Annotated in this window: 53 protein-coding genes (2 of these 53 cut by a window edge); 28 read left to right on the top strand and 25 right to left on the bottom strand. The window is 67.1% G+C overall.

Annotated elements, in window-relative coordinates; translation table 11 throughout:
* Nucleotides 1-39, top strand: the 3' portion of a protein-coding gene (locus N4S67_RS09595) for a Na+/H+ antiporter (protein ID WP_260992712.1). It extends 1,554 nt beyond the left edge of the window; only the last 39 of its 1,593 coding nucleotides appear in the window; its start codon lies beyond the left edge, outside the window; the stop codon is at nt 37-39.
* Here the strand turns inward: N4S67_RS09595 and N4S67_RS09600 are convergent.
* Entirely contained in the window at nt 26-511 is a 486-nt protein-coding gene (locus tag N4S67_RS09600) for a MarR family winged helix-turn-helix transcriptional regulator (RefSeq protein ID WP_260992713.1), read from the bottom strand. The two genes, N4S67_RS09595 and N4S67_RS09600, sit on opposite strands and share 14 nt — an antisense overlap.
* Nucleotides 512-571: 60 nt before the next feature.
* Between N4S67_RS09600 and N4S67_RS09605 the strand changes: the two genes are divergently transcribed.
* From N4S67_RS09605 to N4S67_RS09620, 4 genes are read left to right on the top strand one after another with little or no spacing between them, the layout of a single operon-like run.
* Complete coding sequence (locus tag N4S67_RS09605; RefSeq protein ID WP_260992714.1) at nt 572-2,620, top strand: MMPL family transporter; 2,049 nt, start codon at nt 572-574, stop codon at nt 2,618-2,620.
* Nucleotides 2,562-3,368 carry an alpha/beta fold hydrolase gene (locus N4S67_RS09610; RefSeq protein ID WP_260992715.1) on the top strand — a complete coding sequence of 269 codons (807 nt, stop codon included), beginning with the start codon at nt 2,562-2,564 and terminating at the stop codon, nt 3,366-3,368. Before N4S67_RS09605 ends, N4S67_RS09610 begins: the two co-directional genes overlap by 59 nt.
* A 9-nt stretch (nt 3,369-3,377) precedes the next feature.
* Entirely contained in the window at nt 3,378-4,610 is a 1,233-nt protein-coding gene (locus N4S67_RS09615; RefSeq protein WP_260992716.1) for a cytochrome P450, read from the top strand.
* The gene (locus N4S67_RS09620) at nt 4,607-4,813 is read left to right on the top strand and encodes a ferredoxin (RefSeq protein WP_260992717.1); all 207 of its coding nucleotides are present in this window, start codon (nt 4,607-4,609) and stop codon (nt 4,811-4,813) included. Before N4S67_RS09615 ends, N4S67_RS09620 begins: the two co-directional genes overlap by 4 nt.
* Here the strand turns inward: N4S67_RS09620 and N4S67_RS09625 are convergent.
* From N4S67_RS09625 to N4S67_RS09635, 3 genes are all read right to left on the bottom strand, one after another.
* Nucleotides 4,758-5,414: a hypothetical protein gene (locus tag N4S67_RS09625; protein ID WP_260992718.1), complete on the bottom strand. Its 657-nt coding sequence runs from the start codon at nt 5,412-5,414 to the stop codon at nt 4,758-4,760. The genes N4S67_RS09620 and N4S67_RS09625 overlap by 56 nt on opposite strands.
* Nucleotides 5,415-5,511: 97 nt before the next feature.
* Nucleotides 5,512-6,132, bottom strand: a complete 621-nt coding sequence (locus N4S67_RS09630) for a PaaI family thioesterase (protein ID WP_260992719.1) — start codon at nt 6,130-6,132, stop codon at nt 5,512-5,514.
* Nucleotides 6,129-7,427, bottom strand: a complete 1,299-nt coding sequence (locus N4S67_RS09635; protein WP_260992720.1) for an adenylosuccinate synthase — start codon at nt 7,425-7,427, stop codon at nt 6,129-6,131. Before N4S67_RS09635 ends, N4S67_RS09630 begins: the two co-directional genes overlap by 4 nt.
* Before the next feature lie 88 nt (nt 7,428-7,515).
* On the opposite strand from N4S67_RS09635, the gene N4S67_RS09640 reads away from it, so the two are divergent.
* The 3 genes from N4S67_RS09640 to N4S67_RS09650 are packed head-to-tail and all read left to right on the top strand — an operon-like array spanning nt 7,516 to nt 9,895.
* A complete protein-coding gene (locus tag N4S67_RS09640) occupies nt 7,516-8,136 on the top strand; it encodes a peptidase M50 (RefSeq protein ID WP_260992721.1) in 621 nt (206 codons plus the stop codon).
* Between the two features lie 38 nt (nt 8,137-8,174).
* The gene (locus N4S67_RS09645) at nt 8,175-8,957 is read left to right on the top strand and encodes a site-2 protease family protein (RefSeq protein ID WP_260992722.1); all 783 of its coding nucleotides are present in this window, start codon (nt 8,175-8,177) and stop codon (nt 8,955-8,957) included.
* Between the two features lie 41 nt (nt 8,958-8,998).
* Nucleotides 8,999-9,895: a cation diffusion facilitator family transporter gene (locus N4S67_RS09650; RefSeq protein ID WP_260992723.1), complete on the top strand. Its 897-nt coding sequence runs from the start codon at nt 8,999-9,001 to the stop codon at nt 9,893-9,895.
* A gap of 27 nt (nt 9,896-9,922) precedes the next feature.
* On the opposite strand, the gene N4S67_RS09655 is transcribed toward N4S67_RS09650, so the two are convergent.
* Nucleotides 9,923-10,339 carry a DUF3151 domain-containing protein gene (locus tag N4S67_RS09655; protein WP_260992724.1) on the bottom strand — a complete coding sequence of 139 codons (417 nt, stop codon included), beginning with the start codon at nt 10,337-10,339 and terminating at the stop codon, nt 9,923-9,925.
* A gap of 58 nt (nt 10,340-10,397) precedes the next feature.
* On the opposite strand from N4S67_RS09655, the gene N4S67_RS09660 reads away from it, so the two are divergent.
* Entirely contained in the window at nt 10,398-11,336 is a 939-nt protein-coding gene (locus N4S67_RS09660; protein WP_260992725.1) for an Rv0361 family membrane protein, read from the top strand.
* A 9-nt stretch (nt 11,337-11,345) separates the two neighbouring features.
* Here the strand turns inward: N4S67_RS09660 and fbaA are convergent, their stop codons facing one another.
* Entirely contained in the window at nt 11,346-12,386 is a 1,041-nt protein-coding gene (fbaA, locus tag N4S67_RS09665) for a class II fructose-bisphosphate aldolase (RefSeq protein ID WP_260992726.1), read from the bottom strand.
* Nucleotides 12,387-12,752: 366 nt separating this feature from the next.
* Between fbaA and N4S67_RS09670 the strand changes: the two genes are divergently transcribed.
* The 4 genes from N4S67_RS09670 to N4S67_RS09685 all read left to right on the top strand — a co-directional run bounded on the left by N4S67_RS09670 (nt 12,753) and on the right by N4S67_RS09685 (nt 19,036).
* A complete protein-coding gene (locus N4S67_RS09670; protein ID WP_260992727.1) occupies nt 12,753-15,515 on the top strand; it encodes an AAA family ATPase in 2,763 nt (920 codons plus the stop codon).
* 749 nt (nt 15,516-16,264) lie between these two features.
* The gene (locus tag N4S67_RS09675) at nt 16,265-17,077 is read left to right on the top strand and encodes a hypothetical protein (RefSeq protein WP_260992728.1); all 813 of its coding nucleotides are present in this window, start codon (nt 16,265-16,267) and stop codon (nt 17,075-17,077) included.
* Between the two features lie 359 nt (nt 17,078-17,436).
* Nucleotides 17,437-18,174 (top strand): hypothetical protein, encoded by a 738-nt coding sequence (locus tag N4S67_RS09680; protein ID WP_260992729.1) that lies wholly within the window; start codon nt 17,437-17,439, stop codon nt 18,172-18,174.
* A gap of 637 nt (nt 18,175-18,811) precedes the next feature.
* Nucleotides 18,812-19,036 (top strand): hypothetical protein, encoded by a 225-nt coding sequence (locus N4S67_RS09685; protein WP_260992730.1) that lies wholly within the window; start codon nt 18,812-18,814, stop codon nt 19,034-19,036.
* 227 nt (nt 19,037-19,263) lie between these two features.
* Here the strand turns inward: N4S67_RS09685 and N4S67_RS09690 are convergent, their stop codons facing one another.
* A complete protein-coding gene (locus N4S67_RS09690) occupies nt 19,264-20,277 on the bottom strand; it encodes an alcohol dehydrogenase catalytic domain-containing protein (protein ID WP_260992731.1) in 1,014 nt (337 codons plus the stop codon).
* A gap of 127 nt (nt 20,278-20,404) precedes the next feature.
* On the opposite strand from N4S67_RS09690, the gene N4S67_RS09695 reads away from it, so the two are divergent.
* Complete coding sequence (locus tag N4S67_RS09695) at nt 20,405-21,085, top strand: VTT domain-containing protein (protein ID WP_260993065.1); 681 nt, start codon at nt 20,405-20,407, stop codon at nt 21,083-21,085.
* Here N4S67_RS09695 and nhaA read toward each other — a convergent pair.
* From nhaA to N4S67_RS09730, 7 genes are all read right to left on the bottom strand, one after another.
* A complete protein-coding gene (nhaA, locus tag N4S67_RS09700; protein WP_260992732.1) occupies nt 21,082-22,929 on the bottom strand; it encodes a Na+/H+ antiporter NhaA in 1,848 nt (615 codons plus the stop codon). The two genes, N4S67_RS09695 and nhaA, sit on opposite strands and share 4 nt — an antisense overlap.
* Entirely contained in the window at nt 22,926-24,026 is a 1,101-nt protein-coding gene (locus tag N4S67_RS09705; RefSeq protein ID WP_260992733.1) for a glycoside hydrolase family 76 protein, read from the bottom strand. The genes nhaA and N4S67_RS09705 overlap by 4 nt, the downstream gene beginning before the upstream one ends.
* A 14-nt stretch (nt 24,027-24,040) precedes the next feature.
* A complete protein-coding gene (locus N4S67_RS09710; RefSeq protein WP_260992734.1) occupies nt 24,041-24,682 on the bottom strand; it encodes a TrmH family RNA methyltransferase in 642 nt (213 codons plus the stop codon).
* Nucleotides 24,675-25,571 carry a hypothetical protein gene (locus N4S67_RS09715; RefSeq protein ID WP_260992735.1) on the bottom strand — a complete coding sequence of 299 codons (897 nt, stop codon included), beginning with the start codon at nt 25,569-25,571 and terminating at the stop codon, nt 24,675-24,677. Before N4S67_RS09715 ends, N4S67_RS09710 begins: the two co-directional genes overlap by 8 nt.
* A gap of 6 nt (nt 25,572-25,577) precedes the next feature.
* The gene (locus N4S67_RS09720) at nt 25,578-26,354 is read right to left on the bottom strand and encodes an SDR family NAD(P)-dependent oxidoreductase (RefSeq protein WP_260992736.1); all 777 of its coding nucleotides are present in this window, start codon (nt 26,352-26,354) and stop codon (nt 25,578-25,580) included.
* A gap of 14 nt (nt 26,355-26,368) precedes the next feature.
* Nucleotides 26,369-27,199, bottom strand: coding sequence for a trehalose monomycolate transport factor TtfA (gene ttfA / locus N4S67_RS09725; protein ID WP_260992737.1), 831 nt, complete (start codon nt 27,197-27,199; stop codon nt 26,369-26,371).
* A 76-nt stretch (nt 27,200-27,275) separates the two neighbouring features.
* The gene (locus N4S67_RS09730; protein WP_260993066.1) at nt 27,276-27,842 is read right to left on the bottom strand and encodes a TetR/AcrR family transcriptional regulator; all 567 of its coding nucleotides are present in this window, start codon (nt 27,840-27,842) and stop codon (nt 27,276-27,278) included.
* A gap of 100 nt (nt 27,843-27,942) precedes the next feature.
* On the opposite strand from N4S67_RS09730, the gene N4S67_RS09735 reads away from it, so the two are divergent.
* Complete coding sequence (locus tag N4S67_RS09735; RefSeq protein WP_260992738.1) at nt 27,943-28,980, top strand: Rieske (2Fe-2S) protein; 1,038 nt, start codon at nt 27,943-27,945, stop codon at nt 28,978-28,980.
* Between the two features lie 66 nt (nt 28,981-29,046).
* The gene (locus tag N4S67_RS09740) at nt 29,047-30,072 is read left to right on the top strand and encodes an NAD(P)H-dependent amine dehydrogenase family protein (RefSeq protein WP_390893327.1); all 1,026 of its coding nucleotides are present in this window, start codon (nt 29,047-29,049) and stop codon (nt 30,070-30,072) included.
* A gap of 77 nt (nt 30,073-30,149) precedes the next feature.
* On the opposite strand, the gene clpB is transcribed toward N4S67_RS09740, so the two are convergent.
* Both clpB and N4S67_RS09750 read right to left on the bottom strand, forming a co-directional pair.
* The gene (clpB, locus tag N4S67_RS09745) at nt 30,150-32,708 is read right to left on the bottom strand and encodes an ATP-dependent chaperone ClpB (protein WP_260992740.1); all 2,559 of its coding nucleotides are present in this window, start codon (nt 32,706-32,708) and stop codon (nt 30,150-30,152) included.
* A 102-nt stretch (nt 32,709-32,810) separates the two neighbouring features.
* A complete protein-coding gene (locus N4S67_RS09750) occupies nt 32,811-35,276 on the bottom strand; it encodes a GGDEF domain-containing protein (protein WP_260992741.1) in 2,466 nt (821 codons plus the stop codon).
* Between the two features lie 393 nt (nt 35,277-35,669).
* Between N4S67_RS09750 and N4S67_RS09755 the strand changes: the two genes are divergently transcribed.
* Nucleotides 35,670-36,071, top strand: a complete 402-nt coding sequence (locus N4S67_RS09755) for an Rv0361 family membrane protein (protein ID WP_260992742.1) — start codon at nt 35,670-35,672, stop codon at nt 36,069-36,071.
* Entirely contained in the window at nt 36,072-36,725 is a 654-nt protein-coding gene (locus N4S67_RS09760; protein WP_260992743.1) for a GAP family protein, read from the top strand.
* Here the strand turns inward: N4S67_RS09760 and N4S67_RS09765 are convergent.
* The gene (locus tag N4S67_RS09765; protein ID WP_260992744.1) at nt 36,720-37,376 is read right to left on the bottom strand and encodes a TetR/AcrR family transcriptional regulator; all 657 of its coding nucleotides are present in this window, start codon (nt 37,374-37,376) and stop codon (nt 36,720-36,722) included. The two genes, N4S67_RS09760 and N4S67_RS09765, sit on opposite strands and share 6 nt — an antisense overlap.
* Nucleotides 37,377-37,474: 98 nt before the next feature.
* Here N4S67_RS09765 and N4S67_RS09770 point away from each other — a divergent pair, with 98 nt between their 5' ends.
* The 3 genes from N4S67_RS09770 to N4S67_RS09780 all read left to right on the top strand — a co-directional run bounded on the left by N4S67_RS09770 (nt 37,475) and on the right by N4S67_RS09780 (nt 40,654).
* Nucleotides 37,475-38,485: an ABC transporter permease gene (locus N4S67_RS09770; protein WP_260992745.1), complete on the top strand. Its 1,011-nt coding sequence runs from the start codon at nt 37,475-37,477 to the stop codon at nt 38,483-38,485.
* Nucleotides 38,486-38,496: 11 nt separating this feature from the next.
* Entirely contained in the window at nt 38,497-39,663 is a 1,167-nt protein-coding gene (locus tag N4S67_RS09775; RefSeq protein WP_260992746.1) for an FAD-binding oxidoreductase, read from the top strand.
* A 91-nt stretch (nt 39,664-39,754) separates the two neighbouring features.
* Nucleotides 39,755-40,654, top strand: a complete 900-nt coding sequence (locus N4S67_RS09780; protein ID WP_260992747.1) for an aldose 1-epimerase — start codon at nt 39,755-39,757, stop codon at nt 40,652-40,654.
* A 9-nt stretch (nt 40,655-40,663) separates the two neighbouring features.
* Here the strand turns inward: N4S67_RS09780 and N4S67_RS09785 are convergent, their stop codons facing one another.
* From N4S67_RS09785 to dnaK, 4 genes are read right to left on the bottom strand one after another with little or no spacing between them, the layout of a single operon-like run.
* Nucleotides 40,664-41,068, bottom strand: coding sequence for a heat shock protein transcriptional repressor HspR (locus N4S67_RS09785; protein WP_260992748.1), 405 nt, complete (start codon nt 41,066-41,068; stop codon nt 40,664-40,666).
* Nucleotides 41,068-42,243, bottom strand: coding sequence for a molecular chaperone DnaJ (gene dnaJ / locus N4S67_RS09790; protein ID WP_260992749.1), 1,176 nt, complete (start codon nt 42,241-42,243; stop codon nt 41,068-41,070). Before dnaJ ends, N4S67_RS09785 begins: the two co-directional genes overlap by 1 nt.
* 31 nt (nt 42,244-42,274) lie before the next feature.
* Nucleotides 42,275-42,907, bottom strand: coding sequence for a nucleotide exchange factor GrpE (grpE, locus tag N4S67_RS09795; protein ID WP_260992750.1), 633 nt, complete (start codon nt 42,905-42,907; stop codon nt 42,275-42,277).
* Nucleotides 42,904-44,766, bottom strand: coding sequence for a molecular chaperone DnaK (gene dnaK, locus N4S67_RS09800; RefSeq protein ID WP_260992751.1), 1,863 nt, complete (start codon nt 44,764-44,766; stop codon nt 42,904-42,906). The genes grpE and dnaK overlap by 4 nt, the downstream gene beginning before the upstream one ends.
* Nucleotides 44,767-44,995: 229 nt before the next feature.
* Between dnaK and N4S67_RS09805 the strand changes: the two genes are divergently transcribed.
* The 5 genes from N4S67_RS09805 to N4S67_RS09825 are packed head-to-tail and all read left to right on the top strand — an operon-like array spanning nt 44,996 to nt 48,278.
* Nucleotides 44,996-45,718, top strand: a complete 723-nt coding sequence (locus tag N4S67_RS09805; protein WP_260992752.1) for an MBL fold metallo-hydrolase — start codon at nt 44,996-44,998, stop codon at nt 45,716-45,718.
* Nucleotides 45,715-46,338 (top strand): TIGR03085 family metal-binding protein, encoded by a 624-nt coding sequence (locus N4S67_RS09810; protein WP_260992753.1) that lies wholly within the window; start codon nt 45,715-45,717, stop codon nt 46,336-46,338. The genes N4S67_RS09805 and N4S67_RS09810 overlap by 4 nt, the downstream gene beginning before the upstream one ends.
* Before the next feature lie 30 nt (nt 46,339-46,368).
* On the top strand, nt 46,369-47,313 hold the full coding sequence (locus N4S67_RS09815) for an LLM class F420-dependent oxidoreductase (RefSeq protein ID WP_260992754.1): 945 nt from the start codon (nt 46,369-46,371) through the stop codon (nt 47,311-47,313).
* A 40-nt stretch (nt 47,314-47,353) separates the two neighbouring features.
* The gene (locus tag N4S67_RS09820) at nt 47,354-47,809 is read left to right on the top strand and encodes a hypothetical protein (RefSeq protein WP_313959933.1); all 456 of its coding nucleotides are present in this window, start codon (nt 47,354-47,356) and stop codon (nt 47,807-47,809) included.
* A gap of 19 nt (nt 47,810-47,828) precedes the next feature.
* Complete coding sequence (locus N4S67_RS09825) at nt 47,829-48,278, top strand: hypothetical protein (protein WP_260992756.1); 450 nt, start codon at nt 47,829-47,831, stop codon at nt 48,276-48,278.
* A 55-nt stretch (nt 48,279-48,333) separates the two neighbouring features.
* Here N4S67_RS09825 and N4S67_RS09830 read toward each other — a convergent pair whose 3' ends face one another.
* The 4 genes from N4S67_RS09830 to N4S67_RS09845 form a co-directional block, all read right to left on the bottom strand.
* The gene (locus tag N4S67_RS09830) at nt 48,334-49,818 is read right to left on the bottom strand and encodes a dynamin-like GTPase family protein (RefSeq protein ID WP_260992757.1); all 1,485 of its coding nucleotides are present in this window, start codon (nt 49,816-49,818) and stop codon (nt 48,334-48,336) included.
* A 43-nt stretch (nt 49,819-49,861) separates the two neighbouring features.
* Entirely contained in the window at nt 49,862-51,721 is a 1,860-nt protein-coding gene (locus N4S67_RS09835; protein ID WP_260992758.1) for a dynamin-like GTPase family protein, read from the bottom strand.
* 107 nt (nt 51,722-51,828) lie between these two features.
* Entirely contained in the window at nt 51,829-52,749 is a 921-nt protein-coding gene (locus N4S67_RS09840) for a hypothetical protein (protein ID WP_260992759.1), read from the bottom strand.
* Between the two features lie 252 nt (nt 52,750-53,001).
* Complete coding sequence (locus N4S67_RS09845; RefSeq protein ID WP_260992760.1) at nt 53,002-53,535, bottom strand: Rv0340 family IniB-related protein; 534 nt, start codon at nt 53,533-53,535, stop codon at nt 53,002-53,004.
* 221 nt (nt 53,536-53,756) lie between these two features.
* On the opposite strand from N4S67_RS09845, the gene N4S67_RS09850 reads away from it, so the two are divergent.
* Together N4S67_RS09850 and iniR are read left to right on the top strand one after the other, a co-directional pair.
* Complete coding sequence (locus N4S67_RS09850) at nt 53,757-55,523, top strand: Hsp70 family protein (RefSeq protein WP_260992761.1); 1,767 nt, start codon at nt 53,757-53,759, stop codon at nt 55,521-55,523.
* Nucleotides 55,524-55,526: 3 nt separating this feature from the next.
* Nucleotides 55,527-57,135, top strand: the 5' portion of a protein-coding gene (iniR, locus tag N4S67_RS09855) for an isoniazid response ATPase/transcriptional regulator IniR (protein ID WP_260992762.1). The gene runs 890 nt beyond the window's last position; 1,609 of the gene's 2,499 nt are visible here — the first part of the coding sequence; its start codon is at nt 55,527-55,529; its stop codon lies beyond the right edge, outside the window.

Below are 57,135 nucleotides of genomic sequence, written 5' to 3' on the forward strand. Positions count from 1 at the left end.
GGACTCGATCTGGAGGAGGCGACGCTCAACCGGAAGTAGCGTCGAGCTCTCGACGGAATCCGCGCATCGCGTCGACCAGCGCCGCGAACACCCGATGCGCAACGGTCAGCTCCTCGTCGGAGAATCCGGTCAGAGCGTCGTGCGTCTGTTCGGCCAGGGGCATGAAGAACCCACGCGCGACGTTCATCCCGTGGTCGGCGACTCGCAGGATGACCTTGCGTCGGTCGGCCGGATCGGACTCCCTGAGGAAATGGCCGGACGCGATCATCCGCTCGACGAGGTAGGTGATGGCAGCGGCCGACAGGCCCATCTGCTTGCGCAACTCGCCCGCCGTCAGCGGAGTCCCCGCGGTTTCGGCGACCATCACGTGCAGCAGCGCACGAAAGTCGTTCGCGGCCACCTGATGTCGAGCCGCAAAGTAGCGGCCGATCTCGTCGGATTCCGCAGTCAGCGCTCGTACGTCGGCGGCCATCAACGATTCCAGGGCAGAGCGGCCGTCGGCCTTCGGCATGCGCACAGCCTAAACCGCGCGGGTTTGAAAGATAGTTCAGTTTCTGAAATATTGGACGGCATGACCGGCCGATTCTCCTGGGTCGTGGCGCTCCTCGTCGTCGCCGTGTCCGGGGCGTTGATGGCGCTCATCGGCGCTGACGACTCGGATTCGCGCTCCCCGGTTCCCGTGCCGTCGAGCGCCGAGTCCGCCCGCGCCGATGCGGTGCGCGCGCAGTCGCCCGGCGGCGACCAGGTGCCGGCGATCGTGGTGTTCTCCCGGACCGACGGCGCGGAGTTGAGCCCGGCCGATCTCGCGGCCGTCGAACACCGATCCGCGCAGGTGTCCGACGACCGACGCGCGGCCCTCGCGGTGGTTCCGATGGACAAGGAATTGACCGGGTTCGAACTCACCGATGCGGTCAAGGCGCTGCGCGCGAACGTCAGCGCGGGATTGCCCGCCGGGCTGCAAGCCGAAGTCACCGGCGGTCCGGCGTTCGGCGCTGACATCGCGAACTCGTTCTCGGGCGCCAACTTCACGCTGCTGGCGGTCACCGCCGCGGTGGTGGCGCTTCTGCTGATCGTGACCTACCGGTCTCCGGTGCTGTGGCTGGTCCCGCTCACGGTCATCGGGTTCGCCGACCGCGTCGCGGCCGTGGTAGGCAGCGCGATCGCCGACGCGGTGGGCATGAGTCCCGACGGGTCCACCGGCGGCATCACGAGCGTGCTGGTCTTCGGCGCGGGTACGAACTATGCCCTGCTCTTGATTTCCAGGTACCGAGAAGAGTTGAGCCGCAACGAGCATCACCGTGACGCACTGGCCGTGGCGGTGCGAAGGGCGGGACCCGCGATCGTCGCGAGCAATGCCACCGTCGTACTCGCCCTGCTGACGCTGGTATTCGCGTCGTCGCCGAGCACCCGCAGCCTGGGTGTTCAGGCCGCGGCGGGCCTGATCGTCGCGGCGGTCTTCGTTCTCGCGGTGCTGCCGCCGCTGCTGGCCCTGTTCGGCAAGCGGCTGTTCTGGCCGTTCGTCCCGCGCTCGGACGCCAAACCCCTTACCGACAGCGGAGTCTGGCACCGGATCGCCGATGCGGTGGCGCGCAGGCCTGCCCACGTCGCGGTGGTGTCGATCGCCGGGCTCGCACTATTGTGCACCGGGCTGCTCACCACTCCGATCGGGTTGTCGCAGACCGAGCAGTTCCGCGTCCAAGCCGAGTCGGTCAGTGGATATGAGACCGTGGCCGCCCACTTCCCGAGCGGTCTCACCGATCCGACGCGCGTCATCGCCTCCACCGATCGGACCGCCGAAGTCCAGCGTGCGATTACCGAGACCCCAGGTGTCGTCTCCGCCGTACCTGCGGACCAGAGCTCGGGTGGCCTGACCCAGTGGTCGGTGGTGCTCGATACTGAACCGGCCTCCGACGACGCGTTCAGAACCGTTGATGCGCTTCGTCATTCGGTTCATTCCGTGGATCCCGGAGCACTGGTCGGCGGATCCGACGCCCAGGCCCGGGACGCCAGCGCCGCCGCCGAGAGGGACCGGCTGGTGCTGATCCCGCTGATCCTCGCGGTCGTGCTGATCGTGCTCTACATCCTGCTGCGCTCGGCGCTGGCCCCTCTGGTGCTGGTCGCGGTCACCGTGCTGAGCGCGCTCGCGGCGCTCGGCGTCGGCGGCTGGGCCAGCGTGCACCTGTTCGGCTTCCCCGCTTTGGACAACACCGCCCCGCTGTTCGCGTTCCTGTTCCTGGTGGCCCTCGGCGTCGACTACACGATCTTCCTCGTCACGCGGGCCCGCGAAGAGACACCCGAGCACGGCACCCGCGACGGAATCGTGCGCGCGGTGTCGGCGACCGGCGCGGTGATCACCAGCGCGGGAATCGTGCTGGCCGCGGTGTTCTGCGTGCTGGGCGTGCTGCCGCTGATCGTGCTCACGCAGGTCGGCATCATCGTGGGCCTCGGCATCCTGCTGGACACGTTCGTCGTGCGGACCGTGATCATCCCCGCACTGTTCACGCTGATCGGGCCGCGCATCTGGTGGCCCGCACTGCGCGAGCAGCGCTACCGTTCCAACGGTGGAGCAACAGCAGGTCGACACCGCGCTGGGCAGAATTCGGGTCCGCACCCGGGGTGACGGCGAGGCCATGGTGCTGTGGCCGAGCCTGCTGATGACCGGTGACATGTGGTCGGCGCGGGCGGAGTACTTCAGCACGGGCTGCCGGGTCATCCTGGTCGACCCGCCCGGCCACGGCGGTAGCGAAAAGCTAACGGCGCCTTTCACGTTCGATCAATGTGCCCGCGTCGTCGTCGACATCATCGACGCGCTCGGAGTGCAGCGCACACACTTCGTCGGTAACTCGTGGGGAGGAATGATCGGCGGCACCTTCGCGGCCACATATCCCGACCGGGTCGCTCGTTCGGTGCTGATGAACTGCACCGCATCGGCGGCGGGCGTCCGTCAGAAGCTCGAATACGGGGCCCTGCTGCGAATCGCCAAGCTGCTCGGCGGGATTCGGCCGCCGCTGACCCGTTCGGTACTCAAGGCCTTCCTGGGTCCCACGACGTTTCGGACCCGCCCCGACGTGGTCGCCTTCGTGCGCGACACCGTCCAGGCCGCCGATGTGCACTCGTGCGCGTGGGCCGTCGAGAGCGTGGTGCCCGCCCGGCCAGATCAGCGGGCCCTGCTCTCCAGGGTGGCCACGCCGGTGCTGGTGGTGGCGGGAACCGAGGACGCCACGTTCCCGGTGCCAGACGCGATCGCGATGGCCGAGGCGATTCCGGGCGCGGCCGTCGCCGTGCTCGACGGCGTCGCACACCTGGCCGGCCTGGAGAACCCGCCGCTGGTCAACCAGCTCGTCGAGGACTTCGTCTTCCGCAGGTAACGTCGTGTCATGACGCAGTCCGAGGCCGCGCTCCGCGACGGCGATGCCCCCGCACTCCCGCCGCTGCACATGCGGCGCGACGCGTTCACTCCGACGCCGGAGCTGCGGGAGATCCGCGAGACCGTCGGCGTGCGGACCGTCACGAACTCGTTCGGCATGACGGTCTATCTCGTCACCCGCCACGACGACGTCAAGGCGGTGCTGGCCGACCACGCGCACTTCTCCAACGGACGCCCGCCCGGTTTCGTCCTGCCGGGTGCACCTGCGATCTCCCAGGAGGAGCAGGAAAGCGCCCAGGCGGGCAATCTGCTCGGACTCGACCCGCCCGAGCATCAACGGCTGCGCCGAATGCTCACCCCTGAGTTCACGATCCGCCGGATGAAGCGACTCGAACCCCGCATCATCGAAATCGTCGACCAGCATCTCGACGCGATGGAAAAGGTCGGACCGCCCGTCGATCTCGTGGAGAGTTTTGCGCTGCCGATCCCCTCTCTGGTGATCTGCGAGCTTCTCGGCGTTCCCTACGACGACCGGGAGGATTTCCAGCGGCGCAGCGCGCGACAACTCGACCTGTCGATCCCGATCGCCGAGCGGATGGCTCTGCAACGAGACGGTCGGGTGTACATGCAGTCACTGGTGGAGCGGGCGCGCAGGCACCCCGGAGACGACATCCTCGGGATGCTGGTCCGCGACCACGGCGACGAGCTCACCGACGACGAACTCCGCGGCGTCGCCAGCCTGCTGCTGCTTGCCGGCCACGAGACCACCTCGAACATGCTGGGGCTCGGCACGCTCGCGCTGCTGCGGCATCCGGATCAACTTGCGGCGGTGCGCGAGGATCCCGACGCCGTCGGTCCCGCGGTTGAGGAGCTGTTGCGGTGGTTGTCGATCGTGCACAGTGCGATTCCGCGGATCACGACCGCCGACGTGGACGTGGCCGGCGTGACGATCCCCGCGGGACAATTGGTGTTCGTCTCGCTACCGTCGGGCAACCGCGATCCGCATTTCATCGACGCGCCAGAGGTTCTCGACATCCGGCGTGGCGCGATCGGACATCTGGCATTCGGCCACGGCGTGCACCACTGCATCGGCGCTCCGCTGGCCCGTATGGAGATGCGCATCGCGTTCCCCCGGCTGCTGCAACGCTTCCCGTCCCTGGCGCTGGCGGAGGACTTCGCCGATGTCGCGTTCCGGTCGTTCCACTTCATCTACGGTCTCAAGTCACTGGAGGTGAAATGGTGAAGGTCGAAGCCGATCGCGAGGTCTGTATTCAAGCCGGTAACTGCGTGATGGTCGCCGACGCCGTCTTCGACCAGGATGACGACGGCATCGTCGTGGTCCTCGTCGACGCGGTGCCCGACGCCGAGGCCGACCACGCACGCGAGGCGGTCAAGCTGTGTCCGTCGCAAGCGTTGCGGCTCGTCGACGAAGCAACAGCACACTGACCAGCAGCACCCAGATCGGAAACGCCAGGGTGAGCCACATGCTGATGTCGCCGGCGAGCAGAAGCCCAACCGCCACAAGGTAAGTCACGCTGACCAACGTGCGGGGCATGAGACCGGTCTTCAGCCAGATGGTGGCCAACGAGATCATGAACACCGCCGCCATCCGCAGCGCATACGTCTTCGACACGGTGAGCAGCACCATCTGACCGAAGAGCGCGACATCCGGGTGCGCGGCCGCGCCGCTGCGCTCGAGGCCCGCGCCGACTCCGGCGGCCACGAACATCATGGCCAAGAACAGCAGACCGCTGCCGATGAACACCGTCGAGAAGAACTTGTCCTCGAGGGTGCCGAACCCGTCGCGTACCACCCCCATGAACCACAGGAACGCGATGCCCGCGAACGGCATGATCGTTGCGGCGATCTTCAGATTGGTCCTGCCCTCGCGCAACCATTGCGAGTCCGGCTCGGCGCCCTCCGGCAGCGCGAGGCGGATGAATACCAGCGCGGTTGCGAACAGCAGCGCGAACAGCACACCGGCCAGCGCTGCGGCCCGCGGCGTCGAGAGTCTGTGCAGATGCCGGTCGGCCGGCTGGGTCGTCACGCCCGTGATGCTGTCACCGAGGCACTCGAGACTGCGGTGAGATCGCGAATCTCGCAGATATTGCGATCTGGCCGCAGTCTCGCGGCGGCGGAGAGGCTCAGGGCTGGCCGGGCAGCAAGCGGATCATCAAGCCGTTCGCCTCGGCCAGCAGATTCCCGTCCGGGTCTCGCATTTCCGCGTTGACGAAGGACTTGCGGCCCTCGGCCTCGCGCACCCACCCGCGAATCGTCAACTCGGTGTCGATGGGCGTGACCCGGCGGTAGTCGACGTGCAGGAACCCGGTCCGACTGATGGGCCTGCCCGTGGCATGGATGACCATGCCGAAGACCGAGTCGAACATCAGCGGCAGCACCCCGCCGTGCACCGCGTAGTTGCCGCCCACGTGATAGCGGCTGAACTGCACCGTCAGCTCGACCGCTTCGGCGTCGAACTTGGTGACGCGATACGGCGGCATCAACAGGCTGCCCGCACCCGGCAGCGACGGCACGCGGTTGGCGGGCCCGACACCCTCGGGCGCCTCGAACGGGTCGAGCAGCCCGACCAGTTCCTCGGCGCGGTCCGCGACCTTGTCCCAGGTGCCGCTGTCCGGATCGGCGGACACCGCAAGGTCCTGTGCGCGGCGCATCGCGGTCAGGAAACGCCCGAATCCCGGCCCCGGATCGGCCGGTTCGAAGACCGGGAAGCCGCCGTGACGTTCGTAGTCGGGGTCCTCGCTCACGACCGCGGCGCCAGGATGTCGCGGCGCACGATCGTCTGCTCCCGGCCCGGGCCGACGCCGATACACGAAATATGCGCTCCGGCAAGCTCTTCCAGGCGCAACACGTAGTCGCGAGCCTTGGCGGGCAGGTCGTCGAACTCCCGGGCCCCGGAGATGTCCTCCCACCAGCCGGGAAGTTCCTCGTAGATCGGTTCGGCGTCGGCGATGTCGCTCTGGGTCATCGGCATGTCGTCGACGCGCTTGCCGTCGACCCGGTAACCAACGCACACCGGCACGGTTTCGAGACTGGACAGCACGTCGAGCTTGGTCAGGAAGAAGTCGGTGATGCCGTTGACCCGTGTTGCGTACCGCGCGATCACAGCGTCGAACCAGCCACACCGTCGGCGGCGCCCGGTAGTCACCCCGAACTCGCCGCCGGTCTTCGACAGGTATTCACCGTTGGCGTCGAAGAGTTCGGTCGGGAACGGTCCCGACCCGACTCGAGTGGTGTACGCCTTGAGGATCCCCAGCACCGTCGTGATCCTGGTCGGCCCGATACCCGAGCCGACGGCAGCACCGCCTGCCGTCGGATTCGACGATGTGACAAAGGGATACGTGCCGTGGTCGACGTCGAGCAGGGTGCCCTGCGAGCCCTCCAGAAGCACCGTCTCGCCCTTCTCGAGGGCGTCGTTGAGCAGGAAGCGCGCGTCGGCGATGCGGTGCTTGAAACCCTCGGCCTGACTCAGCAGACTCTCGACCACCTCGGCCGGATCGAGCGCCTTACGGTTGTAGATCTTGACCAGCACCTGATTCTTGAAATCCAGTGCGCCCTCTATCTTTTCGGCCAGTAGCGCTGGATCCAGCACGTCGGCCACCCGGATGCCGATGCGCGCGATCTTGTCCTGGTAGCACGGACCGATGCCGCGGCCGGTGGTGCCGATCTTCTTGCTGCCCGCGTACCGTTCGACCACCTTGTCGATGGCCACGTGATAGGGCATCAGCAGGTGTGCGTCGGCGGAGATCAACAGCCGTTCGGTGTCTACGCCGCGGTCGGTCAGCCCCTGCAGCTCGGCGAGCAGCACACCCGGATCGACGACAACCCCGTTGCCGATGACGTTGGTGACGCCCGGGGTGAGGATCCCCGACGGAATGAGATGGAGTGCGAAGTTCTCGCCCGTCGGCAGCACCACCGTGTGGCCGGCGTTGTTGCCGCCCTGGTAGCGCACCACCCACTGGACGCGTCCACCGAGTAGGTCGGTGGCCTTTCCTTTGCCCTCGTCACCCCATTGAGCGCCGATGAGCACGATTGCCGGCATGGCATAGTCTCCCGCTAATCTGCATCAACACTGTGCAGCCGGTGACCTACCCTATCCCAGCCCGTCGTGAGGAGCCCGCGCGGACGTGATGAGCACTGCATCGGGTCCGGACGCCACCGGCGTGATGGTGCTGCTGACCGGAGGCCGTCGGATGCCCCGAACGCTGCGCGACCTGCCGGTCGCCGAGACCCCGGATGTGTCCTGTCGCCGTCTCATCGTGGTCGGCCCGGACGCCGAGCTGGCCGCGGTGCTGACCCGGCTGATGCGCAGCGATCGGCTCGATGTCGAAGTGGCGCATGTCCGGCGAGGCTGGCAGGCGCGGCGGGCGCGTAGCGGGACGGCCACCCGGGTTCCACTGATCCGAGACGACACCGGCACTGTGATCGTCGGGGCCGCGTACTGGGTGGGCGAGAGTGGCCTCGAGAAGGGGTCGCCCCCGGCGAAACTGACCGGTGAGGCGGTGGTCGACGACGATCTGCTCTTCGACGGAGCGGTGACCGGCGTCCGGATCGAGCCGACGCCTCACCCGCCGGGTTTGCGGGCCACGGTGTTGTCGCGCCATATGCGCCCCGGGCGCTGGCTCACCGGACGCGCGGCGCAACTGGGCACGACCGGCGCGTTCGTAGTCCGCGACGGCGTGCCGGCCGCCCGCGCGGTGAGGCGTTCGACGTTCTATCGGCACACCGAGGGCTGGCTGCAGGTTCGGTGACGAGCCAGACCCGTCGTTGGAGTCGGTAGCGTCGAACCGTGAGCATTCGACCCTTGCACCAGTCGGTGCGGCCGAGCCCGGTCTTCCTGGCGATCGTCGCGCTGAGCGTCGCCGGCGGTGTGCTGTCGTGGATCTCCGCGGCCGAGGTCCGCGCGCCACTGTCCTACGTGGGCGTGTTCGTCTTCGTCATCGCCGGCTGGATCGTGTCGCTGAGCCTGCACGAATTCGGGCACGCGTTCACGGCGTGGCGGTATGGCGATCACGACATCGCGGTTCGCGGCTATCTCACCCTCAACCCCTTCAAGTACGCCAATCCGATGCTGTCCCTCGGGCTTCCGGTGCTGATCACCCTGCTCGGCGGCATCGGCCTGCCGGGCGGTGCAGTGTGGGTGCGCACGTCGTTCATGACCAACAGGCAGAAGACGACGGTCAGTCTCGCCGGACCCGCCGCGAACGTGATCCTCGCGGTGCTGCTGCTCGTGGCGACCCGACTGTTCTACGACGCCGATCACCTGGTGTTCTGGGCCGGTGTGGCCTTCCTGGGCTTCCTGCAGATCACCGGGGCGGTGCTCAACCTGCTGCCGATCCCGGGCCTCGATGGCTACGGCGCGCTGGAACCGCACCTGAGTCGAGAGACTCAGCGCGCCCTGGAACCGGCGAAGCAATGGGCGTTCTTCATCTTCCTGTTCCTGCTGATCGCGACACCGCTCAATCAGTACTTCTTCGCCGTCGTGGGCTGGTTCTTCGACCTGTCGGGGGTCAACAGCGGGCTGATCGGCGCCGGTTTCAACCTCACCCGGTTCTGGTCCGCCTGGTTCTAGGCCGCTTGCGACATATGCGCGTTTACGCATAGATTGCTGGCATGGGCGCCGGCCACGACCACAGCAGCCGCGGCGATACGCGTGTCAGCCGGATGGTCATCGGTGCGGCGATCCTGACGGTGTTCTTCGTCGTCGAACTCGGCACCGCGTTGGCGATCGACTCGATCGCGCTGCTGGCCGACGCCGGCCACATGTTGACCGACCTGGTCGCGATGTTCATGGGCCTGACGGCGGTGCTGCTCGCCCGCCACGGCAGCGCCTCGCCGGCCCGCACGTACGGATGGCACCGCGCAGAGGTGTTCACCGCTGTGGCCAACGCGGTGCTGCTGCTCGGCGTCGCGGTGTTCATCCTCTACGAGGCGTTCGAACGGTTGGGAGATGCGCCCGACGTCCCCGGTGTGCCGATGATCGTCGTCGCGCTGGCCGGCCTGCTCGCCAACGCGGTCGTGGTGCTGCTGCTGCGCGGGCATTCCGAGGACAGCCTGGCGGTCAAGGGCGCCTACATGGAGGTGGTGGCCGACACCGTCGGCAGTATCGGCGTGCTGATCGCCGGCATCGTCACGGTCACGACGCGCTGGCCGTACGCCGACGTCGTGGTGGCGATCTTCGTCGCACTGTGGGTGTTGCCGCGGGCGATCTCCTTGGCCCGGGCCGCGCTGCGGATCCTCTCGGAGTCGTCGCCCACCCACATCGACGTGGACGAACTGCGCACGGCACTGTGCGCTGTCGACGGCGTCACCGAGGTACACGACCTGCATGTCTGGACATTGGTGCCGGGCAAGGACATGGTGACCGCTCACCTGACGAGTAGCGCGGATTCGGCACGGGTTCTCGACGACGCACGGGCGGTGCTGACCGCCCGCGGGCTGGACCACGCGACGGTTCAGGTGGAACCGCCCGACGGCGCCGCGGACTGCAAGTGCGAAGCGGAGTGGTGACTCGCGCGATGAGCGTCGCGAAGAGCCTCAGGCAAGACCGAGGGCGGGGCGAGCGGCCGGGTCGCAGTCGTCGAGCAGATCGAGGCAACGCTGAAACTCGTCCTCCTCGCCGATAGCGTCTGCGGCCTTGGCGAGCGCGGCGACGCAGCGCAGAAATCCGCGGTTCGGCTCGTGGCGGAACGGGACCGGGCCGAAGCCCTTCCATCCGTTGCGGCGCAACTGATCCAAGCCGCGGTGATACCCGGTGCGGGCGTATGCATAGGCGGTCACCGCCTTGTCGTCGGCCAGCGCTTCCTCGGCCAGCGTCGCCCACGCCACTGACGCCGACGGGTGCGCTGCCGCCACGATGGCCGGGTTCTCGGCGGCCGCCAATTCCGCCTCGGCCGCATCGTCGCCCGGCAGCAACACCGGATCCGGTCCTAGGAGATCTCCCATCTGCGTCATGCCCCCATTGTGCCGCTAGGCTGCACCGGTAGCTCGTAGAGGGAGGACTGCAGCAGGGATGTCGAACCCATCAGGCCCTGAACAGCCGAAGGACACCACCGATGAGGGCACCGACGCCACCGGCGAGGTAGCCGCCGGGGACGCCGAGACGGCCGAGTCCGCGACCGAACCCGAAACCGAGCAGCCGGGCGCCGAACAGCAAGCCCCACCCGAGGCGCCCGCCGCCGCGTCCGAAGACGACCCCGCGACCGAAGTGGTGCAGGTCGAGGCCGACCACGAGCCGGCCACCGAGGTGTTCGCGTCGGCGGATGCGACCCCTGATCCGGAAGTGGCGCAGGAGCCCGGGGAGCGGCGCTTCACCGCGCCGTCGGGGTTCGACGCGGGCACCACACAGCGGATCGACACTCCGCCGGAACCGGCGACCGAGGTGTTCGCGATGTCACATGCAGGCGCAGCCGGGGCCGCGGCCCCTACCGAACCGATGGCCCAGCAGAAACCCGTTGCGCCGCAGGTCATCCCACCGCGAGGTGACGCCCCGAAAGCGGCACAGAACCGCCGCAGCTGGGGTTGGGTGGTGGCCGTGGTGCTGGTGATCGCGGCCCTGGTGGCCATCGCCGTGCTAGGCACCGTGCTGTTGACGCGCGATTCGGAGCCTAAGGTGTCGCAGGAGGACATGGTCCGGTCGACCATCGAGAACTTCGACACCGCAATCCAGAGCGGCGATCTGGCGACGCTGCGCAGCATCACCTGCGGACCCACCCGCGACAGCTACGTCAAGTACAACGACCGCTCGTGGGCCGAGACCCACGCCAGGGTGGCCGCGGCCAAGCAGTACCCGGTGGTGGCCAGCATCGACCAGGTCGTGGTCAACGGCGACCACGCGGAGGCCAACGTCACCACCTTTATGGCTTACGCGCCGCAGACCCGTTCGACCCGCAGCCTCGATCTGCAGTTCCGCGACGAGCAGTGGAAGATCTGCCAGGCGCCGGTCGCCTGACCTGCGACTTCAGGAGTTGGCGCTCACGCTCCGGCCCGCGCTGTGCAGGTCGCGGCACGCCTCGACGACGCGCTCGCTCATCGACGCCTCGGCCTTCTTGAGATAGCTGCGGGGGTCGTAGGCCTTCTTGTTGCCGACCTCGCCGTCGACCTTGAGTACCCCGTCGTAGTTGGTGAACATGTGGGCGGCGACCGACCGGGTGAACGCGTACTGCATGTCGGTGTCGACGTTCATCTTCACCACGCCGTACTTGAGCGCATCTTCGATCTCGGACTTCAGCGAGCCCGAGCCACCGTGGAAGACGAAGTCGAAAGGCCGTGCGTCTTCGGGTAATCCGAGTTTCGCCGCAGCCACCCGCTGGCCCTCGGCCAGCACCTCGGGCTTGAGCTTGACGTTGCCCGGCTTGTACACCCCGTGCACGTTGCCGAACGTCGCGGCCAGCAGGTATTTGCCGTGCTCGCCTGCGCCCAGCACCTCGACGGTCTTCTCGAAGTCCTCTGCCGTCGTGTAGAGCTTGTCGTTGATCTCGTGGGCGACGCCGTCCTCCTCGCCGCCGACCACACCGATCTCGATCTCGAGAATGATCTTGGCGGCCGCCGCCTCCTTGAGCAGTTCCCGCGCAATGTCGAGGTTCTCGTCGATCGGCACCGCCGATCCGTCCCACATGTGCGACTGGAACAGCGGGTCGCGTCCGTCGGCCACCCGCTGTGCCGAGATCGCCAGCAGCGGCCGCACGTAGGTGTCGAGCTTGTCCTTCGGACAGTGATCGGTGTGCAGCGCCACGGTGACCGGGTATCTCTCGGCGACGACGTGGGCGAACTCTGCCAGCGCGACGGCGCCGGTCACCATGTCCTTGACCCCGAGTCCGGACGCGAATTCGGCACCGCCCGTTGAGAATTGGATGATGCCATCACTACCTGCGTCGGCGAAACCCTTGATGGCCGCGTTGACCGACTCCGAGCCGACGCAGTTGATGGCGGGGAACGCAAAGGAGTGATCCTTGGCTCGGCCCAGCATTTCCGCGTAGACCTCGGGCGTGGCGATGGGCATGAGCGGTCCTTCCATCTTGTTCGAGTCAACGCAGTATCTCAAGAAGCGCGCAGCGCTGCCGTGGGCAGTGGGAGAACGCGCTGTGCCCCTACTTACGGCGGCCACTTCGCCGACCTGGGCGGGCGCCCACGTCGAGGTCGAGGTGGCGCGGTCGGAGTCCGTGGAGTTGATCGACATGTGGCTGGGGGTACCACCGCCACGGTCGATGACCGATTGCAGAAACATTGCAGTGTGGCCAAGCGCGTCGTGCGATTGCAATTTCGGCAAACCCGCCGGCCGGGATTGGGCTGCGGGTCGTAGCCGAAGTGGATACGCTCGTCGGAGGCTGGCGGCCCCCGGGGAGGGCGTGTGGGACAAATTGCGACCATGCCCACCTCCGCTGTGGGAGGCCTGGCCGACAAACAAGCAATAGCCGACTTTCTCGCCGAAGCGGATGCAGACCCGACGGCGTTGCTGCTCGAAGGTGAGCCGGGGATCGGCAAGACGAGTCACTGGTTGACGGGACTGGAGCAAGCCCAAGAACGTGGATATCGCGTGTTGTCGGCGACTCCGTCCGCCGCCGAGTCGGTGCTGGCCTACGCCGGGCTGGCCGACCTGCTCAGCGACGTCGAGTCATCGACATTGTCGAGCTTGCCGAGTCCTCAGCGAATCGCCCTGGACCGGGTGTTGCTGCGTGTCGAGGCCGACGGCGAAGCCACTGATCAGCGCGCTGTGGCGGCGGGCTTCCTGTCAGTTGTCGTCGCCCTGGCCGACCAAGCGCCGGTGCTGCTGGCGGTTGACGACCTGCATTGGCTCGATCCCTCCAGCGTTCACGTTCTGGCGTATGCCGCGCGGCGACTCCCGCCGCGGGCGGGGGTGCTCGCCTCGGTGCGCTCCGACCCCGGCACCGCCAGCGGGGCCACCTGGCTGCGGCTACCCAGACCCGACGCGATCCGGCGTGTGCAGGTTTGTCCGCTGAGCCTGGGTGGTCTGCACGCGGTGCTGCGCGAGCGGCTCGGTCGGTCACTGTCGCGACCCGAGCTGGTGCGCATTCATCAGATCTCGGGCGGAAACCCGTTCTATGCCGTCGAATTGGGACGAGAGATGGACAACGCTGCGACCGGCGCCGAGATGAAGCTGCCGGGCACGCTTGCCGAGTTGGTGCGGGTCAAGGTCGGGCGACTCGACACTGAGCTCCGCGATGCCTTGCTCGCCGTGGCGTGTCTGGCTGCGCCGACCATCGAACTGATCGCGGGCGCCATCGGCGCCGACGCCCGGGAGGTGGTACCGCTGCTAGAGAATGCCGCAGCCAGCGGGATCGTCGTGATCGACGGTCGCCGCGTCCTTTTCGCTCACCCATTGGTCGCCCACGGCGTGTACACCGACGCCGCCCCAGCCCGGCGTCGGCAGATGCACCGGCGCCTCGCCGAACTCGTCGACCAACCTGAACTACGAGCCCGGCACCTAGCACTCGCCGCGACCACCGGTGACTCCGACACTCTAGACGCCCTGGATGCGGCCGCCGAGATAGCGCGCATTCGGGGAGCCCCCGCCGCCGCCGCGGAGCTCCTCGACTTGGCAATTGGGCTGGGTGGGGACACGCCGGAGCGCCGGATCCGGCTGGCCGCGCACCATTTCAACTCCGGCGATCCTGGGCACGCCCGAGCCTTACTAGAACAGGTAATCGCGCAGCCGTCGCACGGGGTCCTCAACGCGGAGGCGGCGCACTTGCTCGCCTACGTGCGGCTGCTCGACGACAGTTTCTCCGAGGCTGCGCGTGTGCTCGAGCGCGGTCTCGGCGAGGCAGCCGATGACATGAAGCTGCGCGTGCGGATGTTGGTGACATTGTCGTTCGCCCTTTTCAACAGCGGTCGTAGCGATGCCGCCGTGCAGAAGGTGGAGGAGGCGGTGATTGCCGCCGAGCGCCTCGGACAGCCAGATCTCTTGAGCCGGGCCCTGGGGATGAGTGTCATCCTGCGGTTCATGCGCGGAGACGGCCTCGACCAGCTCAGCATGCAGCGCGCAACCGAGTTGGAAACCCATGAGGCAGACATCCCGATCGCTCTCCGCCCGAGTACCCAGCAGGCGCTGCTGCTGGCCTGGACCGGGCAGCTCGAACAGGCATATGGGGAGATAACGGCCATCCGGCGGCGCTGCATTGAACGTGGCGAAGACGGGGAGCTCATGTTCGTTACGTTCCACAAAGCCGTGATTGCGATCTGGCGAGGGGATTTCGCCGACGCCGCGCTCGCCGTCGAGGACGCCGTCGAACGGGCCGTGCAGCTCGACGGCGACGTTCCACTGTCGGTGGCCCTGTCCAACCGTGCTCTGCTGTCGGCCTACACCGGCCAGGTGGATGAAGTTCGCCGTGACGTCAGTGCGGCACGGGCGGCCTCCCAGCGGTGCCACTCGGACAGGTTGGGCGAGTGGCCGATGACCGCCCTGGGATTTCTGGAGGTATCGCTGGGCAATTATGAGGCAGCGCTCGCCGCGCTCGAACCGTTGCTCCAAAAGCTGAATGCGGCGCTTGACGCCACCGAGATCATCTCGGCAACATTTGTCCCCGATGCCGTCGAGGCCATGGTTGCGCTGGGTCGACTCGCTGACGCCGAGCCGCTGATCGACGCGCTCGAACGCAACGGTCGCCGGCTCGACCGGGCCTGGATGCTGGCCGTTGCCAGCCGGTGCCGGGCGATGCTCATGGCCGCCCACGGCGACGTTGACGCGGCGAGCCTGACCGTGCAGCAGGCGATGGTCGAACACGACCGGCTGCCGATGCCCTTCGAACGCGCCCGCACACAACTGCTGCACGGTCAGCTCCAGCGCCGGCAGCGCCGAAAGGACGCCTCCGCCACCACCGTCCGCGAGGCGCTGGCGACCTTCGAATTCCTGCGCACCCCGTTGTGGGCCGAGCGGGCCCGCGCCGAGCTCGCCCGCGCCAACATCGGTCCGCGGCGGGCCAACACGCTCACGCCCTCCGAGCAGCGCGTCGCCGAACTGGCCGCGTCGGGCATGACCAACCGTGAGGTCGCCGGCGAATTGTTCATCAGCCCGAAGACCGTGGAGGGCGCCCTGGCTCGCATTTACCACAAACTCGAAATCCACTCGCGCGCCGAACTGGGTCAGCGCATGAATCAACCTGCCGGATAGGGAAACACCGGGTTTATCTGGTGTCTTCGCCGCCTACGTCCGATACATGAGGATCGGAGCGCAATGTTTTCTCGTCGAGTGGAATCGGCCGCGGCTTGCCGACCTCGATGACGCCGCCGACGCCCTGAGTGAATGCGCGGCGTCGATGTCTGCCGAGGGTTCACCGGACATCTGGGCCGAACCGTCCAGCGAATGTCATCGTCGTATGCGGACCTGTACCCAACGACCGGCTACGGCACCGCGGGCTGCAACGGCGGATCCGGTCCGCTTGTCTAGATGAACCGCCCGGCATGTCCGGAGATTTTGATGTGCACCAGGTTGGCTCGCCCGCCCGGCACACCCTCCGCCGACCTGCCGCCCAAGAACCGCATCCCGTCCGGGCTTGGTATGCCAACCTCGGGGAAGCCAGACTCCGGGCGACCCACGTGTCGCCGGCCGCGGCACTTCAGGTAGCCAAGGATCGCTCCTCGATCGATCAGCCTGGGCCGGGCCTTTTCAGATCTGACGCTCATTCATGTCGCGACAAGATAAACCCGGGTGTTTCCCTATGCCTGGAGGCATCGCCGCCGAGGTTGCCGCTGACGCCAGTAGCGAACGCTTGGTTCGTGCTTACCTTCGTCGGGGAGGCGAGCGCGGGCCGCGAGACGCGGACCTTCCCGACCAAATATAGGGAAACACCTCGTTTATCGGCCGCTTCAAACTCCTACTGTCGGATTGTCGGGAAGCCACCGCGTACCAGAGGAAGAGGGATGGTCATGTCGACCGCCGCATTTAAGACGAACGGGTGTATCGCCGCATCGGCGACCGCGACGGTCGCCCGTACCTGCGCCGCTCTAGCAGCGGCGGTACTCGGCGCGGCGAGTCTCGGGGTCATCAACGCCGCGCCTGCGAGCGCAGCGTGCGCGAACTGGAAATTGCCCAGTCCTGAACTCGCGTTGAACCTGTCCAACGGCGAGACAGCGCTATTCTCGACATTCGGAAACATGGTCGGGACCGGCAAGGATCGCTTACTAGCAGCCCGTGGAGAATACGATGGGACTTCCAACGGTACGTTGGGTGGCTCCAGGCTCGACATCACCGTCACGTGGAAAGCCCGTTTCTTTAGGGCTGGCGCCGATTTCCCTCCCGATGTCACAAGCAAGTTCACCGGCACCGTCGGAGACGACGGCATAGCGCGCGGCTCTGCCGTCGACAACAAGAATTTCCGCGTCGACTGGACCTCGCGGGACCGCTTCGCGTGCGCAGACGCCCCGCCACCTCCGCCACCCCCGCAGTCGCCGCCCCCCCAGCAAGCGCCGCCGCCGCAGGCTCCGCCTGCCCCCAAACAGGGGCCGACGGTGACGCCCAAAGAGGGATTTGCCGGTGTCACCTTCACCGTCACGGATCGCAGCGGAGTCGCGTCGCAGTGCACCTACTCCTCGGAAGGGTTCACCAAGAGCTTCGGCCTACCGGCCAACGGCACGGTCGACGTCGCCGTTCCGGCTATCCGGCAGTTCAAGAACCGGACCGGCACCATCACGTGCGACAACGGAACGAGTACGCCTACGTCGGTCTTCTACTGATCATCGCTTTGCGGTGAAAACCGCCCAAGCGCCGGGTCGAGCACTCGACGCATGACGCGGATCGGGCAACGAGGACCCGTCGCGGTGGCCAGGCGTCCATTCCGCAGTGATCAGCTCGCAGCCCAGACGCTCGGCGAGCGGTGTTCCCGTCGTGCTCGACACCCGGGTCACCGCTGGGAACGGTCGGCGACAAGCGTCAAGAAAACCTCCCGGCCACATGCCTGCTGGCTCCGCCGCGGACCGTCACAAGCGGACCTTCCCGACGAAAACATAGGGAAACACCCGGTTTATCGGCCGCCCCTGACTCCTACTGTCGGATTGTCGGGAATCCAACGCGTACCGAAGGAACAGGGATGGCCATGTCGACCGCATCTAAGACGAACGGGTGCATCGCCGCACCGGCGACCGCGACGGTCGCCCGTACCTGCGCCGCTCTAGCAGCGGCGGTGCTCGGCGCGGCTAGCCTCGGGGTCATCAACGCCGGGTCTGCGGGCGCAGCGTGCGCGGACTGGAAGATGGCTCCCGAACTCGTGTTGAACCTTTCCAACGGCCAGACCGCGATATTCCAGACATCCGGAAATCGCGTGGAGGCCGGGACACTGTTGGTACCCGGCAACACCCGTTACTCCGGGAACACCAGCGGCCGTCCGATGAGTGGCTCCAACATCGACTTCGGCGTCTCATGGCGCCGTGTGGCCGGTAACTTCGGCGGCGAGAACGGGGCGTTCAGCGTTGCCCGCTTTACGGGGACCGTCGGCGACGACGGCACAGCGCGCGGGCAGGCACTCGACAATGAGAATGCACGCGTTGACTGGGTCTCGCGAGACCGCTTCACATGCGCAGTAGCGCCGACCCCGCCACCGCAACAGGCGCCGCCTCCGCCTCCGCAGCAGGCACCACCGCAGGCTCCCGCAGCCCTAACGGCCACGGTGACCGGCGATGTCGATGTCTACGACGCGCCCGGCGGCGGCGGAAACATCATCGGCATCCTGCGACAGGGAGAAGTGGTCAAGGTGATCAGGGCATGCCCCTCAAATGACTGGTGCGCACTGGCCGACGGCCGCTTCGCGTGGGGAGAGTTCTTCAAGAACAACTGACAGCGAAAGAACCGCCGAGCTGCGTGCAACGCGCTGGGGCCATGCATCGATCACGAACAATTGATTGATTTGTGGGCGTCCTACTCGTCCGTCAGGCGAGACCCTGACCATTCAACAAATTCCGCGGACATTCCCGACGAAAACATAGGGAAACACCCCGTTCATAACCAGCCCAACGCCATTAACGTCAAACCCGGTCGGAAACGACCCTCGACGGTGAAATGCCAACAAATTTCAATTGCGCTGACGGCCTTGTGATTGAATTCGCGAGTCCACGGCCTGACAGGCAAGAGGAACACCCATGTCCATGAACACCAAACCGAAGACGCTGGTCGCTGGCTCGGCAGGGGCAATCAGTGCAATCGGCTGTCGGCGGGGAATGAGGTTGCGTTCACCGTTGACTGGAATGGACCTCCCATTGGCCAATACGTGGGCACGTTCGACCCGGGTGGCAACGTACGCGGGGGTTTCAACCAAGACCTGAGGGCCCGTTCCAAAGGCGACCTGGGACTCAGTGACACCGTTCACGTGCGTCGCGGCCGCCGCGCCACCTCCGCCATCCCAGCAAGCCCCGCCGCCGTCCCAGCAGCAAGTGCCAACACCTGTCGAATCCAAGAAACCCCTCCAAAGCCCGACAGTGACGACGAAGGAGGGACTTGCCGGTGTCACCTTCGCCGTCACCGACCGCAGCGGGGTCGCGTCGGAGTGCGACTACTCATCCGAAGGGTTCGACAACAGCTTCGGACTGCCCGCCAACGGATCCGTCGACGTCTTCGTTCCGGCTATCCGCCAGTTCAAGAACCGGACCGGCACTATCGCGTGCGACAACGGAACAAGCACTCCGACCTCGGTCTTCTACTGATCAGAGCGAAGGCAGCTCGGCGTCAGTCAGCGATCCTCAACTCTCGCGCTAATTTGAGCCTCGCCTCAGCGCATGCCTCGGATCAGGCAGCGAGGACCAGTCGCGGTAGACAGGCGTCCGTGCACGATTATCAGCTCGCAGCCCAGACGCTCGGCCAACGCGACGTAGCAGGAGTCGTAGGGCTGACGACGGAACGAGGGGTTCTATGGATCGTGAGCCGGCCGACCTCACATGGTCAAGACCATTCGGTAGCGTGCGCGGCCCTCCTCCATGGCGGCATAGGCCTCGGCAGCCTGGGCCAGCGGCAGTTCCTCGATCTTGGCCCGCACCCCGGACTGGACAGCGAAGTGCATGGTCTCCTCGACGTCGCGTGACGTGCCCGACGGATGTCCCGTGACGCGGCGGCCCGTCAGGATCAAGTCAGCAGGGCTGATCGGCAACGGGTCGAACGTCACCCCCACGATGACGAGTTCCCCTTCCGGACCGAGGCTGCCGACGGTCTGGCCGATCGCGGCGGAGTTCGCCGCCGTCGCGAGCACGACGGCGGCCCCACCGAGATCCTGGAGCGCGGTCGCGACGTCCTGGGCCCTCGAGTCGATGTAATGGTGCGCCCCGAGCGCAAGCGCATCGTCGGTCTTCTCGGCCCCGCGGGCGATCGCCACCGTCTCGAATCCCATCGCCGCTGCCCACTGCACACCGAGATGCCCTAGGCCGCCGATGCCAAGGACGGCTACCAGGTCCCCCGGCTGCGCGGCCGTCTTACGCAGCCCGTTGAAGGTCGTCACCCCCGCACAGCCCATCGGGGCGGCCTCGGCGAACGACAGACCGTCCGGAATACGAGCCAGTGCGTTGGCCGGTGCGGTGACGGACTCCGCATAGCCGCCCGGGTAAGCCAGGCTCGGCACCTGAAAGTTCACGCACTGCATGAACTTGCCCTTCCGGCACGGCACGCATTTGTTGCAGACGCCGCCGAACCATCCCAGCGCGACCCGGTCGCCGACGGCGAAATCGTCGACCCCGTCTCCGACTTCGGCGATCGTCCCCGCGACCTCGTGGCCCGGGGTCACCGGCCACGTCATGTCCGGGAAGCCGCCGTTGACCACGCCGTGGTCGGTTCCGCACACACCGCATGCGGCCACTGAAACCCTTACATGGTCGCGCGGCGGCGGACTGGTCTCGACTTCGGTGAGCACCAGCGAAGCGCCTGCGGATTCGACGTATACGGCCTTGTGCGTGGACATACTCGGACCCTATCGACGCCGATATTGCATCGCTTGATATCGGCGTTTCAGGCTTCGTGGACCACGGCCGGTATCTTGAAGCATTGTGACGACCTCGGCCCTCGCGGCGACCGATCAGCTGGCGCTGATGCCCGATTTCCTCGACCCGATGAAGTTGCTCGGCTACTTCGGCGCCTGGGCCCTGGTGGGCCTGCTCGTCGTCATCTTCGTCGAATCGGGAGTGCTGTTCCCGGTCCTGCCCGGCGACTCGCTGCTGTTCGTCGCGGGCATGCTTGCCGCGGGCACGGCCGCGCTGGCCGAAGAAGGCGGCGACGTCATCAACTTTCAACTCTGGCAGCTGCTGGTGTTCATCCCGATCGCCGCCATCCTGGGCGGCCAGGTCGGCTACTGGATCGGCCGCAACCTCGGCACCGCGATGTTCAAACCCGACGCCCGCGTCCTCAAGCAGAAATATCTCGAGGAGGCCCACCTGTTCTTCGAGCAGCGCGGCCCGTTTGCGATCGTCATCGCGCGGTTCGTGCCGATCGTGCGGACACTCGCACCACTGACAGCCGGCGCCGCCCGGATGAGCTACCCGGTGTTCACCTTGTTCAACGTCGTCGGCGCCGTCGTGTGGGGCGTCGGACTGACCCTGCTCGGATTCTGGCTCGGCCGGTTCGAGATCGTTCAACAACTGCTCGAGCCCATCGTCATCGCGATCGTGGTGGTGTCTGTTCTCCCGATGTTGATCGAGTGGTACAAGCGCCGTCGCGCGGCCAGGCGAGCAGGAATCCCCGCGCCCCCGATCGATTCCGGCGAGCAGGCTTAGCGACCCGCCTCCAGCGCACGGATCAGGCTGGCGGCATCCCATGGCCCCTTGTGCCGCTTGCCGTTGACGAAGAACGTCGGTGTGGAGTTCAGATCCATCAACTCGGCGTCCTGCGCGTCGTCCTGCACCCGGTGCAGCACCCGTGACGAGTGCACGCGCACGTCCTGGTCGAACTGATCGATGTCACAGCCGATTGCCACGGCATAGCGATACATGTCCGACCACTCCAGATCGTCCTGGTGGGCGAACAGCTCCCGGCCCATCTCGAAGAACTTGCCTTGCAACGCGGCGGCCTCACTGGCGCGCGCGGCGTCGAATGCGCGCGGGTGTGCGCGTTCGAGCGGAAAGTGGCGCCAGACGTAGACCAATCGGTCACCGAGATGAGCGCGCACCTCGTCGATAGCGCCGGTGGCGCGGCTGCAGAAGGGACACTCGTAGTCGCCGTACTCGACCAGTGTCAGCGGGGCGTCCGGATTTCCCCTGATGTGGTCGCGGTCCGCGTCGATCGGGCGCAGCAGCTTCAGGCCGACGGGGTCCGGCGGGTTGAACCGGTCGGTGAGCCGGAACACCGCCCATCCCAGTGCGAACGCGAGCACCGAGGCGATCAGCACGCCGATGCGGGCCTGGTCCTGGCGCATGGGCTCGCTGATGGCGATGTCGACGATGAACAGCGAGATGGTGAAGCCGATACCGGAGAGCGCGGCGCCCCCGGCGATCCGGCGCAGGCCGAGCCCGGGCGCCAACTGCCCCATGCCGGTGCGCCTCATCAACCACGTCGCGCCCGTGATGCCGACGAACTTTCCGACGACCAGACCCGCGACGACACCCCACGTCAGTGGCGAGCGCAGCGCCGCCTGCACACTGTCGGCATCCAACCGCACCCCGGCGTTGACCAAGGCGAACAGCGGCAGCACCACGAACGACACGTAGGGTCCGACATCGGTCTGCAGTCGTTCGTTGATCGAAATCGATTCGCGTAGGCCGCGAGTCGCCGCCCGGGCGTACTCCGAGTTCGGCGACTGCCGAAACGCGCGGATCAACTCGACTGTGCGTTCGACCTGTCTGCGCTCGGGGGTGAAGACCGGAATCAGCAGCGCCAGCGCGACCCCCGCAAGGGTCGGGTGGATGCCCGCCAGAAACAGCGCGACCCACAGCGCGAACCCGAGAATCGCATAGGCCGGGCCGCGGGCGACCGGCATGAACCGCACGAGCGCCATCGCGCCGATCAGGGCCGCCGATATCACCAGCGGGAGTACCTGAATGCTCTCGGAGTAGAACAGCGCGATCACGCCCAACGCGCCGACGTCGTCGACGACCGCCAACGTGAGCAGGAAAATCCGTACGCGCGCAGGGAACTTCGGCTTGATGATCGCCAGCGCGCCGACCAGGAACGCGGTGTCGGTGGAGATCACCACCCCCCACGCCTGGGCGTTCTCGCCGGTCGGGTTGAGCACCAGGAAGATGGCGGCGGGTATCGCCAACCCGGCGATCGCGGCGACGACGGGCACGGCCGCCCTGCCCCGGTCGGTCAGTTCACCGATCGCGAACTCGCGTGTCACCTCCAACCCGACGATGAAGAAGAAGAACGTCATCAAGCCGTCGTTGATCAGGTGTTTGACGGTCAGTTCGAAGTGGTGCGCACCGAAGGTGATGCCGACATGGGTGTCGAGCAGGGACCAATAGCTCTCTGCCCACGGCGAATTGGCCCACAAGATCGCGACAACGGTGGACAGGAGCAACAGCACCGCGGCTCTGTTCTCGCCGCCCTTGGCCGCCTTGGGGTCCCGGGTGAAGCGAGCCGGCAGCAGGCGGATGACTCGCGGCGGCGCGTCGGACGAAGTCACGCCTCTGCGGCCGCGTGCGCGGCTTCCATCAGCATCCAGCCGGCCAGCTGTACCGACAGGTCACGTTCGGGCACCTCGGAGGCGTTCACGGCGCCTTCGACGAACTGGGCCTCTTTGCCTGCGGCAGTGGGCATTTGCGCTGTGCGGTCCCAGAATGCGGCGAACAGCGGCAACCCGTCGACCGTCTGCCGGTTGTCCCACGCGGCCTGCGCCGAGGTGAGCACCAGCGTGCGGGCAGTGTCGCGGGCGGTCACGTCCTCGGGCCCGTTCTGCGGCAGCGTGGTGACGACCAGTGCCAGGTACCGCGCCAGGATGCCGTTGAACAGGCCGCCGTCGCCGCCGCCCGCTCCCTTGATGATCCCGTCGGGCGCCATGTGATCGCGCACTGCGGCGACCAGCCGGTGAACCCGCGTGGCGTGGTCGGCGTCCTGGGTCCTCGCCGCCAGTTCGGTCTCCAAGCCGAGCACCACACCCTGGCAGTAGGTGTACTGCGCACGCACCATCGACCCGCCCTTGATGCCGTCGAACACCAGATGGGTGTCCGGGTCGATCAGCGTCTCGTCGATCCAGTCCGACATCTGCTGGGCGCGCCGCAGCCGGTCGAAGCGGGACAGGAAGATCGCGGCGGGACCGTTGGCGGGCGCGTTGAAGAACTGGTCCTGTTTGCGCCACGGAATGCCGCCGCCGTCTTCGGGCACCCAGGCGTTGAGGAACTGCTCGGACAGCTTCTCCTGCGCCTCGGCGCGCCCCACACCGGCGAGGCGGTCGCAGCGCTCGAGGGCGATCGCCAGCCACGCCATGTCGTCGTAGTAGTCGTTGATCCAGCGCAGGTTGTTGCGCAGCCGGTGGCCGCGGATCTGGCGACTGATCTTCTGCTGCCGCTCGGGTTGCGGGTCGCGTACCTGCGCGTCGACCAGGCAGTCCAGCAGGTGGGCCTGCCACCAGTAGTGCCAGACGCCGAACATCCGATGGTTACGCGCGGGCGGCCACGCGACGACACCCAGCTGCGTGCCCGGCAATCCCCAGAGGCGCTTGAGATGTCGTTTGGCGATCGCGGCCTCCGCGCTGGCGGCGCGATTGGCCCATACCTGGTCCATGGCCCAATCCTGCCCTACCAGGCCTTCGAGATGTCCGCGTGTTGGGCGATCCACCTGTGCATCGCAATGCCTGCCGCGACGGCGGCGTTGATGCTGCGGGTCGAGCCGAACTGGGCGATCGAGACCGTGAGCGCTGCCCCGCCCTTCGCGTCCGCGGTGATCCCTGGCCCCTCCTGGCCGAAGATCATCAGGCATGCGTGCGGCAACTCGGCGTCCTCGATGCGGGCGGCGCCGGGAATGTTGTCGACCGCGACGACGCTCAATCCGGCGTCGGCCGCGAACGCCAGCAGCTCACCGGTGGTGTCGTGATGGCGCAGCCGCTGGTAGCGGTCGGTCACCATGGCGCCACGCCGGTTCCACCGGCGCCGTCCGATGATGTGCACGGTGTCCACGGCGAACGCGTTTGCGGTACGCACCACAGCGCCGATGTTGGCGTCGTTGCCGAAGTTCTCGATCGCGATGTGCAACGGGTGGCGGCGCGTGTCGATGTCGGCGACGATTGCTTCGCGCGTCCAATAACGGTAAGCGTCAACGACATTGCGGGTGTCGCCGTCGCGAAGAAGGTCAGGGTCGTAGCGGGGGTCGTCGGGAGGATCACCGACCCACGGGCCGACGCCGGTGCTCTGGTTCCACTCGGTCGGACCCGGATCATCCATCGGTGGTCCACAGCGCGGCGTGGGTGCCGATCAGCGAGACGGTCGGGTACAGCAGAGCGGCGTTGATCTCCCCCTGGGTGCACAGCGACACCCGGACCTTGACTCCTTCGCGCGAGGAGTCCGGTAGCACCAGCACCGATGCGCCGTAGATGTCGCAGGCGTGGCTCAGTCCCGGCGCGGGCAGGGTGGGCGCCACCACCACCATCGTCGGCCCGCCGCGGCGAATCGACTCGTCACTGTATTGCGCTGCCAGGCCGTCGATCTCGAGACCCAGCAGCATGTACCCGTTGCCGGTGAAGGCACCGGGGTCACCAAGGGCGCGCGGATCGAGCAGCGCGCCGTCGGCGCGGAAACCGTCGACGCTCGCCGTCTTGACGGAGAGCCCTGTGTCGGTGTCCCTGGTCGGCATGAGACCCACCGGGTACGCCGCCGGATGCGCGTTGGTGGTGCCTGCCATCCGGTCCCGCGGTGAATACACGTACACGCCGCGTACCTGAGACTGGTCGCGCTGCGGGCCAAGACATACCGTGCCTGCTAGACGATCGGGCGCGGGGGTCGAAACCGGTTGCACTGCAAGATCGGTGACGTTGCGACAGCCACCGATCGCGTTCGCCTCGATCGGATGCGCCAGCGCACCGTACAGCCCGAACCGCAAGTCCTCGGGTTTGGCGTGCGCGCCGCCGGGTTGCGACGGTGTGGCGTCGATATCGACGAACACGTATTCGCCCTCGATGCGCAGATTGCTCACCGACATGTTCCAGCCGAGGATCGCCAGCGATTCGCCGATGGCTGCGGCCTGCGCGGCATAGGTGTTGGGGGGCTCGTCGTCGGCAGCGCACGCCGAGGCCGTCAGAACGAGCACGGCCAGCGCCGCGACTAGTGAACGCACCGACACTCAGGTCCGGCCACGGCCTTTGCCCACCACTTTCGTCATGGCGCGCACCAGGTTTCGCGGCACCAGACGCCCGCCGGTGGTCAGCGCCTTGTACTGCAGGCCGGGAACAATCACCACCTTGTCTTTGGCGACGTCGGCCAGGCAGTCGCGCACGACGTCGTCGACCTCGAGCCAGAGGATCGACGGCGTGCCGCTCATCTCGATGCCGGCGCGTGCATGGAACTCGGTGTGCACGAAGCCGGGACACAGCGCGTGCACCCCCACCCCGGTGCCCCCTAGGCCGTTGGCCAGGCCCTCGCTGAACGCGATCACCCAGGCCTTGGACGCCGAGTACGTCGACCCGCGCCCGGGCAACAGGCCCGCGACGCTCGCGACGTTGATCACGGTTCCGCGGGCGGCGGCCATCATCGGCGGCAACGCCGCATGGGTCAGTTGCATGACCGCGGTGACGTTGACGTCCAACTGCGATTGCAGCAGCGAGAAGTCGGCGCTCCAGAACTCGCCAGACGTTCCGAAGCCGGCATTGTTGACCAGAACCTGCACGCCCGCCGAGAGTCGTTCGGCGACCTTCGCGCGGTCGGCGGCCTCGGCCAGATCGGCGGCGAGCACCTCGACCTTCGCGCCCGCCTCGTCGTGGAGTTCGTCGGCCAACCGTTCCAGGCGGGCTTCGTCGCGCGCGACCAGCACCAGGTCATAGCCGTCCACTGCGTAGCGGCGGGCGAAGCCGGCGCCGAGTCCTGATGTCGGTCCGGTGATCAGTGCGACGGGCCGTGACATGGCTATGAGACTACTTACCGCTGATAGTGCGCAGACTGCCGTCCGTTGCGCGAGGGCGGCGGTCGCCGCGACGGTTCGGGCCGCGGCGGCTGGGCGTAGCGGGCCGGCGGCACGTCGGCGCGCCCGACCTGCTCCGGGCGCGCGGTAGGAGCGGCTTCAGACCGGGTGGGGCCGGGGGTGAGCGGGCGGCTGGGCGATCCGCTGCGCCGAGCGACGGCCTGGCCTGCCATGGCCTGCGGGGTCGGGGGCAGCACCCGTAGCAGGTCGTTGAACTGCCGCACGGTGCGCAGGCCCTCGTCCCACTGCGCGCGGGTGGAGGTGACCGGCATCGACACCAGCGTCCAGTGCTGCTCGTTCCACATGATCTCGGCGCAGTCGGGCGCCGTGTGGGCGAACGTCACCATCCGGCGGTCACAGGCACGGCGCGCGGCGTCGAGGTTGGTGGAGTACACCATCCGCGGTCCGATCGCGCCGAGCAGCCAGATGTCGTTCTCGCGGGGCTCTTTGATGCCCTTGAGACGCAGATCCATGACGACGTTGGTGCCGACCTTGCGATGCAGCGCGATCACCGTCGCCACGTCCTCGAGGTCGAAGATGAACACCGCCTCGCCGCGGATCTGGCCCAGGACCACGTTCTTGGCGGTCACGTCGCCGACCGTCGTCATCACGCCGCGCTTCCAGCGCTCCAGGATGTCGGTCGATTCGTATTCGTAGTCGAAGCCGTGCGACTTCGCCCAGGACTTACGGCGACGGCCCAGCCCGCGTCGACGGTCGATGTCGACGTACAGGAGCACCGCCGCACCCACAAAACAGAGTGCAGACAGCGTGAACCAAAGCGGAACCATTGCGAACAGCCTACTTGCTAGGACCGGTTTCGCCTGCACTCGGACTGATCACAGAACGGCAACTCGTTGGCCGGAATCAGCCGGTTCGTGATCTTCCCAGGTAATTCACGATCGCATTGGTCAGTCCGTGCCGCGCCAGATCAAGATCGTAGTAGGAGCCGAGCTGTCGTTCCGAGACCAGGCCGCGCATGGCGCCCGGGATGAAGGACGCGACTTCGCGGATGCGTTCGGGGTCGACGTCCACGTCGGCGAACGCCGTCTGGCACGACTCGATCCAGCTGCGTCCCCAGGACCGCAACTCGGCCGCTGTCTGCGGGTAGAGCCGCTCCAGTTCGGCGGCGTCGCGGGGCAGCGCGGCGCGCAGCGTCTCGATCGCCCGCGAATCGGGCGCCGACAAGCCGTCGAACAGCAGGTCGATGATGGCCGCCACCCGTTCGCGCAGCGGCGCGTCGGGATTCGCGTGTGAGGGAAGCCGGCCGCGCCGCTCCGCGGTCCGGCGCAACACGGCCGCCCACAGCCCGTCGGTGTCGCCGAACTGGTATTTGATCGCGCCCCAGGTGGCGCCCGCGTCCTTGGCGATCCGGTTGGCCGACGCCGCGGCGGTGTCGCCGGTGGCCAGCGCCCGAAGCGCCGCGTCGAGCATGCCGTCCCGGGTGGCCTGTCCGCGTCGGTTGGTCCGGCGCGTTCCGACCTCTGTCTCCGACACTTGACGAATCGTAGAACCCTCTGTGATTCTTGTCCACATGGCCAAACCGCCACTGTCGATGAAGCCGACGGGCTGGTTCCAGGTCGCGTGGTCGGACGACGTCGGCGTCGGAGGCGTACACGCGATGAAGTACTTCGGCGAAGAGATGATTGCCTGGCGGTCGGAGTCCGGCCAGGTGACCGTCATGAACGCCTACTGCGAGCATCTGGGCGCGCACCTCGGCTTCGGCGGCCACGTCGTCGGCGAGGTGATCCAATGCCCGTTCCACGGCTGGCAGTGGAACTCCGAGGGGCGCAACGTCTGTATCCCCTACGAGAGCAGGCCGAACCGTGGCCGGCGGATGACCACGTATCCGGTGACCGAGCGCAACGAGTCGATCTACATCTGGCACGACATCGAGGGCCGTGCGCCGTTCTTCGAGGCGCCCGACGTGTTCGCGTCCTTCAACGACGGCAGCAGCGCCGCGGATTACTACCCACAGCAGCGGCTGTTCGAGCAGGGGCACGAGATGCATCCGCAGTACGTGCTCGAGAACGGCGTCGACTTCGCTCACTTCAAGTACGTGCACGAGACGCCGATCAATCCGATCTTCACCCGGCACGACTTCGCCGAACCGATCTCGTACGTCGATTTCACGATTACCTTCGAAGGCGACGACCAACAGACGATCGACGACGTCCGCAGTGGAGTCGAGGCCATCAACGGCGGGCTCGGCATCGCGGTGACGAAGAGCTGGGGAATGATCGACAACCGCACGATCTCGGCGATCACCCCCGTCGACGAAGCGACCTCCGATGTGCGGTTCATGGTCTACATCGGCCGCCCGAAGGGCTCTGCCGCAGGCAAAGACCCCGAGCGCGCCGCCGCCAAAGCCGCTGACTTCGGCCAGGAGGTCATTCGGCAGTTCCGCCAGGACATCCACATCTGGAGCCACCAGCGCTACTCCGATCCGCCCGCGCTGTCCACATCGGAGTACGAGGGCTTCACCGCGATCCGCAAGTGGGCCATGCAGTTCTATCCCGACGGTCGCGGCGGCAACGCCGCCGATCTCGCGTCAACCAACCAGAAGGGCTGAGCGACAGTGACTTCCAATCCCCCAATTCGGGTGTTCCAAGTGGCCACCGGCAACGTCGGCTCGGAGATGATCAAACGCATCGCCGCGCATCCCGATCTGGAGCTGATCGGATTGCACTGCTACACAACGGAGAAGGTCGGCCGGGACGCAGGTGAGATCGTCGGACTCGACCCGATCGGAGTGCGGGCGACCGGGACGGTCGAGGAGATCATCGCCGCCAAGCCCGACGTGCTGACGTTCCACGGGGTGTTCCCCGACGAGGACCTCTACGTCCAGGTGCTCGAAGCCGGCATCGATATCGTCACGACCGCGGACTGGATCACCGGATGGCACCGCGACACCAACCACCCGCACGCCTCCGGCAAGTTGGTCTCGCAGCTGCTGGCCGAGGCCTGCGCCAAGGGCGGGTCGACGTTCTATGGCACCGGCATGAATCCGGGCGTGAATCAGATTCTGGGCGTGACATGTTCGGCTGACGTCGCCGAGATCGAGAACGTCACCACCATCGAGTCGGTCGACGTGTCGTGCCATCACAGCAAGGACACCTGGATCGAGGTCGGCTACGGGTTGCCCGTCGACGATCCGTCGATCCCAGGCAAACTGGAGAAGTACACCCGCGTCTTCGCCGACAGCGTGCTGATGATGGCCGACTGTTTCGACCTCACCCTCGACGAGGTCAAGTTCAGCGCCGAGCTCGGGGCGTGCACGAAAGATGTCGACCTGGGCTGGTATCAGCTGCCCAAGGGTTCACTCGGCGGCAACTACATCAAGTACCAGGGCATGGTCGACGGCGTCGCGCGCGTCGAGACGCACCTCGAATGGCAGATGACTCCGCACACCGATCCGAGCTGGGACATCAAGGGCTGCTACATCACCCAGATCAAGGGTGATCCATGCATCTACAACAAGCACATGATCTTCCCGAAACCCGGTGTGGATCTTTCGAATCCGGACAATTTCGCGTCGATCGGGATGACCGTGACCGGCCTGCCCGCACTCAACGCCATCAAGTCGGTCGTCGCCGCGCCGCCGGGACTGCTCACCAGCGCCGACGTCCCGCTGCGCGGATTCGCCGGCCGTTTCAAGCTGTAGCCCCCCCGCGCGAGCAGACGCAAAACTGCCCCATATCGCGGCGAAAAGGGCAGTTTCACGTCTGCTCGCCAGAGAACTCAGCCCAGAACCAGCGAGTCGCCGTCCGCGCTGACGTTGACCGGCACCACATCGCCGTCGTGGACATCGCCGGCCAGCAGCATCTTGGCGAGCTGATCGCCGATGGCCTGCTGGATCAGCCTGCGCAGCGGTCGGGCACCGTAGAGCGGATCGAATCCGCGCTCGGACAGCCACCTCTTGGCGGGCAGCGACACCTCGAGGCTGAGGCGCCGCTGGGCCAACCGCTTGGCCAGCTGCTCGAGCTGAATGTCGACGATCGACACGAGTTCTTCGGGGTTGAGGCCGTCGAACACGATGACGTCGTCGAGCCGGTTGATGAACTCGGGCTTGAACGCCGAGCGCACCGCGGCCATCACCATGTCTTCCGAGCCACCGGCGCCGAGGTTCGACGTCAGGATCAGGATGGTGTTGCGGAAATCGACCGTGCGGCCCTGACCATCGGTCAGCCTGCCCTCGTCGAGGACAGCCAGCAGCACGTCGAACACGTCCGGATGAGCCTTCTCGATCTCGTCGAACAGAATCACCGTGTACGGGCGCCTGCGCACCGCCTCGGTCAGCTGGCCACCCTGGTCGTACCCGACGTAGCCGGGAGGAGCACCGACCAGCCGAGCCACCGAGTGCTTCTCGCCGTACTCGCTCATGTCGATGCGGACCATGGCGCGTTCGTCGTCGAAAAGGAACTCCGCCAACGCTTTTGCCAGTTCGGTCTTACCGACACCGGTGGGGCCGAGGAACATGAACGAGCCCGTTGGCCGGTTCGGGTCTGCGACGCCTGCCCGACTGCGGCGCACCGCATCCGACACGGCCTGCACCGCCTTCTTCTGTCCCACGACGCGCTTGCCGAGCTCGTCTTCCATGCGCAGCAGTTTCGCCGTCTCGCCCTCGAGCATCCGGCCGGCAGGGATCCCGGTCCACGCCGACACCACGTCCGCGATGTCGTCGGGCCCGACCTCCTCCTTGAGCATGACGTCCTCGCGCGCTGTGTCCTGGCCGGGGGCCAAAGACCCTGCCGCATCGAGCTTCTTCTCGACCTCGGGGATGCGTCCGTACCGCAGCTCGGCGGCCTTCTCGAGATTGCCGTCGCGCTCGGCACGATCGGCCTCGCCGCGCAGCACCTCGAGCTGCTCCTTGAGCTCGCGGACGATGTCGATGGCGTTCTTCTCGTTCTGCCACCGGGTCGTCAGCTCGGCCAACTTCTCCTTGTGGTCGGCCAGTTCGGCGCGCAGCTTCTCCAGCCGGTCTTTGGAGGCGGCGTCCTCTTCCTTGGCCAGCGCCATCTCTTCGATCTCGAGACGACGAACCAACCGCTCGACCTCGTCGATCTCCACGGGCCGCGAGTCGATCTCCATCCGCAACCGGCTGGCGGCCTCGTCGACCAGGTCGATGGCCTTGTCCGGCAGGAAGCGCGCGGTGATGTAGCGGTCCGACAGCGTGGAGGCGGCGACCAGCGCCGAGTCGGTGATGCGCACGCCGTGGTGCACCTCGTAGCGCTCCTTGAGCCCACGCAGGATGCCGACGGTGTCCTCCACCGACGGCTCCCCGACGAACACCTGCTGGAATCGGCGTTCCAGCGCCGCGTCCTTCTCGATGTACTTGCGGTACTCGTCGAGCGTGGTCGCTCCGACCAGTCGCAGCTCACCGCGGGCGAGCATCGGCTTGATCATGTTGCCCGCATCCATCGACGAGTCGCCGGTGGCGCCCGCACCCACGATGGTGTGCAGCTCGTCGATGAACGTGATGATCTGCCCGGCACTGTTCTTGATGTCGTCGAGGACGGCCTTGAGGCGTTCCTCGAACTCGCCGCGGTACTTCGACCCGGCCACCATCGAGCCGAGATCCAGCGAGACGACGGTCTTGTCGCGCAGGCTCTCCGGCACGTCGCCGGCGACGATGCGCTGGGCCAGGCCCTCGACGATCGCGGTCTTGCCGACGCCTGGCTCGCCGATCAGCACCGGGTTGTTCTTCGTGCGACGACTCAGCACCTGTACGACGCGACGAATCTCGTTGTCCCGCCCGATGACCGGGTCGAGCTTGCCTTCCCGCGCACGGGCGGTCAGGTCGGTGGAGTACTTCTCCAGCGCCTGATAGCTGCCCTCAGGATCCGGGCTGGTGACGCGGGCGCTGCCGCGCACCTTGACGAACGCCTCACGCAGCGCCTGCGGCGACGCGCCATGGCCGGTGAGCACCTTGGCGACGTCGGAGTCACCGGTGGCCAGGCCGACCATCAAATGTTCGGTGGAGACGTATTCGTCATCCATCTCGGTGGCCAGGGCCTGGGCCGCGGTGATCGCGGCAAGCGACTCCCTGCTCAACTGCGGCTGCGCACTGGCGCCGCTGACGCTGGGCAGCCGGTCGAGCAGACGCTGGGTCTCGGCGCGGATTGTCGCGGGTTCGACGCCGACGGCCTCCAGCAGTGGGGCGGCAATGCCGTCGTTCTGAGTCAGCAATGCCATCAACAAATGGGCGGGCGTGATCTGCGGGTTGCCTGCAGAACTGGCCGCCTGCAGGGCCGACGTCAGCGCCGCCTGAGTTTTGGTCGTCGGGTTGAACGAGTCCACGACACCTCCGATCTACGGGTAGGAAAAATGCTTGTCGTAGTACTCAACGCCGTCAAGGTTGAGTCTGTTCCGCTCAACTCTGATGGATTTCCCGTTCCGCTGTCAACGGGCCAGAGCTTGTTCACAGCTCAGAGCCCGGGTGTGCAGATCCCGGTACGTCACCGCAAACCGGGCAGCAACCGCAGTCAGGCTCATCGCGACGGCCGCGACCGCGACCGGGTCCTGATGGGCGAATACCGACACGCCCAGGGCCGCGACGGCACACAGGATCGACGGGACCAATGAGCCCAGCCCGGTTCTCGGGGTTGTCGGAACACTGGTTGGCCGGACCCAAGCGGCAAGCGCTATCAGCAGGAATGCGGTGGGCCAGCATGCGTCGATCCAGGTGCCCTCGCGATACGAGCCGTCGGTTGTCCTGAACAGGTAGATGGTGTTCGCGATGACCCACAAGACAAAACCGGCGACGATCAGCGCCCACCGCCAATCGGTGCGCCACCCGAGTATCGCCAGCGTCCCTGTCGCCATCGCGAGCAGCAGCAGGCCACCGGCCGGATAGGCCAACCCGACGAGGACCGCGGCCGGCGCACCGCTCTGAACCGCCGCGATCGGCCCGGCAGCCAGGGCGGCGGCCACCGCCGCGGCGGTGAATCCGGCGACCAGGGCGTCGAGCCGGATAGCGGTCGGCACCCTCTGCAATCGCGCCCGTATCAACAGCACCAAGCCCGTGTAGATCAAGGGATAGAACGCCAGATACACCAGATCAGCCGCGGACGGCAGCTGGCCCTCGCGCGCCCACACGGCGTAGACGACACTGCCCATCGCCGTGGCCGACAGGCCCGCGGCAATGAAGAGCCATGCGCGGCGTTCCTCGGCCACATGCACGCCGCGAACGGCCACCAGTCCCGCCGCGAAGAACTCCAGGCCCACTTCCCACCAACTGTCCAAGAGTGGAATGCGACCAGGGCTCGTGCGAACCACCGTCGAGATCGCGAACACCAAGACCCCGGCGAGCAAGGCGCCCAGCGCAAACCGCACAGCCAGCGGCGGCCAGAGAGCGCGCTCGGCGACAGCGTCCGGACGCGGCGCGGCCGGTGTGACCACCTCCGAGGGAGCGTCTCGCCCGGGGGACGGCCTGAGGTCCCGTTCGCCTGCCGGCTGTGGCACGTATGTGCGCACACATCCGCCGCCATCGCGTTTAGCGGAGTACATGGCGAGGTCGGCGCGCCTGAGCAGGGAATCGACGCTGACGGGCGCCGCGTCCGAGCCGGTCAGTGTCATCCCGATGCTGGGCTGCACCGTGAGCGCGACACCATCGACCTCGATCGGCGAGTCGAATTCCTTGAGAATGCGATCGGCCAGCAGCTGGGAGTCGTCGATGGAGCCCTCGATCAGCACGGCGAACTCATCCCCGCCGAGACGCGCGACAGTGTCCTCACTGCGCACACAACCCCGCAGGCGATCGGCCACGCGAACCAGCAGCTCATCGCCTGCAGCGTGGCCCATCTCGTCGTTGACCGTCTTGAAGTTGTCCAGGTCGAGACACAACACCGCGAGCGAGACGCGTTCGCGCCGGTGAAGCTCCACCGCCTGCTCCAGGCGATGGTGCAACAACTCCCGGTTGGGCAACCCGGTCAGCTGGTCCCAAAACGCCAGCCGCGACACATCGGACAACAACCGCTGGTTCTCCAGCAGGACAACGGCCTGGCGTCCTAGCACGGTCACGACGAGCACCACCGCCATGAGCAGCAGCGCGGTCCCCACATCCGCGACGACTTGCCAGAACCAGGCGATGACTGCGACCGGCAATGGCAGGTACGGAAGCCACGTCCGGGCCTTGGACGGGCGTCGCACCGGCGCCGGTTCGACGGCCGACTCCTCGATGCCGCACAGCGCGGCCAGCGCCAGCAGCCAGAAGCCGACGATCCGCCCGAGGTCGAAGACGAGGGCGAGATGGTCGGCAGCGAACAGATACGGCACCGGAAGGTCCGATGCCGACGCGACAAGGACCCCAGCGGCCAGCAAACCGATATTGCGTCTCTGCGAGCGGGATTCGCCGGCCCATAACAGTGCGGTGATTGCGATGAGTGCGACGTGCGCGATGAGGTAGGTCAGCATCAACCCGACGGCCAAGGGGGAACCCCCTGCATGAAACGTCCTGTCCAACACCGTCACCCAGCCGACTACGAACAACGAAGTCGCCACGATCGCCGCATCGAGCATCAAGCGGGTTTTCGACGTCCAGCTCATTCGGGGGGTGAAATAAATAAGTGCGGTGCCCGCGCCGATCGAGAAGAGAACGAACGCGCCGTACATCACCACCGACGAAGGTGGGGACACGACCGCCCCGCGCGTCGCGTGATACGACCAGTTGAGTGCGCCGACCGCCCAGGCCAGCAGGCCCGCCGTCATCGCCAGCCACCCATGTCTGACGTGCCCCGTCGTCGTCCGAGCCGCCCACGCCGAGCAGCAGGCTGCGGCGATGACAGCGACCAGCGAAGCGATGTCGGCAACGAGACCGGTCGTCGCTTCTGCCCACCAGATTTGCCAATCGAGAAGCGCGACGACCACTACCGCAGCGACATAGCCAGCCGAAACTATCGAAATTGCAATTCTGGAGAACGCGGTTTCTCGTTCTGGAGAACTTGCCGCCCGACGCCTCATCGCTGCCCATCGTTGTCGCTGTGTGCTGGACAATGTACCTACAAGCAGTCGGGCATGCGCGCATTCGACACAAGCGCGTCAGACCGTGCGGAGCACTTGCCAGCAAAGTAGGACCGGGTCCGGTGTCCGATCTCCGACTGTGCGCCACGTGAGTTAGCTGGCTACCTGGACCTCCGTTCCGGCCAGCGAGGCGCAGCTATCCATTGAGACGGGGTCGGGGCTGCCGCGACTGCAACGAACGCAGATCTTCAGACGGCGCGTCACGCCGCTGCGACGGCAGAGATCAGCGAGGCTGATGCGATGGGATTCGGACTCGGCGCGTCGATCGCCATTGGCGGCGCCGGCATCGCCGTGGCCCTGGCGGGTGCAACGCCGGCGGCCGCGGCCACCGACGCTGACCAAGTCCGCGCCGTCCTCGAGGGCATGAACACCTCTTACAACCGCGCGGACTACGACAAGTTCTCGACACACTTGTGCTCCGAAATGCGTGAAGCTGCAGGCTTCGAAGCGGGGTGGTACGCGAGCCGAAAGTCCGACGGCCCGACGCGCATCACGGTCAACTCGGTGGTGGTCGTCGGGGACGGTGCGGTCGCCAACGTCCGGTTCGAAGCCGCCGACCACACCGAGACGCTCGACGTCGACTTCGTGCGTGAGAACGCGAGCTGGAAGGCCTGTCGCTATCACGGCGGGCAGACTGTCTAGGTGCTGACGGAACTCATCCCGCTGGCGTTGGTGATCGCACTATCACCGCTGTCGATCATCCCCGCAGTGCTGGTCCTGCAGACACCGCGGCCCCGGCCGACCGGGTTGACGTTCCTGGCCGGCTGGCTGGTCGGCCTCGCGGCGCTGACAATCGTCTTCCTCGAAATCTCGGGTCTTGCGGGCGGACGGGGCGACCATCCGCCGAGCTGGGCGTCGTGGTTGCGCATCGTCGTCGGCGTGGCGCTGCTGGTGGTCGGCGCCTATCGATGGCTGACCCGAAAGACGGCCACCCACAGCCCGAAGTGGATGAAGGGCTTGAGCAAGCTCACTCCCCTTCGCGCGGGCGCCATGGCCCTGGCCCTCACCGTCGTCAATCCCAAGGTGCTTTTCATCTGCGCCGCAGCGGGTTTGGCGATCGGCACAGCCGGACTCGACGGCGCACACGACGTGTGGTTCGCCGTGGTCTGGTTCGTAGGGGTCGCGGGCTCGTCCGTCGCACTGCCGATTCTGGCTTACGCGGTGTCCGGCGACCGCCTCGACGGGCCGCTCGAGCGATTGAGCGGGTGGATGGAGCGCCAGCATGCCGCGTTGGTCGCGGCCATTCTGATCGTGATCGGTCTTCTGGTGTTGTACAAGGGAATTCACGGCCTATAAGTCGGGCAGGTCGGGCAGGTCGGGAATTCCGAGTTCGTCGACGTCAGCGGTCAGATACCGCGTGACTGTCGGCGCGACCACGCGCACCAACTCGTCGCCGGACAGGGTGGCCAACGGCGAAATCTTCATCACGTAACGCAGCACCGCGATGCCGACGAGTTGGCTCGCGGCCAAGAGTGCCCGCAGCCGCGCCTGCTCGCCGCCGCCCAGCACCCCCGACACCGCCGTCAGCACGTAGTTCTGCATGAACCCGCGAAAAGCCTCATGTGCGTCGGAGTTCGACGTGGCCGACTGCAGCATCGCCACCATGGTCGGTCCGGACTCCGGCGACTCCCAGATGCGCATATAGGTGCGCACCATCCGGGTGCCGATGTCCGGATCGTCGCCGGGACTGCCCTGGATCGCCGAGGCGAGCGCCTGCGGATCGAGGATCACCCGCAGCGATTCACGGAACAGGTCGGCCTTGGAGCCGAACAGGTACAGCACCATCGACGGGTCGACGTGCGCGTCGCGCGCAATGGCCCGCAGCGTCGTTTTCTCGTAGCCCTCGGTGGCGAAGCGCACCTTCGCCGCGGCCAGCACGGCCTCGCGAGACACCGGTTCACCCTGGCGGCGGCCGCGACGTCTGACTGTCTTAGCAGGTGAGGGCATCGAACCACAATATCATTTCAATGGCTGTTGAAAATTATCCGCATCGCCGTTACGCTCAGCGCAGGATTAATTCAACGTCAGATGAAAAGGGCATACTCATGAGCACAACAGCCACGCCCCAGCACACCCATCACGCCTCCCCGGCGCACGAGCCACCCGCGGCGGTCCGCGCGACCGGCGTCGTCGTCCTGCTCGCAGTGGTGCTCGCAATCGTCACGCTCGCGTTCGCACTTCCCGCGGCACGCACGGCCCCGCACGACGTGCCGATCGGCGCGGCGGGACCGCAGGCGGCAAGCGGGCAGGTCGCCGCGACCATGGAGAAGCAGGCGCCCGGCGCGTTCTCGTTCACCTACTACCCCGGCGAGAATGCACTGCGCGACGCGATCCGCAATCGCGACGTCTACGGCGGAATCTCCTTCGGACCCGACGGCCGCACGCTCCTCGTGGCGACCGGCGGCAGCCCAATGATCGCCCAGATGCTCACTCAGATCGGCAACGGCATCGCCCAGCAGACCGGCGCGCACCTGCGCGTCGAGGACCTGGCGCCGCCGACGGCCGACGACCCGCGCGGCGTCGGGCTGTCCGCGTCGGCGCTGCCGGTCACGCTCGCAGGTCTCCTGCCTGCCATCGCACTGATATTCGTCCTGAAACGGGAAGTCTGGACCCGACTCGCCGCCGTCGTCGCGTTCTCCGTAGTGGCCGGGTGGACCATCGCGGCGCTGCTGCGCTACGTGCTCGGGTCCGTCGATCAGAACTTCTGGGGCGTCACCGGCGGCTTGACCCTGGGCGTGCTGGCCTCCGGCCTGGCGGTGCTGGGCCTCGGCTCGTTGTTCGGCCGGGTGGGCCTGGCGCTCGGCGGCCTGCTGGCGCTGCTGGTCGGCAACCCGCTGTCGGGCCTGACCAGCGCTCCAGAACTGCTGCCACGCGGGTGGGGCGAACTCGGGCAGTGGCTGCCGCAAGGCGCCAATGCGACGCTCCTGCGTTCGACGGCGTTCTTCGACGGGGCCGGCGCGACCACCGCGACCGTCGTGCTGACGTGCTGGGCGCTGGCGGGCGCGGCACTGGTCGTCCTCGCCGCGCTGCGGCAGCGAAGGGCACGGTTTGCCTAAACTCGGGCGGCGTGGGACTCGACGACCGTGACGCGCTGCGCATGATGCGCGACGCCGTCGACCCCGCGCTCGGCTCCGACGAACTGATCCGGAGCTTCTACACCCGCTGGTTCGCCACCGACATCTCGGCCCGCGACCTGTTCCCGCCGGACATGGATGCGCAACGCGCGGCGTTCGCCCACGCCATGACGTGGGTGTTCAACGAACTGATCGCCCAGCGGGCCGAGGAGCCGGTGGCATTCCTGGCTCAGCTGGGCCGAGACCACCGTAAGTACGGTGTGACGCAGAGCCATTACGACACCATGCAGGACGCCTTGCTGACCACCCTGCGCAGTCACCTCCGCGAGAGCTGGGACGACAAGCTGGCCGAGGCCACCCACGACGTGGTGGCCCTGGTCATCGGGGTGATGCGCGGCGCCGCTGATGCCGAGACGGGGCCGCCGTACTGCGACGGCACGGTGATCGAACACATCCGCGCCACTCGCGACGTCTCGGTCGTGCGCCTGCAACTGGACCGTCCGCTCTACTACCACCCCGGCCAGTACGTCACCGTCCACGTGCCGCAGTGGCCGCGGCGGTGGCGCTATCTGAGCCCTGCGATCCCCGCCGACCGCGGCGGTGGCATCGAGTTCCACATCCGTTCGGTCACGGGTGGGATGGTGAGCACCGCGATCGTCGGCGAGACGAAGCCCGGGGACCGGTGGCGGCTGTCCAATCCGCACGGCGCACTGCACATCGACCGCGACGGCGGGGATGTGCTGATGGTCGCGGGCAGCACCGGCCTCGCCCCGCTACGGACGCTGATCATGGATCTCACCCGATTCGGGGTGAACCCGCGGGTGCATCTGTTCTTCGGCGCCCGTTTTCCGTGTGAGCTCTACGATTTGCGCACGCTGTGGCAGGTCGCATCGCAGAACCCGTGGCTGTCGGTCACGCCGGTGTCGGAGTTCAACACCGACCCGCCGTGGGCGGGTGAGTACCCCGACGTGCAGCCACCGCGGGGCCTGCACGTCCGGCAGACCGGGCGGCTCGCCGACGTGGTGACGCGCTACGGCAACTGGGGCGACCGGCAGATCCTGATCTGTGGCGGACCAGAGATGGTCGAGACCACAAAGGCCGCTCTGATCGCCAAAGGCGCACCGGCCGAACGCATTCAGCACGACCCCCTCACGACCTGAGTGCGCCGTATGACTCCGCTTGCCCGCGGCGACTTCGTCTGACGCACCGTGATCGTGTACGCGTGGGCGCGCACGTGGCAGTATCGCAGCCATGGTCGATCTCGAGAGGGTCACACTGCGTGACCCGTCGTCGCCGTTGACCGCGACCTACGTCCCCACCGCGGGCATGATCGGCACGTCGCTGTCTGACGACGGTGTGGAACTGCTCGGTCAGCGCCGCGGCCTGGAGGCTTACGTCTCGAGCGGCAAGTCGATGGGCATACCGCTGTTGTACCCGTGGGCTAATCGATTGAGCAGCAACGGTTATGGTGTCGACGGCGCGGTGGTTACCCTGACACCGGGAACCGGCGGCGTGCGAACCGAGGAGCACGGTCTGCCGATTCACGGCACCTTGGCCGGCTATCCCGACTGGACGGTGACGACCCGGCACGAGTCGCGGTTGACCGCTGAACTCGACTTCGGGGCGCGGCCCGGTCTGCTGGCCACGTTCCCGTTTCCGCACCTACTGACGGTGGATGTCACACTGGCCGATCGCACGCTGACGGTGCGCACGTCCGTCACCGCCACCACCGGTGCGCACGTGCCGTTGTGCTTCGGCTTTCACCCCTACCTTCAACTGCCCGAAGCGCCGCGACCCGAGTGGTTGATCGAGATGCCGGCCATGCGCTCGCTGTCGGTCAATGACTCCGGTATACCCACCGGCGAAACCCAACAGCGTGACGCGAGCGCAGAGTTGTTGGGCGACAGAGCGTTAGACGACGGATACGACAACGTCGCTCCCGGTGCCACATTCACGGTGTCAGGAGGCGGCCGCCGCATCGAGGTGCACTTCGACGAGGGGTATCCCGCCGCGCAGGTGTTCGCACCGCACAGCGACGACGTGGTGTGCTTCGAGCCAATGGCCGCCCCCACCGACACGCTGCGCCGCGGCGGTTATCGGACGGTGGCACCCGGCGAGTCCGCGGTCGCGCAGTTCCGGATCGTGGTCTGAGAACGCTTACTACTCGGACTGACGCCGTCGCCGAGCGGCGCCGGGTTGCCAGACAACGACGGCCGTGCTCTTGGGCACCACCGCGATGTCTCGACGCTGCCGCGCCCGCAATTCCTCGATCTCTTGCGCCATCTCGGAGAGCCTGGCCTGTAATGCCTCGACCTGGTTGGTCAGCTCGATGATGCGCTTGATGCCGGCCAGGTTGACGCCTTCGTCTTGCGACAGCCGCTGCACCTCACGCAGCAGGTCGACGTCGTGCTGCGAATAGCGCCGCCCGCCACCGGAAGTACGCTGCGGGCGGACCAGGCCGAGCCGGTCGTAGGTGCGCAGTGTCTGCGCGTGCATGCCGGCCAGCTCGGCGGCCACCGAGATCAGAAAGGTGCGGGCGTCATCGCTGGACCGCTTCGAAGCCATTACGCACCAGCCCATCCGGCCCTCGGGTCGAACCCGCTGGCCCGTTCGGCCTTCGCGTAGGTTTCCAGCGCTTCGGCCGCTTCGCCTTCGAGGCTGGGCGGCACCGCCACCTTGACCGTGACGAGCAGGTCGCCATGGCCACCCGAACGCTTCGGCACACCGCGTCCACGCACCCGTAGGATCCGGCCGTCGGAGGTGCCCTTCGGCACCCGCACACCGACTTTGCCCTCCAGCGTCGGCACCGAAAGCGTTGTGCCCAGCGCTAATTCGTGGAAGCTGACGGGAACGGTCACGGTGAGGTCGTCGCCGTCGCGGCCAAAGACTCTGTCCGGCCGCACATGCACGGTGACGTACAGATCGCCCGACGGTGCACCGCGCAACCCGGCTTCACCCTGGCCGGCCAGCCTGATGCGTTGGCCGTTCTCCACGCCAGGGGGGATTCGCACGTTGATGGTGCGCGTCCTGGTGGTGACGCCGGTGCCTTTGCACTCGTCGCACGGGTGCTCGATGATCGAGCCGCTGCCCCGGCATTCGGTGCACGGCTCGGAGAAGCCGAAGGCACCCTGGTTGCGGCTGACCACGCCCGAGCCGTTGCAGTTCGGACACACCTTTGGGCTGGTGCCCGGACGTGCGCCGCTGCCATGGCAATTCGTGCACGGCGCCGGGCTGGTGAGCCGCAGCGGCATCGCCACACCCTTGGTGGCCTCCAGGAACGACAGCTCGGTCTCGGTTTCCAGGTCGTTACCCCGGCGGGGCCGAGTGGGCCGGGGCTGCTGAGCGCCGCGTCCGAACAGACCACCGAAGAGGTCACCGATGTTCGCGCCGCCGGTCTGCCCGGCGGCGTCGAACAGGTCGTTCAGGTTGAACTCGGCGCCGTCCCCTCCGAACCCGCCGAAGCCGCCACCCCCGCCGGCGAACCGGCCACGGCCGAAACCGCCGTTGGCGAACAGCCGACGGGTCTCGTCGTACTCCTTGCGCTTGGCCGGGTCCGACAGGACGCTGTGCGCCTCGGAGACCGTCTTGAACCGCTCGGACGCAGCCGGATCCGGATTGGTGTCCGGGTGCAGGTCACGGGCCAGTTTCCGGTAGGCCTTCTTGATGTCCTGCTCGCTGGCGTCAGAGGAGACGCCGAGCTCCTTGTAGAAGTCTTTCTCGACCCATTCACGCTGGGCCATACCGGGTCACCTCCTTACCTGGTGCCGACGTTTACTGAGATTCTGCGTCCTCGGCGGCCTGCACGTCGTTGTTATCGGCTGCGGGGGCGTCGGGCACGGTGTCGACCACGCCGACCATGGCGTGGCGCACCACCTGCTCGCCGACCTTGTATCCGCGCCGCATCACCGTTCCGACGATGGGATGGGTGCCCTCGCCCTCGTGCTGAACGGCTTCGTGCAGCGCCGGGTCGAAGTCGTCGCCCTCCTCGCCGAACGGCGAAAGCCCCAGTCCCTCAAGCGCGGTCGCCAGCTTGTCGGCCACCGACTTGAGCGGACCGGTCTCCAGGTCACCGTGACTGCGTGCCCGGTCCAGATCGTCGAGCACGGGCAACAGCTGGGTGACCACGGCGGCCTTGGCGCGCTCGCCGACGAGCTGCTGGTCGCGCAGCGCCCGCTTGCGGTAGTTGTCGTACTCCGCCTTGACGCGTTGAAGTGTGGTCTTGAGCTCGGCGACTTCGTCGGACTCCGCATCGGCCCGATTCGCGGCTGTGCCCGCGGGCGGGGCTTCCGGCCCCGGCCCACTGGGGGCCGGGGCGGTCGCCTGCTCACGCAATTCGCCGGTTTCGGGATCGATACGCCGTTTGTCGGTGACGGTCACCGGCTCGTGCGGATCGCTTTGGCTCACTTGTTCTCCCGGTCATCGTCGACAACCTCGGCGTCCACGACGTCGTCCTGAGACGACCCGGCGGGGCCGCCGTCAGTTCCGCCGGCCGGACCCTGCTCGGCCTGGGTGGCCTCGTAGATGGCCTGGCCGAGCGCTTGCGACTCGACACCGAGCTTTTCCATCGCCGACTTGATCGCGGCGATGTCGGTGCCCTCGAGCGCCTGCTTCGCATCGGCGATCGCGGCGTCGACCTTGGACAGCGTGTCCTCGGGGACCTTCGATCCGCCCTCGGCGTCGCGCTGGTCCTTGACGAACTTCTCCGTCTGGTAGACCAGCGACTCGGCCTGGTTGCGGACGTCGGCTTCCTCGCGCCGCTTGCGGTCCTCCTCGGCGTGCGCCTCGGCGTCCTTGACCATCCGGTCGATCTCCTCCTTGGACAGGCCGGAGCCCTCCTGGATGCGGATCGTGTTTTCCTTACCGGTGCCTTTGTCCTTGGCGGTCACGTGCACGATGCCGTTGGCGTCGATGTCGAAGGTGACCTCGATCTGCGGCACACCGCGCGGAGCCGGCGGGATGCCGGTCAGCTCGAAGCTGCCGAGCAGCTTGTTGTGCGCCGCGATCTCGCGCTCACCCTGATAGACCTGGATCTGCACCGACGGCTGGTTGTCGTCGGCCGTGGTGAAGGTCTCCGACCGCTTGGTCGGAATCGTGGTGTTGCGCTCGATCAGCTTGGTCATCACGCCACCCTTGGTCTCGATGCCGAGGGACAGCGGCGTGACATCAAGCAGCAGAACGTCTTTCACCTCGCCTCGGAGCACGCCTGCCTGCAACGCGGCACCGACCGCGACGACCTCGTCGGGGTTGACGCCCTTGTTGGGCTCCTTGCCGCCGGTGAGTTCCTTGACCAGGTCGCTCACCGCGGGCATCCGCGTGGAACCGCCGACCAGGACCACGTGGTCGATGTCAGCGACCGAGATACCGGTGTCGGCGATCACGGACTGGAACGGCTTGCGCGTGCGATCCAGCAGATCCTGTGTGATGCGCTGGAATTCGGCCCGCGTGAGCTGCTCGTCGAGGAACAGCGGGTTCTTGTCCGCGTCGACGGTGATGTAGGGCAGGTTGATCGAGGTGCTCTGGCTCGAGCTCAGCTCGATCTTGGCCTTCTCGGCGGCCTCACGCAGCCGCTGCATCGCCATCTTGTCCTTGGTCAGGTCGATGCCGCTGGTGCCCTTGAACTTGTCGACGAGCCACTCGACGATGCGGTCGTCCCAGTCGTCGCCACCGAGGTGGTTGTCACCCGAGGTGGCGCGCACCTCGACGACGCCTTCGCCGATCTCGAGCAGCGAGACGTCGAACGTGCCGCCACCGAGGTCGAAGACCAGGATCGTCTGTTCCTTCTCACCCTTGTCCAGCCCGTAGGCCAGCGCGGCCGCGGTCGGCTCGTTGACGATGCGCAGCACGTTGAGGCCGGCGATCTGGCCGGCGTCCTTGGTGGCTTGGCGCTGGGCGTCGTTGAAGTAGGCGGGCACGGTGATGACCGCGTCGGTGATGTCCTCACCGAGGTAGGCCTCCGCGTCGCGCTTGAGCTTCATCAGGGTCCGCGCGCTGATCTCCTGCGCGGTGTACTGCTTACCGTCGATCTCCACCGACCAGTCGGTCCCGATTTCACGCTTGACCGACCGGATGGTGCGGTCGACGTTGGTCACCGCCTGGTTCTTGGCGGGCTGGCCGACCAGCACCTCACCGTTGCGCGCGAACGCGACGACCGACGGCGTGGTGCGCGAGCCCTCGGAGTTGGCGACGACGACGGGGTCGCCACCCTCCAGCACCGCAACCACGGAGTTGGTGGTCCCGAGGTCGATTCCGACCGCACGAGCCATGGTTTTCCTCCTGCAATAGTCCTTCTGGGGGCCTGAGTGCACCGCACTCAAGACTGCTCTGACAGAGCTTACCCTGTCAACTCAGACTTGAGTCGAATGCACTCAACTGTCGATGGGGTCAACGGGGAGTCGGTGCGGTTTGTTCCCGACCCGCCGCCGACTTCTGCACCAGGGCTGTTGCTACGGCGAAAGCACGACCCTGGTGCGGAAATCGGCGCACCATCGAGTCATGGACACCACCGTCGACGAGATCGGGACGGACGTCTACCGCCTGTCCACCTACATCCCAGACATCACCGAGCACGGCTTCACGTTCAACCAGTTCCTGCTCACCGGGGACGATCCGTTCCTGTTCCACTGTGGCCATCGACAGCTGTTCCCGTTCGTGTCGGAGGCCATCAACCAGGTCATCCCGCTGGAGAAGCTGCGCTGGATTTCATTCGGCCACCTGGAGGCGGACGAGTGCGGCGCGGTGAACCTGTTGCTCGACGCGGCTCCCAACGCCGAGGTCATCCACAGTGGCCTGGCTTGCATGCTCTCGCTGAACGACCTCTGCGACCGGCCGCCGGTCGTGGCCAACGAGGACGGTGTGCACGACGTCGGCGGGCACCGGCTTCGCTTCATCGCGACCCCCCATGTGCCGCACAACTGGGAGGCGGGTCTGTGGTTCGACGAGACCACCTCGACGCTGCTCGCCGGCGACCTCTTCACCCACGTCGGTTCCTGCCCGGCGATCACCGAGGCCGACATCGTCGAGCCCGCGCTCGCGGCCGAGGAGTTCTTCCACGCCACCGGACTCACCATCAACCTGCAGCCGACTCTGCGGCGGCTCGCCGAACTGAATCCGACGACGCTGGCACTCATGCACGGGGCGACCTACGCGGGCGACGGCGCCGGACAGCTGCGCGCCCTGGCCGACGGCTACGCCGCGATGGCAGAATCGCCGCGATGACCGCCGCACAACGGGAACGCGCCGCACTCGTCGAGACCATGCACTCGGTGGGCCCGGACGCGCCGACGTTGTGTGGTGACTGGACCACCCGTGACCTCGCCGCCCATCTCGTGGTGCGCGAACGCAGGCTCGACGCCGCACCCGGCATCATGGTGCCGTTTCTGGCCGGTTACACCGACAAGGTGCAGCAGCAGGTCGCGCAGTCCAGCGGGTGGGATCAACTGCTGGACAAGGTCGCCCAAGGCCCGCCGCTGTTGTCCCCGTTCAAGATCCTCGACCCGCTGGTCAACATGAACGAGATGTACATCCACCACGAGGATGTCCGTCGATCTCAACCGGATTGGGAACCGCGGCCTCTCGATGATGCGACCGTCAAGGCGCTGCGCCGCGGATTGGCGCTGATGGCCCGGCTGACACTCGCCAAGGCTCCGGCGAAAGTGTCGCTGCGCACGCCGCAGGGCCAGGAGTTGGTCAGCATCGGCAAAGGACCGACGCTGACCGTCACCGGCGAACCACAGGAGCACCTGCTCTTCGTTTCGGGTCGCGACGCGGTGCGGCTCACGTTCGACGGCGACACTGACCTCGTCAACTCCGTGAAAGCCGCCCGCCGCGGGCTGTAGCCGACGGCGCCGGGCTCTACGCTGGCGAGCGTGACTTCACCGCTCGATTTCCGGGTCTTCGTCGAACCGCAGCAGGGTGCCACCTACGCCGACCAACTGGCCGTCGCGCGCGCCGCCGAGGCCCTCGGCTACTCGGCGTTCTTCCGATCCGACCACTACCTCGCGATGAGTGGCGACGGAATGCCCGGCCCCACCGATTCCTGGGTGACGCTGGCCGGCATCGCCCGCGAGACGTCGACGATCCGGCTCGGCACCATGGTCACCTCGGCTACGTTCCGCTTTCCCGGCCCGCTGGCGATCTCCGTCGCGCAGGTCGACGAAATGAGCGGAGGCCGGGTGGAATTGGGCCTCGGAGCGGGATGGTTCGAGGCCGAACATCTGGCCTACGCGATTCCCTTTCCCTCGCTGCGGGACCGGTTCGACCGACTGACCGAACAGCTGCAGATCATCACCGGCCTGTGGACGACGCCGGTCGGGGAGACCTTCGACCACAACGGTGCGCACTACACCGTGGCGGAGTCGCCTGCACTGCCGAAACCGGCGCAGTCCCCGCATCCGCCGATCATCATCGGCGGCCAGGGCGCCAAGCGCACACCCGCGCTCGCCGCGGAGTTCGCCGCCGAATTCAACGTGCCGTTCGTGCCGCTGGATGTGGCCAAGACCCAACTCGAGCGGGTGGCGGCCGCGGTGTCACGCACCGGCCGGCCCGCCGACTCCATGACGTACTCCGCGGCGTTCGTGCTCTGCGCCGGTCGAGACGACGCCGACATCGCCCGGCGTGCCGCTGCCATCGGCCGCGACGTCGACGAGTTGCGCAGCAACTCTCCCCTGGTCGGCACCCCCGCCGAGATCGCCGACAAGCTGGGCGCCTACACCGACGCCGGTGTGCAACGGGTCTACCTGCAGGTCCTAGACATGTCCGACCTCGACCACATCGAGTTCTTCGCCAGCCATGTGATCCCCGCGCTGCGCTGACCCGGCGTCGGCGCAGGACTCGGGTCTACTATCGGTGGCCGTGACCGGCCGGGGAAACGCCGACGACGACGAGCAGCGTGATTCGTCGGAGGTGCCCTGGCACAACCGCCCGCCTGAACTCATCGGGGCGAGCCTGCTCGCTGTGCTCGTCATCGTCCTCGTGGTGTTCGCCGTGTCGTTCATGACGCGTCAGTTCAGCGAACCCGAAGAGGCGCCGCTGAACTTCGTGGATCCCACGTACTCGGTCAGCGAGACGGGGTCGGCCACCACGACCACCACGCAGACCATCACCAGCACGAGCCCACCGTTGACCACCGAAATCAACACCCCAGACCTGCCTTCGACCACGACGTCGAGCAGCGAAACCTCCGAGTCGGACACCGCAGAGGAAACGACCGCCGAGGAGACCACCTCTGAGGAAGAGGAGACGACGGAGCGGACGACGCGCCGTGGACCGCGCACGAATGTGACGCGCACGCTCTATCCGCCGCCCTGACCGCCTACTATCGGTCCCCGTGGCGCGCTACGGACCTCCCGACGACCAGTACCCGAACGACGAGCCGACCGCGTACCTCGGGCCGCCCGTCGAAGAGCCCGAGGTGCCCTGGTACCGCAAGCCGGCTGCACTCGTCGCTTTGGGTGCGCTGGGCGCGGTCCTCATCGCGCTGATCGTTTACGGCTTGGCCAAGGCCATCACCGGTGACGACGCCCCGACCGAGCGCACCAGCCTCACTCCGCTCACCACGACGTCGCGGTCGGTGGCTCCGACAACGCAGGCACCGCAGACCATCACCGAGACCATCACCCCGACGACCACCGAACCCCCGATCACGACCACGACCGAACCGCCGACCACAACCACCACGCCGCCAACCACGACCACCACCGAGGTGACCACCAGCGTCAGCACGAGTACGAGTACGAGCACGGTCACCGAAACGGTGACGGCGCCGCCCGGCGGCTGAGCCGCCAATCCGATACAAGCGGCTGAGCCGCCGATCCGATACGAGCGGCTGAGGTTCAGCGGCCCTGCGCCGCGTACTGCGCGACCAACGCCTCGGCGCTGCGCACCGCGGCTCGGCAGGCGCGCGTGGTGAACGGGTCGTTGAGCGGGTGATCGGCGCGTCGGCGCCAGCGCTGCGCGGCCGCGAACGCCGCCCGCGGACCGTCATAGGGTGCATCGGGTTGCAGCCCGAGCCTGCTGGCCGCGTCGGTTCCTGACCCGCCGATGATCCGGCGCAGCGACACCATCTCGTCCTCGTTGAGAGTGGTTTCCCGCGAACGCAATTGAGACAACAACCGCAGTTCCTCAAACGCGTGCGTGTCGGCCAGCAGCGGATCGATGTCGGCGATGATGTAGCGGCTGGCATAGATCGGGTTGCTCTGCACGAAGCGTCGCAACGACAGCAGGGCGGTGTGCGCCTTCAGTAGATCCGACCGCTGCGCGAACTGCTGGTCGATCACGTCGCGCAGCGCCACCAAGCCGCTGCGCTCGAGCAGCTCGTCGGCCAACGCCACCGAATCGCTGACGCCGGCACGCAATACGGCGATCGAGATCCGGATTCCGAACATGCCGAACCGATCAAGCAGCGCGGCCCGCGTCGCCGCATTCACCGGGAGCGAATCGTCTTCGCGGACAAAGCGGTCCACCGACAGCATCGCCTTGGTCAGTTCCGCGGCGTCCACCCCGGCGAGCTTCTCCAATGCGACGAACTCGCTCTGCCGCAGCGTCCGCGCGGTCAGCGCCAGCAGTCCGGACACGGGAACCACCGCCTGACAGATGCCGGTCTTGTCCATCTCGCTGGTGAACCGCTTCGCGACGTCTCTGGCCGAGAGCATCGCGTCGATGCGCCCGGCGCCGATCTCGTCGGCCCGTGAGGCGACCCCGATCACTCCGAGCGCGCCGGTCGACCCGCCGACCAGCTCGCCGATCTGCTTGAGCAGTGCGATGTCGGCCGCGTTGAGCGTCCGCAGCAGGAACACCACCGCGTCGACGCGCGGCACCCCGTCGTCAGGCACCAGCAGCCGCAGCGTGCGCTGGGAGACGTCGCGCGACAACGACGAGGTGCCGGGGGTGTCGATGATGGTCGCGTCGATCAGCTCGGCGGCAGGCCACTCCACGTCGAGATCGACGACGTCCTCCGGGTCGAGGCTGGCGAAGTCGAACGTCAGCCCGCCGTTGCGGCCGATCGGCACGTTGGAACGCCGGCCGCCGCGGTGATTGGCAGTCACCTTCGGAATGGGGCCGTGCCGGAACCACGTGACGATGCGGGTGGCCTCGGTCGCGTCGGTGGGCGCGATATCCTCCCCCACAAGCGCATTCACCAGGGTGGACTTACCGGCCTTGAGCGTTCCGGCCAACGCGATGCGCATCGGCTGGTTGAGCCGCCAGCCGATCCGGTCCAATTCGTTGTGCACATCGGGGCGGTGGCGGTAGGCGGGATCGGACCGGTACGCCTGGACGGTTCCGCCCAGGATCGCGCGCACCTGATCACTTGTGCTCATCGGGCAATCAGCTTAGGCACCCCCGGTACGCAGCCCTCGCGTACTACGTGCTTCTGGCTGGTGCACGAGGCGCTTCCGGCGCTGTCGAGGACAGCTTGGCCGCGTGGTCGGTGACCTGCTTGAGGATGTTGAGCTGGCGCTCCAGCTCGCGGGTTCTGGTGGTGCGCTCGGCTTCCTCGAGCTTGGCCGCGGCCAAGGTGGCCTGCAACGACTCGTTGAGCGATCGCGTGGTCTGGTTCGCGATTCCGCGGTAGTGGTCGCGCAGCTGACGCTGAATACCCTTGAGCCGGTCGCGCGACTCCTTGCTGACCACGAACTGGATGTCGTCGACGAAGCGACGTGCATTCATCTTGGCCTCGTTGCGGATGCGCAGCATCTTGTTCTCCATCTCCTCCTTATAGGCCTTACGGCCGATGAGGAAGCCGCCACCGAGGGAGAGCGGGTTGAGCATGCCTAGTCCGGCGAAGGAGGTGAGCATGCCGAACATCAGCACGCCGCCGAAGGAACCCCGCAGCCCGGACACCACGCGGTCACCCGCCCGGATCGGCTTGGCCTCCAGCCTGGCCAGCGACTTGAGTTCACCGAAGTCCGCGCCCATGTCGCTGGCGTCGATCTGCGGCATCCTGATCGCATCGAGACCCGCCTCGACGAAGGTGCGGGCCACCTCCTGCGCCAGCACTTCGGCGCGTTGGTAGGCCCAGACGAAGTTGTCACCCACCGCAGTGGCCACCGCGTTCTCGAGCTCCGCGCCGATCTCGGCCCACTGGTGTGTCGGGTCGCAGGAGTCGATCACCTTCTCGGTGTGCTGCGTGATGACCCGGAACCGGTTACGCAGATCGTGGTCGATGTCGGCAGTGAGATCGGCGATCCCGTCGTTGAGCACCTGCTGCCACAGCGAGGTCTGCTGCAACGCCTCCTGCGCTTCTTCCTTGCGCCGCTCGAGATCGTCTCTGAGCCGGTCCCTGGCTTCGGGATCGTTGAGTGCCGACAGTTCACTGCTCACCTTGAGAGTCAGATGTTCGGCGGCCGAGCGAATCTCGGCGACGATGAGGTCGCGGATGCGATCGTTCTGGCGCGACAGCACGTCCTCGCTGAGGAACTTTACGATCGCAGGGAAGTTCGACTCCTCGTTGAGTTCCTTGTCCTTGAGCTGAATCGCGTGGCTACGTAACAACGCCGACGCCGGAATCACCGGTATCGACAGGCCCGCGCGTTGAAGATGGCCCTTGTTGGCTTCGACGATCTGGCGCCAATGCGGGTAGAGGTCGGTCTTGGTGGCGACAATCGTTGCGACGGGGCAGATCTCGAAGGCCTGACGCATGAACGTCATCTCCGGCTCGGTGAACTCCTGGCTGGTGTCACTGCACATCAGCAGCGCGTCGGCGTCGGGCAGTAGGCCGAGCGTCGCCGACAGGTGTGGCTGGCCGTGGCCGCCGACGCCGGGTGTGTCGATGAAGGCCAACCCGCCCTTGAGCAGCGGGCTGGAGGCGGTGACCTCGACGCGCAGCACTTCGCGTCCGCCTGCCTGCGGAGCGCGGCGCAGGTCGGTCTTGAGATCGGCCATCTCTATGCCGATCTGTTCGGGCTCGGCGCCCTCGCCCCGCGCGACGATCAGCTTCGCGGTGGGGTTCTCGCCGTAGGACACGACGACCGCCAGCACCGTGCTCTCGTCATCACCGACCCGCGACACCGGAACGTTCAGCAGCGAGTTGAGCAATTGGCTCTTGCCTTGCTTCAGTTGGCCGGCGATCACCACCCGAATCTGCGGATCGGTGATGCGCACCTTGGCCCTGGCCAAGCGCTCGACCAGGTCGCCGCGATCGTTCGCGTTCGCGATCTTGGTCGTGTGGTCGATCAGCTCGACGATGACCTTGACCTTGCGCGGGTCGTTGGGTTGCGTCATGGGTGTCCTCGATAGCCGGTCGCCAGGAACTCTGCACTAACCGTAGATGCGCGAACTGGCGGGGATCATGCGATCCCCGCCAGCTGCGCTATTCGGTTGTCGTCGGATCAGAAGATGCCGACGTCGTTGCTGACGTTGACGTCGGTGTCGACCGTCTGGGAGTTGTCGACGGAGTTGTCCACCGAGTTGTCCTGGTTGGAGTTGTCCACCGAGGCGTCGACCGAGTTGTCGTCGTTGTCATTGATGACGATCCCGCCGCCGCTGCCGCCGGCGCCGCCAGCCGCGTCGCCGCCGTCGTTGCCGACGCCGATCAGGCCACCGCCACCGTCGCCGCCTGCAGCGCCGCCACCGTTGCCGCCGCTCATGTCGACGTCGTTGATGACCGGGCCCTCGTTGTCCTGGACGATGTCGCCACCGGCCTGCTGGTTCTCGTTGTCGACCTCGTTGTCCTCGCCGATGACCACCGGGGAGCCGTCGCCGGTCTCCACGTCGCCGGTGTTGACGTTCTCGTTGTCGTCGCCGACCACGTTGCCGTCACCTTCGACGTTGGTGGTGTCGATGTCGCCGGCGTTGCCGGTGTTGACGACGCCGCCGTCGGACGCGGTGTTGGTGGTCTTGTCGCCGAGGGTGATGTCGCCGAATTCCAGATCGAAGTTGCCGACACCCTGCTGCTGGTCCTCACCCGCTCGGTTGACGACGTTGGTCTCCGGGCTCATGAAGCTGGTGTCGTTGTGGCTCAGCGTGTCGTTGTTCGACAGCGCTTCGGTCTGCGGCATGAAGGCCACGCCGTTGTGGTTGGCCACGGCACGCTGCATGCCCTCGATCGGGTCGCCGCCGCCGTAGACGGCGCTCGCCGGCGCCACCGCGGTGTAGGCGGTCTGCAGCTGTGCTGCGGTGACAGCCTGTCCGGTGGCGGCCTGCGCGGCCTGGACCGGGTTGTTCACGAATGCGCGAACGTCCTGCGGATCGGGGTTGGGGCCGAACAGATCGATGAGGTAGTCGATCACGGCGGTCACGGGGTTCGTCATTGGATTGCCTTTCGTCAGTGTTGTGGGGAGCTTGTCGCCGGGCTGCCCGGCGAACTGATGACTACGTTATGGACCCGCAGAGCCCCGGGAAACGGGGTCGCAACCCCTCCCTCCGCGAACTCGCCCCGGGCTGAGGGGGCTACCCCCATTAGGGGATTAGGGGGTGCGTAGGGGAATGTGCGGGCGGCCCGGAAAACGACGACTGCGCGGCCCGTTCGGGCCGCGCAGTCGCGTTGTTGGTGCAGGTGTTCGTCAGAAGACGTCGAACCCCGAAGCGTCGGTGTCGACGTCGGCGATCTCGACGATGACGTCGTCGAGGCCCTCACCGGCAGGCGCGTCGACAACCGGGACGTCGTCGATGACGGACTGGTCGAGATGCAGCCCCGGGTCCCCGGCGCCGGCCACGCTCGGCAGGTCCGCCTCGTCGAGAGCGTCCAGGCCGGACTGCAGTGCCTGCTCGGGCTGGTCGACGTAATCGGAGATCAGTGACGGTGTGTCGTCGAAGCCCTGAACTGGGACCGGCGCGTCGAACGCATCGAACGCCGCGGTCGCCGCACCGCTGGCCCACACGTTGCTTGCGGCGTCGCCGATGACGCCGTCAGCACCCGAGGGGGCCGCGGTCGACAACGACTCCGACACCACTGGGATCAAGTTGCTGACGTCAGCACTGGTGACATTCGTCAGGTTGGCATCGAGAATGGCTTGGTCCGGGTTCTCAGCGAATCGCGCGGCAGCATCCTGGTCGCGCACGAGCGACATCACGAAGTCCAGTAACGAGTTCGCCATGAAACGCCCTCCTCTCCATGGCAGATATACAAACGGCGGTAGCTCAACGGCTTGATCCGATGCTATCGACGGCCGGAGCCCCGGTGATCGGTGCGAAACCCACCACTCCAACCGCGGCATTAGGGGGCTCGGCGTTAGGGGTTTTCGCGCCACTAGGGGATGTGCCGTAGGTTGGCGCCCTCAGCCGCTATCGTGAGGAACGGCCAAGTACAGAGGTGAAGATGAGCGACTCTCTCGGGTTGTCGATTGGAATGACCAACCTCGTGGCGGCCCGGGTGGGCCGTCCGCCGGTCATGCGCCGATCGGTGCTCACCCTGTTCGACGACCGCGCGCCCGAAGTCGGTGTGCCCTCAGAATTTCCTCAGAATCCCAAGCTCAACGCGCCCGGAATGGTACTCAGCGGCTTTGTCGAACGCGTCGGTGACCCGGTCCCGTTGGTCGCTGCCGACGGCTCGTCGCACCGAGGTGAACGCGTGCTCGTCGAAGCGCTCGACGCGATGGCGCGCACCGTCGGCGGCGGCGCGCCCGTGTCGATCGCAGTGCCTGCGCACTGGGGGCCTGCCACCGTCGGCGCGCTCCGTGGCGCCCTGCGGGCCACGCCCAGCCTCGCCCCCAACGGCGTTCCCGCGGCGCTGATCCCCGATTCGGTCGCGGCACTGTCGGCATTGCAGGCCGCGCCCGGTCTGCCGTCCAGCGGTGTCGTCGTGCTGTGCGACTTCGGCGGCAGCGGAACCAGCATCACGCTGGCCGATGCCGGCTCGAACTTCGACACCATCGGCGAGACGGTCCGCTACACCGACTTCTCCGGCGACCTGATCGACCAGGCGCTGCTGAACCATGTCGTCGCGGGCATCGCCGACGCCAACGACGCCGACCCGGCGGGTACCGCGGCGGTCGGTTCGCTGGCCCGGCTGCGCAGTGAATGCCGGCAGGCCAAGGAGCGGCTGTCCGGCGAGACCGCCACCGTGGTGGCCGCCGACCTACCCGGATACCGCAACGACGTCCGCGTGACCCGCAACGAGCTCGAGCAGCTGATCGCCGCGCCCCTGGCGGGCGTGCTGAATACCGTCGAAGAAACGTTGCAGCGCAATAACATTGCCGCCAGCAACGTGTCGGCGGTGGCCACCGTCGGCGGCGGCGCGAACATCCCGCTTGTCACCCAGCAGCTCTCCACGCGGCTACGCGCCCCCGTCGTGACCACGCCGCAGTCCCAACTCAACGTGGCCGCAGGCGCTGCGCTCGTCGCCGATGCTGCGGGCGCGGCGACCGGCATGGCTCCGGCCGCCGACGCACCGACGGGGATGGCGCCCACAGGTATGGCAGCCGCCGCCTGGGCGGCAGGTGCGGCCGGCGTCGCGGCTTCCGAGTCCGCGTCTGACGGCGCCTCCTCGGCGACCTTCCGCGCGTTGGCGTGGTCGCAGGACGACTCCCCCGGTGCCGACCCCGTTCCGTACACCGGCGAGGACTACACCTACGCGCCCGGGACCGCCGACGTGCGTCCTCCGATGGAATTCGCTCACGAAGAGGAGGGCTTCGAGCCGGAGTCCGCGCCGTTGCCCTGGTACAAGCGACCGCCGATCCTGTTCGGAGCCGCCGCGGCCGCGGCGCTGTTGGCCATCGGCGGGCTGGCCATCACGTTGACCGGCACCAGCAGCGACACCGGGCCGGTGACCGAGACCGCGACCACGTTCGAGACCGGGCCGTCGCCGCAGGGTCCCCCGCCCGAACCGGTGACGACGGTGACCGTCGGTCCGGACGGCCAGCAGACCACGACCGTGGTTCCGCCACCGCCGACGACAACGACCGCCGCGCCGACCACGACGACAACCAGTCCCACCACCACGACCACCACGGCGACGACCACCACGACGACGCGGACCACCACCACCGCGCCGACCACCACGCAGCCGACCACGACGCAACCTCCCACCACCACGGATCAGGTCATCACTACGACCCCTGACGTGCTGGTCCCGGATGAGCCGTGATCAATGTCCACGCGTGAGGCCGTCGCGAGGCTGATCGCCGCGCCGACCGAGCCGGTCAAGCTGCTGGTATCGGGAGGCATCGGCACCGGCAAGAGTTCGGTGCTGACCGAGGTGCGGGCCGCGTTGCGTGACGCCGGGGTGCCGGTGCTCACCAGAGTTCCGAGGGCAGGCGACGAACCGGCGGCCGCAGTCGTCATCGACGATGCACAGCTGCTCGACGACGACGCGCTGCATCGGCTTGCCGACCGCGTGGCCGACCCCGCCGTGACAGTGGTCGTCGCCACCGAACCGTTGGCGCACCGACCGGCACTGCGCGCGGTGGTCACCGCGATCGAGCGGGAGAACCCCGCGCTGGTTCTGGGGGCGTTGAACCCAAAGGAGGTTCATCGTCGTGCCGCCGAAACCCTCGGCGCCGCAACGTCTCCCGAGATCGTCCGGTCGTTGATAGTTGCGACCGCCGGCCTGCCGTTCCTGCTGCAGCCGGCGGTCACCGCCGCAGCGTCCCCCGACGGGGAGGCCGCCGCCAAGGCAATCTTGCAGGCGGCGAAGTTCGCTCTGATCGAGCGGCTGCGCCGGCTGGACGAGCCTGTCCTGGACACCCTGTTGGTGTCCTCGCTGAGCCTCGATCTCGGGCCCGACGATGTCGCGGCGGCGCTGCGGGTCGGCCCCGAGGAGGCACAGGCACTGGTGGACCGCGCTCGCGCCACCGGACTGATCGAGCCCTCGTACAGCCACGCGTTTCGGCGTGCGCTGCACCGCTGCATCACCCAGATCATCGGGGCGACCCGACATCACGACACCGAGATCTCGCTGTTGATCACTCAGATCCAGTCGTCAACGCTCTCAGCCGAACTCGCGATCCAGTTGGCCGAACACGGACTTCGCGACGACCGGTTGGCCAAGGCATTGACCGAACTGGCGTCACGCAGTCATGGCCCGGCAAAAGCGGCACGGCTTTATCGGGCCGCGGCCGACGCCGGCGCGACCATGTTGAGTTCGCGACTCGCGGACGCTTTGGCGCTGACCGGTGACTGCGTCACGGCGGGTCGACTGGCCGACGAACTGCTCGGCGCCGACGACCCCACCGAACGCGCGGCCGCGGTGCGTATCGCCGCCAGCGTCGCCACACACGACGGCAGTGCGGCGCAGGCCGCCGATCTGTTCCGTTGGCTCGGACCCTATCCCGATGCGTTCGTCAGCGCTGCCGGCGCCATCGCCCTTGTCGCCGCGGGTGACCTGCAGGCCGCTCGTGCTGCGCTGAGCGCCGAGAGCGCCGGGCCCCCGACCTCGACGGCGCGCGCCGCGCGCAGCCTCGCCGACGGTCTTCTGCAGTCCCTCGAGGTGCCGTATCCGACCGCTGTTGCACGCCTCGGTCAGTCCATCACCGCCGAACACCAGTCGACGGGCGTCGCACCCGACACCCCTGCCGCGCTGGTCACCCTTGCCGCACTGCACGGCGGCGACCCCGTACGGGCGCGCAGCGTCATCGGCCGGGCGGTACGCGCGGAACGCGATGAGGGCCAAGAGAATACGGCCTTCGTCGCACGCAGACACCGCCTGCTGCTCGGCTGGGTGCGGATGCAGGACGGCCAGCTGCCCGCCGCGACCGCTG

The sequence above is a fragment of the Mycobacterium deserti genome (assembly GCF_025345615.1).
GTDB classification, from domain to species: domain Bacteria; phylum Actinomycetota; class Actinomycetes; order Mycobacteriales; family Mycobacteriaceae; genus Mycobacterium; species Mycobacterium deserti.

What these genes read in the sequence shown, in the direction of transcription:
- N4S67_RS09600 (WP_260992713.1), bottom strand. Translation starts at nt 511, where the DNA reads ATGCCGAAGGCCGACGGCCGCTCTGCCCTGGAATCGTTGATGGCCGCC.
- N4S67_RS09605 (WP_260992714.1), top strand. Translation starts at nt 572, where the DNA reads ATGACCGGCCGATTCTCCTGGGTCGTGGCGCTCCTCGTCGTCGCCGTG.
- N4S67_RS09615 (WP_260992716.1), top strand. Translation starts at nt 3,378, where the DNA reads ATGACGCAGTCCGAGGCCGCGCTCCGCGACGGCGATGCCCCCGCACTC.
- N4S67_RS09635 (WP_260992720.1), bottom strand. Translation starts at nt 7,427, where the DNA reads ATGCCGGCAATCGTGCTCATCGGCGCTCAATGGGGTGACGAGGGCAAA.
- N4S67_RS09640 (WP_260992721.1), top strand. Translation starts at nt 7,516, where the DNA reads ATGAGCACTGCATCGGGTCCGGACGCCACCGGCGTGATGGTGCTGCTG.
- N4S67_RS09650 (WP_260992723.1), top strand. Translation starts at nt 8,999, where the DNA reads ATGGGCGCCGGCCACGACCACAGCAGCCGCGGCGATACGCGTGTCAGC.
- N4S67_RS09655 (WP_260992724.1), bottom strand. Translation starts at nt 10,339, where the DNA reads ATGACGCAGATGGGAGATCTCCTAGGACCGGATCCGGTGTTGCTGCCG.
- N4S67_RS09660 (WP_260992725.1), top strand. Translation starts at nt 10,398, where the DNA reads ATGTCGAACCCATCAGGCCCTGAACAGCCGAAGGACACCACCGATGAG.
- fbaA (WP_260992726.1), bottom strand. Translation starts at nt 12,386, where the DNA reads ATGCCCATCGCCACGCCCGAGGTCTACGCGGAAATGCTGGGCCGAGCC.
- N4S67_RS09670 (WP_260992727.1), top strand. Translation starts at nt 12,753, where the DNA reads ATGCCCACCTCCGCTGTGGGAGGCCTGGCCGACAAACAAGCAATAGCC.
- N4S67_RS09675 (WP_260992728.1), top strand. Translation starts at nt 16,265, where the DNA reads ATGGTCATGTCGACCGCCGCATTTAAGACGAACGGGTGTATCGCCGCA.
- N4S67_RS09680 (WP_260992729.1), top strand. Translation starts at nt 17,437, where the DNA reads ATGTCGACCGCATCTAAGACGAACGGGTGCATCGCCGCACCGGCGACC.
- N4S67_RS09690 (WP_260992731.1), bottom strand. Translation starts at nt 20,277, where the DNA reads ATGTCCACGCACAAGGCCGTATACGTCGAATCCGCAGGCGCTTCGCTG.
- N4S67_RS09695 (WP_260993065.1), top strand. Translation starts at nt 20,405, where the DNA reads ATGCCCGATTTCCTCGACCCGATGAAGTTGCTCGGCTACTTCGGCGCC.
- N4S67_RS09705 (WP_260992733.1), bottom strand. Translation starts at nt 24,026, where the DNA reads ATGGACCAGGTATGGGCCAATCGCGCCGCCAGCGCGGAGGCCGCGATC.
- N4S67_RS09710 (WP_260992734.1), bottom strand. Translation starts at nt 24,682, where the DNA reads ATGGATGATCCGGGTCCGACCGAGTGGAACCAGAGCACCGGCGTCGGC.
- N4S67_RS09720 (WP_260992736.1), bottom strand. Translation starts at nt 26,354, where the DNA reads ATGTCACGGCCCGTCGCACTGATCACCGGACCGACATCAGGACTCGGC.
- ttfA (WP_260992737.1), bottom strand. Translation starts at nt 27,199, where the DNA reads ATGGTTCCGCTTTGGTTCACGCTGTCTGCACTCTGTTTTGTGGGTGCG.
- N4S67_RS09730 (WP_260993066.1), bottom strand. Translation starts at nt 27,842, where the DNA reads ATGCTCGACGCGGCGCTTCGGGCGCTGGCCACCGGCGACACCGCCGCG.
- N4S67_RS09735 (WP_260992738.1), top strand. Translation starts at nt 27,943, where the DNA reads ATGGCCAAACCGCCACTGTCGATGAAGCCGACGGGCTGGTTCCAGGTC.
- N4S67_RS09740 (WP_390893327.1), top strand. Translation starts at nt 29,047, where the DNA reads ATGATCAAACGCATCGCCGCGCATCCCGATCTGGAGCTGATCGGATTG.
- N4S67_RS09755 (WP_260992742.1), top strand. Translation starts at nt 35,670, where the DNA reads ATGGGATTCGGACTCGGCGCGTCGATCGCCATTGGCGGCGCCGGCATC.
- N4S67_RS09765 (WP_260992744.1), bottom strand. Translation starts at nt 37,376, where the DNA reads ATGCCCTCACCTGCTAAGACAGTCAGACGTCGCGGCCGCCGCCAGGGT.
- N4S67_RS09770 (WP_260992745.1), top strand. Translation starts at nt 37,475, where the DNA reads ATGAGCACAACAGCCACGCCCCAGCACACCCATCACGCCTCCCCGGCG.
- N4S67_RS09780 (WP_260992747.1), top strand. Translation starts at nt 39,755, where the DNA reads ATGGTCGATCTCGAGAGGGTCACACTGCGTGACCCGTCGTCGCCGTTG.
- N4S67_RS09785 (WP_260992748.1), bottom strand. Translation starts at nt 41,068, where the DNA reads ATGGCTTCGAAGCGGTCCAGCGATGACGCCCGCACCTTTCTGATCTCG.
- dnaJ (WP_260992749.1), bottom strand. Translation starts at nt 42,243, where the DNA reads ATGGCCCAGCGTGAATGGGTCGAGAAAGACTTCTACAAGGAGCTCGGC.
- dnaK (WP_260992751.1), bottom strand. Translation starts at nt 44,766, where the DNA reads ATGGCTCGTGCGGTCGGAATCGACCTCGGGACCACCAACTCCGTGGTT.
- N4S67_RS09805 (WP_260992752.1), top strand. Translation starts at nt 44,996, where the DNA reads ATGGACACCACCGTCGACGAGATCGGGACGGACGTCTACCGCCTGTCC.
- N4S67_RS09810 (WP_260992753.1), top strand. Translation starts at nt 45,715, where the DNA reads ATGACCGCCGCACAACGGGAACGCGCCGCACTCGTCGAGACCATGCAC.
- N4S67_RS09830 (WP_260992757.1), bottom strand. Translation starts at nt 49,818, where the DNA reads ATGAGCACAAGTGATCAGGTGCGCGCGATCCTGGGCGGAACCGTCCAG.
- N4S67_RS09835 (WP_260992758.1), bottom strand. Translation starts at nt 51,721, where the DNA reads ATGACGCAACCCAACGACCCGCGCAAGGTCAAGGTCATCGTCGAGCTG.
- N4S67_RS09840 (WP_260992759.1), bottom strand. Translation starts at nt 52,749, where the DNA reads ATGACGAACCCCGTGACCGCCGTGATCGACTACCTCATCGATCTGTTC.
- N4S67_RS09845 (WP_260992760.1), bottom strand. Translation starts at nt 53,535, where the DNA reads ATGGCGAACTCGTTACTGGACTTCGTGATGTCGCTCGTGCGCGACCAG.
- N4S67_RS09850 (WP_260992761.1), top strand. Translation starts at nt 53,757, where the DNA reads ATGAGCGACTCTCTCGGGTTGTCGATTGGAATGACCAACCTCGTGGCG.